The following is a 57,671-nucleotide window of genomic DNA, read 5'->3' on the forward strand; positions in this document are numbered from 1 at the left end:
CCGAACCCGCAAAAATGGTGGAGGGCTTTACGACCAAGCCGTATATCGCGCTCAACATGTTCTACAAGGAGCAGGGCTTTGCAATGAGCCTCGACGACCTTGTGTTCGTGCAGTCGTACTTCCGCAGTCTGCGGCGCGACCCGACGTATACCGAACTCAAAGTCATAGACACGTATTGGTCGGATCACTGTCGGCACACGACGTTCCTGACTGCGTTAAAAACAAAAATCAAATCGGACAACCCGCATATAGAAAAGGCTTACGCCGACTATACGGATATGTTCAATCTCATGTATAACGGCAGGGACGACAAGTATCCGTCGCTTATGGACGTTGCGACAATCGGCGCAAAGGTGTTGCGCAAAAACGGTTACGCGGCGGCGGTGGACATTTCGCCCGAAATCAACGCGTGCACGATCAAGCAGGACGTTGTAATGAAAGACGGGTCTGTCGAACCGTGGTACGTGCTGTTTAAAAACGAAACGCACAACCACCCGACTGAAATCGAGCCGTTCGGCGGCGCGGCGACGTGCTTGGGCGGCGCGATACGCGACCCGCTGTCGGGCAGGGCGTATGTGTATCAGGCAATGCGCATTACGGGCGCGGCGGACATCAACGCGCCGTTCGATAAAACGCTCGAAGGCAAACTGCCGCAACGCGTAATAAGCAAGCGCGCGGCAAAAGGCTATTCGTCTTACGGCAATCAGATAGGGCTTGCGACGGGCGAAGTGCGCGAATACTACCATGCGGGCTATGCGGCAAAGCGGCTGGAAACGGGCTTTGTAGTAGGCGCGACCCCCGCGCAAAACGTCGTGCGCGAAGTGCCGCAAGCGGGCGATATAGTCGTGCTTATCGGCGGGGAAACGGGCAGAGACGGTTGCGGCGGCGCAACGGGTTCGTCCAAACCCCACGACGCGCACTCCATAGAAACTTGCGGCGCGGAAGTACAAAAAGGCAATGCGCCGATAGAACGCAAACTGCAACGGCTCATGCGCAACGGCGAGTTTACTCGGCTTATAAAGCGTTGCAACGACTTCGGCGCGGGCGGCGTGGCTGTCGCCGTGGGCGAGCTTGCGGCGGGACTGGATATAGAGCTGGGCGCAGTGCCCAAAAAGTACGCGGGTCTGTCCGCGACCGAGCTTGCCATATCCGAAAGTCAAGAGCGCATGGCGGTGGTCATCAAAGCGGAGGACTTGGACAAGTTTACCGCGCTCTGTCACAAGGAAAACACGGACGCGACGGTTATCGCCAAAGTCACCGACACCGACAGAATGAGAATGTATCTCGACGGCAATCTTATCGTCGATCTCGAACGCAAATTTTTGGACAGCAATGGCGTGCGGCAGGAAGCCACCGCGCTTATAAAAGACCCCAAGGTCGGATATTTCGGATCGCTCAACGCCAAGCGCGCCGCGCTTTACAACAAGGGCGACTATACGTCGCTCATGTGCGACATACTGTCGGACTATAACGTGTGCTCGCAGAAAGGTTTGGGCGAAATGTTTGACTCGACTATCGGCGCGAACAGCGTGTTCATGCCGTTCGGCGGCAAGCGTCAGCTTACGCCCACCGAGATAATGGCGGCAAAATTGCCCGCGGACACCGATTTTTGCACGGTTTGCTCGCACGGGTTATCGGCGGTATTGCCCGAATCCCCGTTCGTAGGCGGTATGTACTCGGTAATCCTCGCGGTGGAAAAACTTGCCGCGGCGGGCGTGCGACCGGAAAACATTTACTTGACGATGCAGGAATTTTTTGCGCGGTGCACGGACTCCGAAAAATGGGGCGCGCCCATGTCCGCGCTGCTCGGCGCGTTGACGGCGCAAATAAAACTCAAACGCGCGGCGATAGGCGGCAAGGACTCCATGTCGGGCACGTTTGAAAAAATTTCCGTGCCGCCCACGCTCATAGCGTTCGGGTGCGGCGTTGCGGACAGCGCGGTCGTCGCGGACAATACGTTCAAAGCGGGCGGCGAGCGCGTGTACAGATACAAACTAAAACGCGACGAGTACGGCGTGCCGGACTTCGACAACCTCAACGACTTTTTGATGTTGCTCGCGGGCGAAATCGGCAGGCAAAACGTAACCGCTGCGGCGGTCGTGGAACGCGGCGGCGCGGCGGCGACTGTAATAAAATCGTGTTTCGGCAACGGCTTGGGCTTTGCGTTCGCGTCCGCGGACAGGGATCTGTTCGAGGAGAGCGAGGGCGATATAGTGTTCGCGGCGCGCACGGGCGACGACTTTTTCGGTTACGACCTCGCGTTCTTGGGCGTGACGACGGACGACGGAAAATTCCTGTTCGGCGCGAATATTACGCGCACGGCGGACGACAGCGACATAATTTTCGACGGCAAGGAAGCGGACGGCGCAAAGCTGTCGGCGAGCTTTACCGACGTGTTCGAGGGCGTGTATCCCACAACCGCGCCCGCAAGCGGCGAGGCGACCGACGTGTCGTATACGCAAGGCGTTAAACTTCCCGCCAAAAAACAGACGGGCAAGGGCAAGTGCGCCGCGGGCAAAAAAGCCAAAGTCAAAGTGTTTATTCCCGTGTTCCCGGGCACCAACTGCGAAATAGACACAGCGCGCAAGTTCGAGGCGGCGGGCGCGCAAGCGGAAATTTTTGTTGTGCGCAATCGCACTCCGCAGGACGTGGAAGAGTGCGTCAAAGCAATGGCAAAGTCGCTCGGCACGAGCAAAATTCTCGCGCTCCCCGGCGGATTCTCGGGCGGCGACGAGCCGGACGGAAGCGCGAAATTTATCGCCGCGTTCCTGTCCAATCCCGCGGTAGCCGAAGCGATAGAAAAAATGCTGTACGAGCGCGACGGACTGGCTATGGGCATTTGCAACGGGTTCCAAGCACTTGTCAAGCTCGGACTGTTGCCGAGCGGACATATCCACGCGCCGCGCAAGACCGACCCCGTACTCACGTTTAATAATATAGGCAGACACGTGTCCACGCTTGCGGATATTCGCGTGTGTTCAAATTTAAGCCCGTGGCTGTGCGGACTTAACGTCGGCGACGTGTATCAAGTTCCCGTGTCGCACGGCGAGGGCAAGTTCTTTGCGGATAGCACGGTAATCGACGAGTTGGTGCGCAACGGGCAAGTAGCGACGCAGTATTGCGACCCCGACGGGCATGCAACCATGATAAGCCCGTACAACCCCAACGGATCGGTGCTCGCCATCGAGGGCATAACAAGTCCCGACGGCAGGGTGTTCGGCAAAATGGGTCACAGCGAGCGTGTCGGCGAATTTGTGCTCAAAAACACCGCGGAATGTTACGCCAAAACGGATATGCGGCTGTTTGAATCGGGCGTCAAGTATTTCAAATAACGCGTAAAATACAATAGCGATAATCGACAGAAAAAGCGGCGAGCGGCATAAACAACCGACCGCCGCTTTTTCACCGCTTGACAATTCGGCGAATATGCTATATAATAATCGGCATGACGAGATATTTGGTCACGGTGATTGTCACCGCAATAATCGCGTGCGGCTGTTCGGCGGTGCTTATAGAAAAGTCCGTCAAGCTGATTATTCGCCAGATAAAGCTGTATCACTCGATTACGCTTGTCGAGCTTAAAACGCGCAAGATTTTCTATTGGGTGTTCGCGGTGATTATCGGTTTTCTCATATTCTACACCGTCATGCAAATGGCGGATCCCGCCGCGCCCAGCGTGACCGAGTTTAATAAAATTTTCGGCGTGGGTCGGTTGCACACGAATATCGCGCTCATGTTCGCGCTTATTGTATTGATAGCTTCGGAAGCGTTTATAATAACGCTCGGCGTCAGTAAAAATGCGGTAGTCGATAAGGGCGTGTATACCAACTTCGACATGCTCGACTGGCATCAGGTGCGCGACTATATAATAGACGAGGAGCAGGGCATTTTGGTGCTGTCGTCCGATAAGAACACGTTTTCCACGCTTCGGCGGCTCACGACGCCGTTTAAGGTCGCCAAGTCGGACGTGCAAAAACTAAAATTCATACTCAACAAAAACAAAAACAAGTTTTCGGACTTCGACGCGCCTATCGCGTCGGACTCCGCGCAACAACCGCTTTAACGGTTTTAATCTTTTTAGCTGTTGTAAAAGCCGTCGCCCTGTAACCGCTTTTGTCCGAGGAATAAATGGCAAAGACTATCGATCAGATTTTGGACGATTTGGTTGTGCCGGAAATGGAGTACGAACCCAAGTACGACGTAGGCAAAACAAAATCGAAAACGCAACAACGGGTAGCCGTCACAATCGACGAAATACCCGAGGTCGTGTTGCCCAAAACCAAAGCCGAAATGTACAGGGAAGCCAAGGGCAGACTGAAAGAAAAAACTTCCGCCGCGAGCAAGCGCGACGGCGCGCCGCGCCGCACAGCCAAGACATCGGCAAAGGTAAAAACCGTCGAGCTGGAAATCGCCGCGGTGTCCGAAACGGCGGAACGCGCCGAGAGCGAAAGCATAAAGCTGATGTTGGAGCAGTTAAAACGCCCGCTCGACGAGCCTATTTGGGTGGGCGGCGCGGAGGAGCTTGTGCCGTTTGCATGGCGCAACCCGCTTGTCGCCGACATCAAAAAGCCCAACAAGTACTATCGTCAAGCCGTGCGCGAAGCGCGATCCGCAATGTTGCCCGCGCTCCGCGATAAATAGAATAAACAGTTCGCAATTTGCGCCGCGCCCGTCGCGGCGTTTTATGTTGCGGAAAAAATCGTTGCACCGCAAAAATTGACTGATTTTGCGCCGACAAACTCAACCGCGTGCGCGTGTGCTACAATGCGTATATAAACGCAAAAAAGGTGAACGGGTATGCGGTTGAACAAGAGGCAGATTGCCGTAATAACTGTTTTAAACGTGGTAATAGCCGCGCTTGTCGCGGCGATATTTCTGTTGCCCGCGGTCGCGTCGGCTAACGGCGGAGGCGGCGGCAACGGCGGAAACACGGACGTAATAACTCCGCCGACCGACGAGCACGAAAAACTACGCGAGCCGACGGCGGGGCGCGTGCCGCAAATACAGCGCGAAACTCGACTGATGGGCACGGGCGACGAAACCGTCGAGGCGGTGCATTTCGTGGACGGAATAGCGTTTATCTTCGGCAACGCGACGGTGAGCGGACTGGACTTCGACAGCTACGGCGGCTTTTTGTGCATGGTCGGGTCGAAGGGCAATATTTTGGGCTTTACATACTTCGACGGTAGGCTTACCGCGGTCGGCGTTGCCGAGGGCGGGTTTGCCGCGGCGACGATTGTGCGCGGCGGCACGGACGAGGCGGTCGCTCGGCTGTACTCGGTCGATTACGACGGCAAGGCGGAGGAGGTCGCAACGCTCGACGGCGCGGCGTCCGACATCATTGCGATAGGCGGCACGCGCGTCGCCGTCGTCACAAAGCCCAACGTCAATTCGTTCAAGCTCACCGAATATGCGGTGACGGGCGACGGCTGGGCGGCGGAACACAACACCCGCATAACGAGCGGCTACACCCTCGATTATTTCGACTGTTACCGCTTGGGCGACGGGTATATACTCGCGGCGCGCGCGTACAGCCTGCCGCGATACGATTCGATAGTGTTTTACACATTCGAAGCGGGCGGCGACGCGACGGCGCACTTTTACGGCGGGAGCGGCGACAGCATTATGCAACCTTATGCGGTCATGCCGTACCCCGAAGGTTACGTCGCGCTGTGTCGGCGCAACGGCGTAGCGGCTATTGTTACCGTCGATTATACGTTTATGAGCTACCGCAGGGATTTGCTCGGCTTTGCGTTTGACGGCGCGCGCCTGTTGTATTGCAACGACCTGTATTACGCCTGTTTCGATAGCGCGGACGGATCGACCGTGTACGAGCTCGACGAAAAACTGAACCGCAGAACGTTGAGCGCGGCGGACGGCATGTCTCCGAGCTGCGCTATTAAGTCCGCGGGCGCGATAATAGTCGGCGCGACCGACGACGGCAAAGCGAAATTGACAGACGCGTCGGGCAGTCGCGCGCTGTCGCTCGATATTCAAAGCGGCGTATTCTACGGCGGGTATCGCACTACCGACGGAAACACCGTAATAGTTCTGTCCGCAACGGGCGGCGACGCATTGACCGCGCCGTCGGGCGGCAGGGACGTGTACGTCATTTGCGTAAAAATATAAGGTAATCGAGCAAACGGGATTTTATATAAAAACGAAAAAACAATCTATCATTTCGAGCGAAATTGCTTTACGCCTTTGCGGCGGTTCGCCTAGATCCCTCGACTGCGCTCGGGATGATGGGTGTATAAGCATTTCTTTTCTATATATTATACCGAAGCGACCGAGCCTTTTCACTCATCATTTCGACCGAAGCGAGGAACGAGCGAAGCGGAGAAATCAAGGCGTTAGCCGCACTTATCATAATACCGCCGCAATGATGTAAAGCTGTCATTAAATACTTACTTCAAAAACGCGAGTATCAAAAACTTGACTGCGTTGCGCTGTTCGGCGGTCAGCCGCTTTATCATCTTGGACAGAATAAGCGTTTCTTGCGCGTCGCCGCTCGCCGAGGCAGGGTAGTGATCTCTCCCGAAAAGTTCGTCGATACTCACGTCGAATATTTCCGCAAGCCGCAGTATCGTGTCGCAGTCGGGTTCGCTCGTTCCGTTTTCCCAGTTGCTCACGTTGCGCTGTACGTTGTCTATGCGTTGCGCAAGTTCCTTTTGCGTCATGCGACACTCCTCGCGCAACTCCTTTATTTTGAGTTTCATAATCGACCCCGTTATGTATATTTTTTACTACAATACCAAAAAAATTACTTAAAATGCTTGACAAAGTAAAAAATATGCTATATAATGTCGATAAATAGTAAATTATTTACTATTTATGGGAATTAACGCTATAAAATTTCTATAAGCGGCAATAATTCCCGAGTGAAACGGGGTACGCGCAAGAAATTGCGTTACCTATAAATTTTCCCCCATAATATGAGAGTGTCGTCCTTCGGGGCGGCACTCTCATTTTTAAGCGTTTTGGGTCGGCTGTTGCGCGATTGTTTCGCGTATGATTTTGCAAATGCGCGCCGTGCCGTCAACTGCTATGCCCGACATTGTCGAAACGTACTTGAACTTATTTTTGTACATGTCGCGCGCGGTTGCAACAAGGCTGTCCGCGGTCATGTCGGCTTCGCGCAGCAATTTTATCGCGCCCTTGTTTTTAAAGTGTTCGGCGTTTTGGAGTTGGTCGCCGCGCGACGCTTTTTCGAGCGGGATTGCGACGGTGGGTACTTTAAGCGCAATGCACTCGGCAAGCGCGTTTGCGCCCGCGCGGGTGATAATCACGTCGCAAGTCGCGTAAAGGTCTTTCATGTTGTTTTCAAACTCGACGGGGCAGTAGCCTGTCTGCTTGGGCGCGCCCGACTTATTTTTGCCCGTGACGTGAATAACGTCGAAAGTCTTTAACAGTTCGGGCAGGGCGGCGACGGTGCAGTCGTTTATAGCCGTCGCGCCCGACGAGCCGCCTATGACGGCGAGCACGGGCTTGTTGCCGTTAAGCCCGTAAGCGGCTTTTTTGCTCGCGCCGCGGTACAGTTCCTGATTAAGCGGGGTGCCGACGTACAGACCGTTTTTGAACTTTTGCGCGCAGTCCTCGAACGCGCAAAGCACGTATTTGCTTTTGCGCTTTGCGAGCTTTGTTGCAAGCCCCGCCGAAAAATCGCTTTCGTGGCTCAACACGGGTATGTTCTTTGCAGCGAGCACGGCGGGGAGCGCGGCGTAACCGCCCTTGCTGAAAATGAGTTGAGGGTTGATTTCCGCGAGCGCGGCTTTGGCGGACTTGACGCACGAAGTCAGTTTAAAGGGCACGGCTATGTTTTTAAACATGGCGTCGCGGCGGAACTTAACCGTTTTTATGGAGTAAAAGGGAATACCGCGTTCGCGGCAGATGTTTTTTTCCATGCCGTCGCCGCCGACGTACACGCAGTTGTATTCCGATTTAAGTTCGTTTATAAGCGCAATGTTGGGCATGACGTGTCCCGCCGTGCCGCCGCCTGCGAATACTATGGTTTGCATAACTACTCCTTTTTTTTCGCCGACCTAATAGCGCGGGCGGCGTTTGTTTGATATTCGTTTGTCGGTAGACGTTGCGCGCCGCCATGCGCGGTAAAAACCGCGCCGCAACGCTATTGACAAGTTCAATCTTTCATTGTATAATATATATCCGTAAGCATGCTTTTATGAGTGGAGGTATTATGACAACCGAGTATGTTACTATGCGCGACGGCAAGAACGTCGCGGTTACTTATTGGGATAACGTAAAGTCGCCGCGCGCGGCGGTGGTGATGGTGCACGGCATGTGCGAATATATTGCGCGGTATAACGATTTCTGCGAGTTTTTGGGTCAGAGCGGTTACAATGTTATCGGCATGGACAATCGCGGGTTCGGCGATACCGACGCGGACGCGCGCGGTAAAGGCTATGCGGGCATGTTCGAGGCGACGGTGGACGACATTGCGCGCGAGGTGGAAATTGCCAAGGCGCGCTGGAACGTCGAGCGCGTGTATGTGATTGGTCACAGCTACGGCAGTATTTTAACGCAGCGTTTTATAGAGCGGTATTATTCGGAAGTATCGGGCGCGATACTGTGCGGCACGACCATGCAAAGCGGCGTAATGCTGTCGCTCGGCAAGCGCATCGCCGCAAAAAAGGTCAAAAAGAACCCCGACGCCGATGGCAAGTTTTTTGCGAAAATGACGTTCGAGGCGTATGACAAAAAACTCAAAGACGGCGTCAACGGTTGGATCAACCGCGACAAAGCCGAGGTCGAAAAGTACAACGCCGACGAGAAATGCGCGGGCGTGGGTATTTGCTCTGTCATGTTCTATAAAGAAATGTTCGGCGGGCTGGACAGTATAAACAAGGAGCGCGGCAACACGCCCGGCGCGTTCCCTTTAATGATAGCTTCGGGCACGGACGACGGCGTGGGCGGGTACGGCAAGCTGATTAAAAAACTGGTAAAGGATTACCGCAAGCACGGGCTTTATCCCGTCGTCAAGATGTACGAGGGCGGGCGGCACGAGCTGTTGAACGAAATTAACAAGGGCGTTGTTTACGAGGATATTGTAGGCTTCCTCGACGACTGCGAACAGACGACGGAAAGAGATACGGCGCATGTTTAACATAGTTTTGGTAGAGCCCGAAATTCCGCAGAACACGGGCAATATTTCGCGCACCTGCGCTTGTACGGGCGCGGCTTTGCACATAGTAAAGCCCATGGGGTTCGAGATTACCGACGCAAAGCTCAAACGCGCGGGGCTCGATTATTGGGACAAGCTCGACTTGACCTATTACGAAAATATCGACGAATTTTTTGAAAAAACTCGCGGCGGGCGGTATTTCTATCTGTCCAAAAAGGCGAACAAGCGTTATTGCGACGTCAAGTTTGCCGACGGGGATTATTTGGTGTTCGGCAAGGAAACGAAAGGCTTGCCCGAACATATCGTGTTCGACAATCCCGAAACGGCGTTGCGCATACCCATGGCTAACGGCTTGCGGTCGCTCAATCTGTCCAACACCGTCGCGCTTGTTCTGTACGAGGCTTTGCGCCAAACGGGTTTCGACAATTTAGTTTAGATATAGTTAGTAAGTGCTGTTCTTCTTTGCGGCGGTTCGCCTTGATTCCTCGACAAGCTCGGAATGATGGGTAGCGGGCATTACACTCCTATCATTTGACAAAACACATAATAGCGTGTCAAGCCTTTTCTCCCATCATTTCGACCGAAGCGAGGAACGAGCGAAGCGGATAAATCAAGGCGTAGCCGCACTATGGAATAGTTGTGGGTGTCGGTTGTTGGTAATAGCCGCGCTACAATGCGGCGGTTCGCCTGGATTCCTCGGCTGCGCTCGGGATGATGGGGAGCGTGTAAGGGCTGTTACTCTTTGCGGCGGTTCGTCTTGATTCCTCGGCAAGCTCGGAATGACGGGTAGCGGGCATTACACTCCTATCATTTGACAAAACACATAATAGCGTGCCAAGCCTTTTCTCCCATCATTTAGACCGAAGCGAGGAACGAGCGAAGCGGAGAAATCAAGGCGTAGCCGCACTATGGAATAGTTGTGGGTGTCGGTTGTTGGTAATAGCCGCGCTACAATGCGGCGGTTCGCCTTGATCCCTCGACAAGCTCGGAATGATGGGGCGCGTGTAAGGGCTGTTACTCTTTGCGGCGGTTCGCCTAGATCCCTCGACTGCGCTCGGGATGATGGGGAGCGTGTAAGGGCTGTTACTCTCTGCGGCGGTTCGCCTTGATTCCTCGACTGCGCTCGGGATGATGGGGAGCGTGTAAGGTCGGTATTGCGTTATCATATATTGTTTATTCTTAATTTTGAATTGTTTTAATTTTCTTGCAAAAAAAATTCAATTATGTTACAATGAACTGTATGCACATTTCGGAGGACTGTTATGTCGGATTATAGTGCCGGTAATATTCGGGTATTGGAAGGTCTTGACGCGGTGCGGCTTCGCCCCGGTATGTATATCGGAACGACGGGCGTTAAGGGCTTGCATCATATATTGTGGGAAATAGTGGACAACTCTATCGACGAGGTGTCCAACGGCTTTGCGACGGGCGTAACCGTCACTATTCACGCGGACGGAAGCGCGTCGGTCGAGGACGACGGGCGCGGTATTCCCGTCGATATACATCCGAAACTGGGCGTTTCCGGCGTCGAGGTCGTTTTTACGCAACTGCACGCGGGCGGCAAGTTCGACAGCAGTAACTACGCGCACTCGGGCGGACTTCACGGCGTGGGCGCGTCCGTCACCAACGCTTTGTCCGAGTGGCTCAAAGTCGAAGTGTTTAAAAACGGCACGACTTATCGCATGGAGTTCGAGTCGCGCACGGTCAACGGCGAGGTCAAGGGCGGTCTGCCCAAGTACAGCCTTATCGACACGGGCGAAAAAACGGACAAGCACGGGTCATACGTGCGCTTTTTGCCCGACAAACGCATATTCGAAACGGTAATTTTTCAGTTTGAAACAATCGCGCGCAGGCTCAAAGAACTCGCGTTCCTCAACAAAGGTTTGCGCGTCAAACTCATTGACGAGCGCGTGCGCGTGGGCGAGGGGTATCGCTCGCTCGAATACTGCTACGACGGCGGTATCGTTGACTTTGTCAAGTACATCAACGAGGCGCGCAATACGCTGTACGACGAGCCTATTACGGTGAGCGGCGAGCGCGACGGCATTGCCATGGAAGTGGCGTTCCAGCACACCGACGCGTATACGGAGAACTTATTTTCATACGTCAACAATATTCCGACGACCGAGGGCGGCACGCACGAAACGGGCTTTAAGGCGGCGTACACCAAGGTAATGAACGACTTTGCGCGCAGGGTCGGCATGCTCAAAGAAAAGGACGCCAATCTTTTGGGCGACGATTACCGCGAGGGTTTGACTGCGGTGCTGTCGGTGCAAATGACCAACGTTCAGTTCGAGGGACAGACCAAAACCAAGCTCGGCAACCCTGCGGCGCGCATTGCGATCGAGGGGCTTACTTCTCAACTTTTGGGCGACTATTTCGCCGATCCGAAAAATGCCGCCGTCGGCGAAGCGATACTCAAAAAAGGCTTGCTCGCGGCAAAGGTGCGCGAGGCGGCGCGCAAGGAAAAGGAAATCACTCGCGCCAAAAACGCGATTGACAACTTTAATCTTGTCGGCAAACTCACGCCGTGCACGGGTAAAAAACCGGAGAATAACGAGTTGTTTATAGTCGAGGGCGACAGTGCGGGCGGCACGTGCAAACAGGCGCGCGCGCGGTCGTATCAGGCGATATTGCCGTTGCGCGGCAAACCGCTTAACGCCGAGAAAAAGCGTATAGACCAAGTTCTTGCCAACGAGGAAATCCGCACGCTTATTTCCGCACTGGGTTCGGGCATAGGCGAGGACTTTAACGTGGACAATCTAAATTACCACAAGGTCATTATTTTGTCCGACGCGGACGTTGACGGATATCATATCCGCGCGATACTTTTGACTTTCTTCTTCCGCTACATGAAGGACTTGATAAACGAGGGACATGTCTATATCGGACTGCCGCCGCTGTACAAGATAGAAAAGGGCAATCAGGTGGAATACGCTTACGACGACGACGCGCTCGCGGAGGCAAAGTCGCGGTTCGGCAAGGGCGCGCAGGTTCAACGATATAAGGGCTTGGGCGAAATGAACGCCGATCAGCTTTGGGAAACGACCATGGATCCCAAAAACCGCGCGCTTATGCAGGTGTCCATAGAGGACGCGGCGGAAGCGGAAAAATTGGTATCCGTGCTCATGGGCGATGCTGTCGAGCTTCGCCGCGAATACATTATCGAGCACGCGGACTTTAACAAAGTAGATTCTTTTAACCCCAACAAATAATTAGTCGGCGAACCGACGGCAAATCAAACTAATTCGAGGACTGTTATGGCGCAGGGAAACGAACAAGATAACAATCAGGCGGTAGGCAAGTTGATAGTGCAGACCATGGAGGACGTAATGCGCGACTCCATGATTCCTTATTCGGAATCGGTCATACTCGACAGAGCCTTGCCGCGCGTCGAGGACGGACTTAAACCCGTTCAGCGGCGCATACTGTACACAATGCATCAGCTCGGCATTACGCCCGATAAACCGTACCGCAAGAGCGCGCGTATCGTCGGCGACTGCTTGGGTAAACTCCACCCGCACGGCGACTCGTCCATTTATCAGGCAATGGTGCGCATGGCGCAACCGTTTAACATGGGCGCGCCGCTCGTTGACGGGCACGGCAACTTCGGGTCGGTGGACGGCGACGGCGCGGCGGCTATGCGTTATACCGAGGCGCGGCTCACTCCGCTCGCTTTGGAGCTGTTGCGCGACATCGACAAAAACACCGTTAAATGGTCGTGGAACTTCGACGATACTATCCTCGAACCGGACATACTCCCCGGGCGGTTTCCCAATCTTTTGGTGAACGGCGCGACGGGTATAGCCGTCGGGCTTGCAACCAATATCCCGCCGCACAACCTTATGGAGTCCATCGACGGCGTTATTGCGTATATCGACAATCCCAGAATTACGCTTAAAGAAATTATGAAGATTGTTAAGGGTCCCGACTTCCCGACGGGCGGCGTGATTATCCCGACGGAGCTTGCGCACGCTTACGAAACGGGCAAGGGCAAAGTCGCCATCCGCGCCAAACTCCATATCGAAAACGACAACGACAAAAAGATTATCGTTATAGACGAAATACCTTACGGCGTAAACAAATCGCAGCTTTTGGAAAGCATAATAAAAGTGCGCGAGGACAAGAAAGGCGTGCTGTCGGGCATTACCGACGTAGTGGACGAATCCGACCGCGTGGGCATGCGCGCCGTCATAAAAATCAAGCGCGACAGCGACCCCAAAGAGATTATCAACGCGCTGTTTAAGTATACCAACCTCGCCACAAACTTCTCGTTCAACATGGTCGCAATCGCCGACGGCAAACCCCAGCTCATGGGCTTGCTCGACATAATCGCGTACTATGTCAACTATCAACGCGAAGTCGTTCTGCGCCGAACGAAGTACGAACTGGACGCGGCAAGAAAGCGCGAGCATATTTTGGAAGGGCTTGTCATAGCCGTTCGCAATATAGACGAAGTTATAAAAATCATCAAGGCAAGCCCTAATACGACCGCCGCGAAAGAAGCGTTGCGCAAGCGGTTCGAGCTGTCGGAAGTACAGGCGCAAGCCGTTTTGGACATGCGCCTCGCGCGGCTTACGCACTTGGAAATATTTAAGCTCGAAAAGGAGCTTGCGGACGTCAGAAGCGAAATAGCGCGGCTTGAAGCGATTATCGCGTCCAAGAAACTGCAAATGGAGCTTGTAAAAACCGAGCTTTTGGGCATAAGAAAGCAGTACCGTGAAAACCGCAAATCGGCTATCGTTCAGTCCGTCGAACAGTACGTTATTCCGAGCGACGACGAAAAACCGACGTTCGAGTACGTCGTTGCCGCCAATGCGAATAAACAGCTCAAAAAGATGCTTGTCAAAAACTTTACAATGGCGACAAAGGACTTTACCGACACTTCCACGCTCAACGAAATTTGCAACTGTATTGTGCGCGCGAAGTCCACGGACAGGGTTTTCTGCTTTACCAACCTCGGCAACTGCTACAAGATAGACGTAGAGGCTATACCCGACGGCAAGTGGCGCGAAAAGGGCGCGGACCTCAAAAAGATTGTCGCGGACGCGGTGGACGGCGAATATCCCGTGTACATGCGCCTCGTCGAGGAAAAACTGCCCAAGGGCAATATCCTGTTCTATACCAAACTCGGCATGGTCAAAAAGTCGCCGTGGAGCGAATACGGCGTGGTCAAGTCGGCGTTTGCCGCGACCAAACTGCGCGACGGCGACTGCGTCATAGCCATGGAGGACGAGGCGGAAGGCGCGTCGCTTATGATAGTCACCAAGTACGGCATGTGTCTTAACGCCGATATGTCGGACGTGCCCGCGCAAAACCGTATCGCTACGGGCGTAAGGTGCATGTCGCTCGGCGAGGGCGACGAGTGCGTGCTCATTAAGCAGGTCAACGGCGACGGCGAAATCGCGCTGTGTACCGACCGCGGTTTTGCAAAACGCATACTCGTCAGTCAAATCGATGTAATGGGCAGATACCGCAAGGGCATTAAGATTATCGACTTTGCCAAGGGCAAGACCGATAACGGCAAGTGTATCGCCTATGCCGCGATAGTCACCGTTCCGTTCAAAGTCGTGCTCAACGTGGACGACGAATATCTGACCGCGTATTCGACCGAGAACTTTACGATAGAAAACCGCACGCACGGCGGCAAGCCGTTGCTTAAAGGCAGACACAGCGTCGCCGCGGGCTATGCTTATAACGATAAACTGATTAACGGATAAATAATAAACAAAAATAAAAAGATAATAGATAAGAGATAAAAATTGAGGAAGGCTTGCGCACAGCGCAAGCCTTGATTTTATTAGAAAAGGAATGCTTATACCCCCCATCATTCCGAGCCTGTCGAGGAATCAAGGCGAACCGCCGCAGAAAGAGTATGCAAAACTTAAACGTTTGACGGTGTTATTATAATTCCTAATTGAATTATATAATTCCCGTTCGGTACATAAACTATCGGTATGAAAGGTAAGGTTATGCGCGCAGTGACCGCGACGGCGGCGGTGCTGTCGGCAGGGATAGTCGTAGCTGCGGTTGCGCTGTGTATTGTTTTCCCTAATAAGTACGCGGACAAGCTGAACGCCGCGGCGGACGAATTCGGGCTGGACCGCGCGCTCGTTCGGTCGGTCGTGTGGGCTGAAAGCAAGTTCGACCCGTCCGCCAAATCGGACAAGGGCGCGTCCGGGCTTATGCAGTTGATGCCCGAAACGTTTGCGGCGTGCGCGACGGCGTTGAACATAGACGGCGCGGAGAATAAAATTTTCGACCCCGAAACGTCGCTGCGGTGCGGGTGCTATTATTTGTCGCTTATGCTCGATAAATTCGACGGCGACGTGAACGCCGCACTCATGGCGTACAATGCGGGCGAGCAGAATGCGCGCAAATTCCTCGCGGGCGAGGCGGTGTTTCCCGAAACGCGCAAGTATTTATCGGATATAAAACTGGCTAAACGCGTGTACGGGTTGTTTCGTTAGTCGCGGTTAATTGGTTAAACAGTTCGATTATTTCCGCTCTGAACTCGTGGGGCGGAACGTCGGACGGCACTATAAAATCGGATAGTGCGGCGCGTTCCGTGTCGGGGATTTGCGCGTCTATCATAGCTTGCGCGGCGGCTATCGTTATGCCGTCGCGTTGCGCTATGCGCTCGGCGCGTATGTTTCTCGGACAGTACACGCACACCGTTACGTCGCACAGCCGCGCGAGTGCGCTTTCAAACAACAGCGGCGCGGACAGCACGACGGGCGGCGTGCAAGCTGTTATTTGCGCGCGTATTTCCCGCGTTATCAGCGGGTGAGTGTATTCGTTAAGGCGCAGGCGTCGGCGCGCGTCTGCGGCAATTACGGCGCGTAACGCGGCGCGGTCGAGCGCTCCGTTGTTTTCGGCTTGCGGAAACATTTGTAAAATTGCGCGTTCGCCGTCGGTGCCGCGCGCGAACATTGCGCGCGAAATTTCGTCCGCGTCGATCACCGTAAAACCCGCCGCGCGCAGTGCGTCGGTGGCGACGGTCTTGCCGCTGCCTATGCCGCCCGTTATGCCTATAACGTTTATTTGCTTGCCGCGGATTTGTTTTAAATCGCGTTCGTTGCGTTTAAAGTTCATAGCGCGCTATTTGCACTCCATCCAATTTTTGCCGACCGCGACAACCACGTTGAGCGGCACGGACAGCGCAACTGCGCCTTCCATTTCCGATTTGAGTATGTCTATAACCTCGTCCACCTCGTCCGCCGCCGCGTCCACGATAAGCTCGTCGTGCACCTGTAATATCAGTTTGGACTTCATGTTTTTCAATCGGTTATCGACGCGCACCATGGCTATTTTTATTATGTCGGCGGCGGTACCCTGTAACGGCGTGTTCATGGCGACGCGCTCGCCGAACTTGCGCTCCGCGTACTTTGCGGAATTAAGTTCGGGGATTGTTCTGCGTCTGCCGTACAGTGTGACGGCGTAGCCGCGCGACTTGGCTTCCTCTACAAGCCCGTCGAGATAGTTCTTGACGTCGGGAAAACGCTCGAAATAGCGTTTGATATATTCGTCCGCTTTCTTTTGCGAAATGTTTATGTTGTGGCTCAATCCGAAGTTGCTTATTCCGTAAACGATGCCGAAGTTGACCGCTTTGGCTTCGCGCCGCATGACGTCCGTCACTTCGCTCTGCGGCACGTCAAAGACCTCCGCCGCCGTCGATACATGTATGTCCATGCCGTTCTTGAACGCGTCGGTCATTTTAGGGTCGCCCGAAAAATGCGCGACCAGCTTTAATTCTATTTGGCTGTAATCGGCGTCGACAAGCACGTTGCCTTTTTCGCGCGGGATAAACAGCGACCGCAACATGCGCCCTTCCTCGGCGCGCGTCGGGATATTTTGCAGGTTGGGATCGGTAGACGACAGCCGTCCCGTCGTCGTCGCCATTTGATTGAAGCTCGTGTGCACCGACCCGTCGCGCCGCGCGGCTTTTTTAAGTCCGTCGATAAACGACGATTTCAGTTTGGAATTAAATCTGTATTTGAGAATTTGATCGACTATTTCGTATTCGCCCGATAGTTTTTGCAAGACTTCGGCTTTGGTGGAGAACGACTTGGCGTGGCGTTCGGGATAGGGTATGCCCATTTCCTCGAACAGCAGGTGCGACAGTTGCTTGGGTGAGTTTAGGTTTATGTCCCTGCCGCAAAGCTCGCGTATGCGCTTTACGTTTTGTCGTTCCAGCTCGGAGAACTTTACGTCTATTTCGTCGAGCTTGTCGCGGTCGATTGCGAACCCGCGCCGCTCCATGCCGAACAGCACGTGCAACAGCGGCAATTCTATGTCGCGGTACAGCGCGGTCATGCCGCGGTCTTCGAGTTGTGCGACGCACTCGTCGCGCAATGCGAACAGCTCGGTTGCGGTCGTCGGCGACAGGCGGTATTCCAAAAGGTATGCCATGAGCGCGACGTCGTCGGCGTGTTCCGGTACGGCGGGCGCGGCGGCGTGCATGAGCGATTTGAGATCGAACGCTATCAGCTTGCGCGAGAAAACGGGCGCAATCGCCGTCGCACAGCCCTCGACGGAAAACGCGCTCAAAAGACTGTCCGTAATGGGTGCGAAGTAGTCGTCGTTCGGTCCGAACGCAAAGTGGAATCCGTCGCGCGCAAACAGCACTGCGACTTCGTCGTATTCGGCGGTCGCAACGAACGTTCGCAGTTCGTCGAGGTCGGAAAGCGTTATCGTGTTTGCGGGCTTGGCGACGACGGTCGGCGCGGAGTTCGTCTGCGCGTAAAGGTCGTCGCGTGCGAGCAGGGATTTAAATTCGAGGCGCGCAAAGACGTCGCGCAGCATGGCGGGAAAGGGGTAGACAAGTTTGCAGTCGTCGAGCGAAAATCTGTACAGCGGCACGTCGGTGTCGATTTTGGCGAGTTTGTACGACAAGTACGCGTTGTCCTTGTCCGCAACGAGCTTGTCGTGCCGACTGCCGGTAATTATGTCTATGTGCGAATAGATTTCGTCGAGCGAACCGTATGTGGAAATAAGCTCGACCGCGGTCTTGTCGCCTACGCCCGAAACCCCGGGGATATTGTCCGAGCTGTCGCCCGCAAGCGCTTTGAAATCGACGACGCGGTCGGCGGCGACCCCGAAAACATCGGATACCGTTTCGGGCGAAACGTCCAAAATTTCGGATATGCCTTTTTTGGTGAGCAGTGCGTGCGTGGACGAATTGACAAGCTGTAAGCTGTCGCGGTCGCCCGTCAGAATATACGTGAATACGCTCGATCGCCGCGCGAGCGTGCCTATTATGTCGTCCGCTTCGTAGCCTTCGAGTTCGTAAGTTTTGATGTGCATGGCGGCAAGCACTTTTTTGAGCGTGCCCATTTGCGCCGCAAGGTCGGTCGGCATGGGTTTTCGCGTCGCCTTGTAAAGCGGCGTCATTTTGTGCCGAAAAGTCGGCGCGTGCACGTCGAACGCCGCCGCGATGTATTTGGGTTTGTACTGATCGATTAGTTTGACTAACATGGTAGTAAAACCGTACACCGCGCCGATAGGCTCGCCGCGTGAGGTCGTCATGCCCGGCATGGCGTAAAACGCGCGGTTGACCAACGAATTGGCGTCTATAACTATAAAACTGTCTTTTTCCATAGGGATAGTATACTACAATCCCGCAAAAAGAGCAACACCGCGGCGTATAATTTTAAAAATATATGCGGGCAAACCCCGTTAAAACGGTTGACAATCCCGATAAATTTTGCTATTATTGATAACGGTTCCGCATGGGGATTTAGCTCAGTTGGTAGAGCATCTGCTTTGCAAGCAGAGGGTCAGCGGTTCGAGTCCGCTAATCTCCACCACAACTACCCAAACTCCGTGCGGTCGAAGTAGTTAAGCAACGCAAAGATAAGTGCCGACAGGAAAACACAACTAACAATTCAATAATAAAGGAATGTAGTTCAGCTGTCGAGCACCACCCTGATACGAAGCACGAGCGAAGCGAGTATAAGGTGGGGGTCGTGGTTCGACGCAGAGCGAAACGACGGTAAACAAACATCTTACAACAATTTAATAAGACATAAAGGAATGTAGCTCAGCAGGTTAGAGCACCACCCTGATAAGGTGGGGGTCGGTGGTTCGAGTCCACTCATTCCTACCAACGAAACGACCCAACGGGTCGTTTTTCGTTGGTAGGAATGAGTGCCTAAATGAAGAAAAGCGGCATGCTTGTTATTATCAGTTCGCCGTACAAATACATTGTAATTATTTATATTGACTTATGTAATAATTTCCGTTATAATAATTATATAAATTATTAAGGAGGTAAATTATATGTCTACATACACGTACTACCATTGCTATAAGTGCGGGTATCACGGTACGAATGCAAATGGGGGAAAATGCCCAAATTGCGGTAGCGAAGACTATCATGCAGATCAAGAACAGGAACAAGATTAAAATTCGTTTTAGATTGGATATGCTCTACCACGAAAAAGCCGCGTAAGCGGCTTTTTTCGTTCAAGTGGGTGGCATGACAGTGCGGCGCGGTAGGGGCGGCGAAGGGGCGCGATAATTTTGCGCGATTAAAATAGTTTTAATCGCTTGCGCGGCGGCGCGATACATGATACAATATTCGGGACTATATTTATTTTAAGGAGTTTGTTATGAATAAAATTTTGGTTGCTTATTTTTCGTGCGGCGGCGACACCGGCGCGGTTGCAAAACAACTCGCAAAGGCGGCGGGCGCGGACTTGTTCGCCATTAAGCCCGTCGTGCCGTACACCGAAGCCGACCTCGATTGGCACGATAAAAACAGCCGCACTTCCGTCGAAATGCGCACGCTCGCGCGTCCCGAAATTGCCGACCGCGTCGAGAATATGCAGGACTATAACGTCGTGTTTGTAGGCTTCCCGATTTGGTGGTACCTCGCGCCCACGATTATCAACGGTTTTCTTGCAAGCTATGATTTTTCGGGCAAGACCGTTATTCCGTTCGCAACGAGCGGCGGCAGTGATATGTACAAAGCCGAAGCGGTGTTAAAGCCGCTTTGCTCGCCGCAGACCAACTGGAAGGACGGCAAGCTGATTGACGGCAATGCCACCATAGACGATTTGCGCGATTGGGTTAAAGAACTCGATATTCTGTAATCGCATAATCTATTTATATGTTAGTATAACAAAAGCGGTTCGCACGGAACCGCTTTTGTTTTGTCGTTATTTTTTTACATGCCGATTTCTTTGATTGCGTGTTTGAGCGTGGCGGCGGAATCGATAAGCGCGTCGGCTTCCTCGGGCGAGAGGTGAATATCTATAATATCTTCCACGCCGTGCGCGCCTATAAGCGACGGAACGGAGATATACACGTCGTTAAGTCCGTAATGCCCGTTGACAAGAGTGCTTACGGGCATGATTGAGTGTTCGTCGCGCACTATGCTTTCGCAGATGCGGGTTGTGGCGGCGGCAATGCCGTAATATGTCGCGCCCTTGCGCGCGATAATTTCGTAAGCGGAATTTTTGACGTCGTCGGCGAGTTTTTTGCGGTTTTCGGCATGACTGACATAGCCGCAGTGCGCGCAGTATTTATCCAGTTCTATGCCGCTGACGTTTGCGCTCGACCACACGGCGAGTTCGCTGTCGCCGTGTTCGCCTATAACGAACGCGTGCACGCTTCGCGGATCGACATTGAGTCTGCGCCCGACCAAGAATTTGAGCCGTGCGGAGTCGAGCACCGTGCCGCTCCCGAACACCTTTTGCGCGGGCAGTCCCGAAAGTTTATACGTCACGTAGGACAGCACGTCCACGGGATTGCTGACGACGAGTATAAACGCGTCGGTGTTGTATTTGACTATTTGCGGCACTATCGACTTGAACACCTTGACGTTGTTGTGGATACAGTCCATGCGCGTTTCGCCCTGTTTTTGCCCAACGCCCGCGGTGATTATTATTATTCCGCAGTCGGAAATATCCTTGTAGTCGCCCGCGCGGATTTCGACGGGGCGGGTGAACGGCAGGCAGTGACTCAAATCCATTGCCTCGCCGACGGCGCGGTCGCGGTTGACGTCTATAAGCAACATGTCCGTAAACAGTCCGCTTTCCATTAGCGCGAACGCGGTCGTGCTTCCCACCATGCCGCAACCGATTACGGCGACTTTTCGTATATCCATAGTATTAACTCCCTGTGTAATGTCTGTCAATAGTATAAGGCATAGTGTAATGTCTGTCAATAGTATAAGGAATACGCAAAAAAAGTATACGTCATCTTTTAATCGCTTGCGTTTTTCGAGCGAAAAGAGTAATATACAGTTATGCGGAAAATTGCCGAATTCATAGTGAAAAGGCATTGGCTTTTCTTAATAATATTTGCGGCGGTGATTGTGTATTGCGTGTTCGGCATACCGAAAGTGAAAGTCGAATACGACATTTCCAACTACCTGCCGAGCGACACCGATACGGCGCAGGCGCTTAAAATAATGGACGCGGAGTTCGCCGAGTACGGCACGGCTACCGTTTTGGTAAAGAATATCGACCGCGACCGCGCGACAGCTATCGCCGCTCAAATACAAAACGTAAACGGCGTAATCAACTTTGCGTTCGACGCGAACAGCCCCGCAAATTACAAGGACGGCAACGCGCTGTTCGGCATGTACTTTTCGGGCGGGAGCGACGACGCGTCGTCCGTCGCGGCGTACAACGAAGTCGTGCGAATCTTAAACGACAGCGGTTGCGAATACGTCGTGCCTACGCCGCTCGTCAATAATTACGCGCAGACGCTTGCGAGCGAAATGATTGTTATAATAGCCATTGCCGCGGCGGTTATTCTGTGCGTACTGCTGTTCACGTCCAAGAGTTTTGCGGAGGTGTTGGCGTTTCCCGTGATATTCGTTGTCGCGGCAATACTCAACATGGGCACAAACTACTGGCTGGGAACGATTTCGTTTGTGTCCAACACTGTTTGTATTATCTTACAGCTCGCGCTGGCGATAGACTATGCGATTATACTTTGTCACAGGTTTACCGAGGAAAAGGACAGACTGCCCGACGACGCGCGTCGCGCCATGGCTAACGCCTTGACCAAAGCCATACCCGAAATATCGTCGAGTTCGCTGACCACGGTGTCGGGGCTGGTCGCGCTCATGTTTATGCAGTTGGGCTTGGGGTTCGACCTCGGCATGGTGCTTGCAAAAAGCATAATGTGCTCGCTGTTGACGGTGTTCCTGCTCATGCCGAGCATGCTGTTGCTGTTGTCCAAACCCATGGACAAAACTCGTCACCGCAATCTTGTGCCGCGCGTCGCTTTCCTCGGCGGCGGGGTAGTTAAAATACGTTACGCGCTTATCGCGGTTTTCTTTGCGCTGTTCGGCGTAGGCGCTTGGCTGTCGCAGACCGTTACGTACTGTTACAGTCAAAACTCCATAGACACGTCGCGCCCGACTTCGATAATGACGGCGCAGGCGGAAACCGAAAAACTGTTCGGCGCAAGCAATGCGTTTGTCGTGCTCGTGCCCAACACCACCGCCCCGAACGTTCAGCGCGAAATTATTGCCGCTGTGTCGGCGGAACGGCTTGTCACGTCGTCGCTCGGCTGGGCGGGCATAGCGTTGCCGTCGCGTGCGGAAGCGGGCAAGGCGTACTATCTGACCGACGAAATAAACTTTAAAGAGCTGGACGACGTTACGGGCATAGGCGAGGGCACGGCGGCGCTCGTATTCTCGCTGTACGCGTTCAGCCGCGGCGACAGCCCTGCCGATTTGACCGAATACAGAGTTGTCGCGTCGGATTTGTTCGATTACATATTCGGCAACGATTTTATAATGAACGCGGCGGGCGCGGAACTCGCACAGTACAAGCAAACGCTTGAATTCGGCAAAAGTCAACTGCGCGGCGCGCGGCACGACAGGCTTGTGTTTAATATAAATTCGCCTGTCGAGGGCGCGCAGACGTTCGAGCTTATAGAACGGCTTATTCCCGAAGTCAAACGCATTTGCCCGCAAGCGATTTTTGCGGGGGAGAGCATGAGCGCTTATGATCTTAACTCGTCGTTCTCTCACGATAATATTTTGATTTCGCTGTTGACCGTCGCGTTTATCTATCTTATACTCGCGTTTACGTTTAAGTCGTGGGGTATTCCGTTGGTGTTGGTGCTCGTTATTCAGGGCGCGATATTCATGAACTTTTCGTTGCCTGTGCTAATGGGCAACAACGTGTTCTTCTTTACCTATCTTATAGTAAGCGCGATACAGATGGGTGCGACGATTGATTACGCCATACTTTTGACAAACAGATACAGACAAGCCAAAGAGCGCATGCCGCGCGGCGAAGCTGTTAAGTACGCGATTTCCGCGGCGTTCCCGACGGTCATGACGTCGGGGTCGATTATGACCGTCGCGGCGTTCCTCGTCGGCTTCCTCACGTCCGACCCGCTTATTTCGTCCATGGGCATGACGCTTGCGACGGGCACGCTTATTTCCATAGTTTGCGTGCTTACGGCATTGCCCGCATTGCTGTACGCGCTCGATCCGCTACTCGAAAAAACGGTGTTAAAGCGCAAGCGTAAAGCCAAGGATATTGTCATGCCAAATCCGAGCTTGCCGCCGCAGGTTTAGATGCGGGCAGTGCGTGGATTATGTTAAATCCGGAACATTTACGGACGCGGTAAACTTTTGCCGCGTTTTTTTATGGCAGAAAATGCCGAACAATGTTCATGCTTGCGCTTTTTGGGGCATGTGTACATGAGTGTGTAAAAAAAAATTCATAAATTGTCGATAAATTTTTCAAATTGACTTGACAACAAGGGGGGGGGGGGGGTATAATGAAAGAGTAATGTTCATATCTTTGCATTGGGGTGATTGCCGACTTTGTTATACTTCGAGGGGTGCGACGGTATAGACAAACGTTTTTTGAGTGCATAATATGGAGGAAAATTATGGGACGGAAAATTCTGCTTGTACGCAAATTTACTTTGCTGTTTTTGTTATGCGCGCTTTTTGTCGTTGCGTTGTTGCCTATGGCGTTTTCGACGACTGCGCGCGCGGCGACAGAACACGGCGATTTTGACGTTAACCATTCAAACGCAATCGATCTAAACGCCGATGCGACTATTACCGAATTGACGGACGGAAAGTCGTATTATTTGAGCGCGGATCTTACGCGTGACTTGACGATTGCCGTCGGCGCGTCGGTTAAGCTGTGTTTGAACGGACACGTGTTAAGGGGCAGCGGCACTGCTGCCGTAATTGCGTTTGACGACAGTTGGGGTGCGGAGCTGTATCTTTACGACTGTCACCCGCAAACGGAAAACAACGTTACATATTCGGTAAACGGCGAAACAAAAACCGTGACGATTACGGGCGGCGCGATTATAGGCGGCTCTTATTCGTGGGGCGGCGGTATTCAGGTTGCCGGCAATACTCTGCATATGTACGGCGGAACGATTGCGGGAAATTCGGCTACGGGCGAGGGCGCAAACAGCTACGGCGGCGGAATAAATCTCGGCAACGGCTATATGTACATGTACGGCGGCGCGATTAAGGACAACTATTCCGCGGGATTCGGCGGCGGCGTGTCAGTCGGCGGCGGGGGCGGGTCGCGGTTTTATTTTTACGGCGGTACGATAGAGGGTAACTCCGCGGGCAGACAGGGCGGAGGTATCTACGTCGGCGATAACAGTTCCACGCTGGTAATAAGCGGCGCGGCGAATTCCGATGTTATTAAGGTTTCGGGGAATACCGTCGGCATTATTGCCAACAACGTTCAACAGAATCCGCAGGGCGCGATAAGCATAGGCGGAAAGATTGCTGATGGCAGTAATATAGGTATAACTCTCGATTCGAGCGTTACCGCGTTCGGCAACGGGTTCGCTACTCACAATGCAGGAGTAAATCCCAACGACATTTTCAGTCTTGACAACACCGTCGGGTATGTTTGCAAAGACAACGGCGCGGGCGGCTTGACGTTTGTCGTCGCGCCCGTCATCAATATTCCCGCCAAGCTGGAATGGCAGATTATTCAAGCGGGTAGCGGCGCGGCATATCTCGAAAGCGGTCCCGTTTACGAATACACCGCGGACGGTCAAGTCGAATATTCGACGACCCCGCAAGCGGGCGCGCGGGAGATATCGGCGCGAAATTCCGTGACTTATTACACGGGCGCGAATATAGAAATAGGTTTGGTTTTGTCCGACATTATTCCCAACGAATTTACCGCGTCGTATACCAAAGCGGGCGGCGGCGCGAGTAATGTTTATGCGTTTGCGGGCAAGCACGTTACTACTGTTACGCTTACGGCAAACGGCGAATATGAATTTACTTGCGGTTATGCTACTGATGCGGCGCGCGGCATTAAAGTTACCGTAGCCGCGGACAAAAAGTCGGTAGTAATCGAAAAGACGTGGTTTATTATAAGCAACAGGAGCGACGACACAAATGCGTTCCTTTCCGATCGTACAAGTCCTGCTTCGTCTTACGGCATTGTTCAGAGTTTTGCATTCGGCGTGGGCGAGTCGAGCTTTCCTATATTCGAGCCGCGACTGAAATACGGCGATGGGAGCGCGACGGTGCGGTATACCCTGTCGTCCGTAGATGAGAATAAAACGGAGATAGCGGGCGCGCTCAATTTTACAAACTCCGACTTCGATCAGTATATTAACAATTCCATGCCGGCGGGGATATACACGCTTGTTGTAAAGGTTGACGCTGTTACCGTGCCGGTAGGAACGAAACTTTGGTGGTCGTCGGACGACGTTGTTACGTCGGCGGAAATAGTAAGCCCCGAGTATCAGCGGACGTTTAGCTTTACCGTTACTCCCGCGAAAATAAATTTCGATCTTAAAAAGACGGATGAATTCGGCTATATACATTACGATTGGTGGTTGGCGGACGGCGCGGACAAAACGCAGATGTTTGCCGAGTTCGAGAAGTTGGTCGCAGATAATGCGCCGTCCTTCCTTACGGTCGAGCGCAAGGGACAATGGGCTAATTCCGTTTGGGATAAGTATTATTACAGCGACGAGCGCGACAATTACGAAATTTCGTACAACTTTGCGCGGCTGTACAACAACCGATACTATATGCCCGGTCAGCTCGTAAACAGCATAGGCGGCGGCACTAACGGAACTTATCGCGTGTATTTCCGAATTTCCGCGCCTGCGCATGCCGACTTCGGTACGGGCAACGACCGTTACGACTGTTATTTCACTGTTGACGTTTGGCAAAAGGTGGGCTTGCCGACCGATATTGTCAATCCTCAATTTACGGGAGGGCGGGTTACGCCCGTCGTGACGAGCGATACTCGGTACTCCGTCGAGTGGGACGCGGACGACGACTATATATCGGGCGGCGATCATTATTTTACGCTTAAACTGCTCGATTGCACGCACTATCGCTGGGCGGACGACGTCGTGACGAGCGGCGACAATGACGAGTGCGCGCGGGTTAAGTTTACAATCACCGCCGCTACCAACACGTGGTTGCGCACGCCTAATATTGTAGGCTGGGAATACGGGTTCTATTCCAACGAGCGCAATTATATCGTTGCGATTCCGACTCACGGCGGCGCGTGGAACGTTAAGCTGTCTATCGAAAAGGACGAGAACGGCGCGCGCACGCCCGTCGTCGGGCTGGAAAACTTTACCGTTGACCAAAACGGGTACGTGTCCGAGGAAATAGAAAAGATTATATCCAAGCTCGGCTACGGCACGTACTGGATTAACGCGGAAGTTGCCGGCACGTCCGACTATTCGGGGCTTGCCAAACAGAGCGCGTCGTTTACCGTTACGAAAACGGTCAACTACTGGACGAAGCCGCTGTCGATAGTCGCGTGGGCGGACGGCGAATATAATCCCAAGACCAACGTCATCAACGCCGAAGCGCACGTCGGCGAAACGCTTGTCGTCATTGTCGACGCAAAGACGGGCAAAGAGTATTACAACTCCGCTACGGGACTTAACAAACTTAAAGACGCGCCCGTAGGTTTGTATCGGTTGACCGCGACCGTCGAGGCGGGCGACAGCTATTCGGCTTTGAGCGATTCGGTGGAGTTTCGCGTTTTCGAGGCGGGCGGCATGGCGTGGTGGATAATTTTGCTCATCGTGCTGGGTGTGCTGTTGATTGTTTTTCTTGTGTTCTTTATACTGATTAAGAAGGGCGTGATCCAGTTGATGACCGAAAAGATGGTTGTCGCTATTCGCACCCGCGCGGACACCGACGCGACGATTGCGGCGGTACGTGCCGGCAAGGTTGCGGCGGAAGCCATGCGCGCGGCGGAGCTTGCCGCGGCGGCGTACACCGAGGAACCCGACCCCGCGTCCGACGAGGAGGAGGCTTTGCCCGAAGCGGACGACGAGCCGGAGGAGGAAAAGGTTTACGAGCCCGATGAGAACGACGTGGAAGTTCCGTCGTCGGGCGATTTCCAAAAGGTGTTCAGGGCGAACGCGACGGAACGTGTTTCTTACGGCAAGACCGTTTTGTCCAAACTGATAACCGCGCCCGACGTCGTCAAAAACAGATATTCGGAAATAAAGAACTATTTGTTGGCGTTCAAAAAGGCGCGCGCCAATATGAGCCGCGCCCGCGAGAGTTTTTATATAGGCAGGAAATGCTTTGCGCGTATAGCCATGCGCGGCAAAACTCTGTGTTTGTACTTGGCGCTCAACCCGACCGAGTATATAGAAAAATACAATGTCGAGGACGTTTTGTCCGTTAAGCTGTACGTCGATACGCCCTGCATGTTGCGTATACGCAGCGACAGAGCGGTGCGTCGAGCAAAGGCGCTTATCGACGAGCTGACCGCGAGCATTGGCGCGATTGCTATCGATCGCAAGCCCGAAAACTATGCGGAACTGTTTAAGAGTATAGAACAGCTCGAAAAGAAACGCTTGTTAAGCTATAACGGCAAAAAGCAAAAATCCACGTTTGATAATAGGAGAGGTGAATAGTATGTCGCTTAAAAGAGATTTGGCAAAAGAACTGCGCATGATAGAGGCGGAAATCCAAAGCCTCGAAATCAAGAGGTCGCGTTCGCAAGCCGCGCTTATTCAAGCGTTAGTCGATCATAAGGACCCCGATACAACCGACATAGGCTATTTCAGAACCTACACTGCGCAGATAGAAGTAAAGCGCGACAGGCTGAAAGAAGTCACGAAAAAACTCGAAGCGTTGGTGTAAAGCCGTACCCCTGCTATATCGGCTTTATCATCGGCCCGTGAAATCGGCGGAGCGTCGCATCGTTTCGCCGATTTTGCGTTAGTAAATAATATGTAAGGGCAGGTTGGAATCGGGATGCGGAGCGGCGTGCGGAAATATAGTATAGCGGCGGCGGGAAGATTATTCGATAAAGACGGGCGGGAGTAGCGCGTCCGTTTCGGCTTGATTTTTGCCTCGAAAAAAATTTTTAAAAATTTTTTAAAAAAGTTTTGAAAAACGCTTGACATATATATTTATGTGTGGTATTCTAACAAAGCTGTCGCGTGACGCTACAGCACACGGGTTTTCCAAGTATCGCATATACGCCATACCTCTGGACACAATGAGCAATAACGGTATCGGGGACAAGTTCCCAAAGTTGTTGTTTATCGTGTTTTTTTTGACCCTAACGGTCCCCGCGTCGCACATTGACAACTGCATATAACTTAAAGCGAGTATACAAATATCAAATAATATTGGTGATATGTATTACCAGTACGCAATTTGAAGTTTATATCTTGTAATTTCTTATTTTTAGGAATTGGACGATTAAGCTACCAAGAGCATACGATGGATGCCTAGGCATCAAGCGCCGATGAAGGTCGTGATAAGCTGCGATAAGCTGCGGTGAGTTGCAAATAAGCGTTGACCCGCAGATGACCGAATGGGGAAACCCGTCCATAGGAAACTATGGTCGTGCGTAAGTGAATTCATAGCTTGCGCAAGGGAACCCGGGGAACTGAAACATCTTAGTACCCGGAGGAAAAGAAAGTAAATTAACGATTACCTTAGTAGTGGCGAGCGAACGGGTAAGAGCCCAAACCGTATATAGCAATATGTGCGGGGTAGTGGACTTGTATATGGGCAAGTGGTATAAGTAGCCGAAGCTGTCAGGAAAGCAGCGCGAAACAATGTAATAGCCATGTAAGCGAAACCTATACCATAGCTCACAAGTATCCGGAGTACCACCGAACACGTGGAATTTGGTGGGAAGCAGGGAGGACCATCTCCCAAGGCTAAATACGACTTGATGACCGATAGAGATTAGTACCGTGAGGGAAAGGTGAAAAGCACCCCGGAAGGGGAGTGAAACAGAACCTGAAATCGTATGTTTACAAGCAGAGAACGCACTACGCACTCCGCAAGGGGTGAATGTGCTATCTCGTACTTTTTGTAGAACGGGCCGGCGAGTTACGATGCGTTGCGAGGTTAAGACATTAAGTGTCGGAGCCGCAGCGAAAGCGAGTCTGAATAGGGCGATTTTCAGTAGCGTGTCGTAGACCCGAAACCGAGTGACCTACCCATGAGCAGGTTGAAACAGGAGTAAAATCCTGCGGAGGACCGAACGCACCCCTGTTAAAATAGTGGGCGATGACTTGTGGTTAGCGGAGAAATTCTAAACGAACTCGGATATAGCTGGTTCTCCTCGAAATAGCTTTAGGGCTAGCCTCAGAATTTAGAGTATCGGGGGTAGAGCACTGAATGGGCTAGGGGCCTTCACGGGTTACCGAACCTTATCAAACTCCGAATACCGAATACTTTTATCTGGGAGTCAGACAGCGAGAGATAAGTTCCGTTGTCAAAAGGGAAAAAGCCCAGACCCACAGCTAAGGTCCCTAAATAACAGTTAAGTGGTAAAGGATGTGATGTTGCATAGACAACCAGGATGTTGGCTTAGAAGCAGCCACTCATTTAAAGAGTGCGTAATAGCTCACTGGTCGAGTGACGTTGCGCCGAAAACTATCGGGGCTAAAACTGTTTACCGAAGCTTGGGAATTAACGTTTGTTAATTGGTAGGGGAGCAATGTGTATGGGCTGAAGCAGTATCGTAAGAGACTGTGGACTTTACACAAGAGAGAATGCCGGCATGAGTAGCGAGAGAGGAGTGGGAATCTCCTCCGTCGAAAGCCTAAGGTTTCCTGGGGAAGGTTCGTCCTCCCAGGGTTAGTCGGGACCTAAGTCGAGGCCGAAAGGCGTAGATGATGGACAACAGGTTGATATTCCTGTACTGTCATACAGTTCGATGCAGGGACACGGAAGGATAGTCAGTCCGCGCGGATGGTAAAGCGCGGCCAAGCAGTTAGACGGGGTTGTAGTGAAGTACGCAATCCACATACGTTGAGCTGTGATGGGGAGGCAATTGAGTCGAAGTTGATGAATCCACGCCGGCGAGAAAAGCTGCTAAGGTTAGCTGTAAGGCACCCGTACCGCAAACCGACACAGGTAGGCGGCAAGAGAATTGCAAGACGAGCGGAATAATCATCGTTAAGGAACTCGGCAAAATGACCCCGTAACTTCGGAATAAGGGGAGCCTAGCAATAGGTCACAGAAAATAGTCCCAACCAACTGTTTATCTAAAACACAGGTCTCTGCAAAAGCGCAAGCTGATGTATAGGGGCTGACGCCTGCCCGGTGCCGGAAGGTCAAGGGGACGTGTTAGCGCAAGCGAAGCACTGAACTTAAGCCCCGGTGAACGGCGGCCGTAACTATAACGGTCCTAAGGTAGCGAAATTCCTTGTCAGGTAAGTTCTGACCCGCATGAATGGCGTAATGAGTTGGGAGCTGTCTCAACGATGAATCCGGCGAAATTGTAGTATATGTGAAGATGCATATTACCCGCGACTGGACGGAAAGACCCCGTAGAGCTTTACTGTAGCTTGGTATTGGGTCTCGGCAAAGGATGTACAGGATAGGTGGGAGACATTGAAGCAAGGGCGTTAGCCTTTGCGGAGTCAACCTTGGGATACCACCCTTTCTTTGCTGGGGTTCTAACGAAATGCGCTTATCGCGGTTTCGGACATTGCCAGGTGGGCAGTTTGACTGGGGCGGTCGCCTCCTAAAGAGTAACGGAGGCGTTCAAAGGTTCCTTCAGAATGGTTGGAAACCATTCGTAGAGTGCAAAGGCAGAAGGGAGCTTAACTGTGAGACTTACAAGTCAGGCAGATACGAAAGTAGGACTTAGTGACCAGGCGGTAGAGTATGGAATTGCCGTCGATTATCGGATAAAAGTTACCTCGGGGATAACAGGCTGATCTCCTCCAAGAGTTCACATCGACGAGGAGGTTTGGCACCTCGATGTCGGCTCGTCACATCCTGGGGCTGAAGAAGGTCCCAAGGGTTCGGCTGTTCGCCGATTAAAGTGGCACGCGAGCTGGGTTCAGAACGTCGTGAGACAGTTCGGTCCCTATCCTTCGCGGGCGTAGGATATTTGAGAGGATTTGCCCTTAGTACGAAAGGACCGGGGTGAACGCACCTATTGTGTACCTGTTGTCGCGCCAGCGGCATTGCAGGGTAGCGACGTGCGGAGCGGATAAACGCTGAAAGCATCTAAGCGTGAAACCCACCTCAAGATTAGATATCCCATCTACTTCGGTAGAGTAAGACTCCATGTAGACGACGTGGTTGATAGGTCGCAGCTGTAAGTGCAGCAATGTATTCAGGTGAGCGATACTAAATAAGTCGAGGGCTTGATCATAACCGATTGCCTAATCTAAATAGGCGATTACAAGATTAAACCCATTTGCAAAAAGTTAAAAGTTATGTGCAGTTGCCTTTGTTCGACGGGACGAAGGACGGAAAGAACATTCTATAACAGAATACAAATTCCGCAAGAACTTGTGCGTGGTTGCAACACAGCGAAGCACAGAACGCATAATCCTCGGTAGCTCAGTAGGTAGAGCGTTCGGCTGTTAACCGAATTGTCACAGGTTCGAGTCCTGTCCGGGGAGCCATTGCGGTGGTCATATCGTAGGGGTCACACCTGTTCACATTCCGAACACAGAAGTTAAGCCCTATGGAGCCGAGAGTACCTGTCTGGTGACGGACCGGGAGGGTAGGTAGCTGCCGCATTTCATTAAAAGACGTTTGAGTATATCAAGCGTCTTTTTTCTTTATAGGAACGATACGGCAATCTATAAGTCGGTGTCTACCGATGAATTTTAAAAATTCGTGCAAGTCGTTGGGTCAATGGCGACAGAGAGCCGAAATAGCCGATTGAGTTTTCGCACGATTAAATGCATGCGTAAAGTCATGGCGCGTCGGTCGAAATGATGGGGGAAGATTAAGTGAATAAATAAGAGATAAAAGATAATAGTTGCGGAAGTTTTGCGTAAAGCAAAACTTGATTTTAATATATAGAATAGAAATGGTTATATACTCATCATCCCGAGCAACGCCGAGGGATCCAGGCGAACCGCCGCAAAGAGGAAAAGCCGTTACGTTTATCACATTAACGCAACGCATTTATTCGGGAGCAAACACAATAAACGGTCAAAATCTACACACGACAGAAATCCAAGCTGTGCTTGGTGCGGCTGACGCCTTGATTTCTCCGCCAATCAAAGATTGGATTTTTTTCGTGTGTCTACTTTAATAGCCGATTGAGTTTTCGCCCGATTAAGTGCATGCGTAAAGTCATGGCGCGTCGGTCGAAATGATGGGAGGGGATTAAGATAATAAATAAGAGATAAAAGATAATAGTTGAAGAAGTTTTGCTCCGCGCAAAACTTGATTTTAATATATAGGAAAGAAATGCTTATACTCTCATCATCCCGAGCAACGCCGAGGGATCCAGGCGAACCGCTGCAAAGAGGCAAAGACGTTACGTATATCACATTAACACAACGCATTTATTCGGGTGCAAACACAATAAACGGTAAAAGTCCACACACGACAGAAATCCAAGCTGTGCTTGGTGCGGCTAACGCCTTGATTTCTCCGCCAATCACAGATTGGATTTATTTCGTGTGTTTACTTTAATAGCCGATTGAGTTTTCGCCCAATTAAGTGCATGCGTAAAGTCATGGCGTGTCGGTCGAAATGATGGGGGGGGGGATTAAGATAATAAATAATAGATAAAAGATAATAGTTGCGGAAGTTTTGCGTAAAGCAAAACTTGATTTTAATATATAGAATAGAAATGGTTATACACCTCATCATTCCGAGCTTGGCGTGTTGGTCGAAATGATAGGGGAAAAAACGGGGCGCATTTGTACGTCTTACCTTTTGATGAGAAAAACAGATGTGTGTGTAACGGTTGCAACAGCGGGGTTGCAAATCGCCGACGGTAAAATGGATTATGACCAAATTTTTAAATTGATATATGAAAGCGAAACAAATTTAAATTAGTTGTTTGTTTCGCTTTTTATGTGTTTTTAAATTGGGGGTTGTGGAAAAGGCGTTACCAGTCTTCTTTGATGTAGCGCGAGGGTTGTTTGACGTCGTCGTAGAAATCGTCGTAGAGTTCTTTCGGCGTTTTTTTGCGTTGCGGAAAATCGTCCTGCTCGAACGCGTCCTCGTCGGCGTTTTCGGCTATTCGCATCAATTCCAAATTTGTCATACCGCTATTCTATCACGTTTCCGTGCTGTTCGCAAGCGATTTCGTGCGTTGTCGTTATTTAAAACATATTCGCTTTATCCTTTGTTTTTGCGTTTTGTCGGCGTTTTTGTTAGTGTTTGTGCGGATTTTCTTATTTTTGCCGCTTTTAACGAAAAAAAATTTTCGATAAATTTTTCAAAACCTATTGACAGGGGGGGGGGGGTATGCTATAATTTAGTTAAACGTTTAAGTAGTCAGCCAAAAAAACTTTCGGCGGCATACATAGACTTAAACATTATATTTATACGGAGGTATAATGATGAAAAAAGTGCAAAAAGCTCTTGTGGCGGCATTGTGTTTGGCTATTGGTACATGCGCGTTGACGGCATGCGGAGGTGACGATAAACCCGCAGGCGGAGGAAACGACGGGAAAATAACCGTTACTTTTTACGACGCGACTGGCACTAACAAGCCTTCGGAGATGACCGTTCTTAAAACCGAGAAGATAGACAAAGGTGGTACGGTTTCGAGCTACACGCCCACAAAAGGTGACGGCTATGAGTTTGTCAACTGGTTTGCAACGCCGAGCAAAAGTCACAAATTCGACTTTTCGGAAGAAATCAACGAGAATATCAGCATTTACGGCGGGTTTAGCAAATATGTTGCGGACACGCGCGACTTTTACGTACTCGGCGCGGGCACGAGCAACGTTCTTATCGACGGCTGGGAGTTTGTTAAGAACGACGAGCTTTGGGAAGCGAAGAAAGACAATCACAAATTTACCAAGACCGCGGGCGACAAAAACGAATATACTATGACTTTGGATTTGCGCGAAAACGATCAGTTTGTTATTGCGGCGACAAAAGAATATCACTTTAAACATGGCGCGGGATATTTGACGGGACACACGCTTGAAAACGGAACGGAAGTTTTTGCGGGGCAAGGCAGCGTTTACGACGACACTGCGTGGGGCGCGAACATTTTGGTTAAGTATTCCGGCAACTACACGATTAAGTTGACGACACATCCAAACGAGGATTGGTTTGATGAGAACGGCAACAATTATACCGAAGAAACCAAGGAGGTTTACGCGCGCAATCCTTACGATACTATCGAGTGGGTACGCAACGGCGATTGCCAGCATGAGCTCGACGTAGTTACCGACTTCTATATCAAAGGCAACAAGATAACCGACTGGAAAGACATGTATAATAACAACACCAAGATGACTAATAACGACGGTGTTTACACTTTGTCCGTATATCTCCAAAAAGACGACGAGTTTATGTTCTCCTCTACCAACACGGTGGGCGAGACTGTGGGTGCGGGTTCGGAATATCTCCGTTCCACCAACCTCGACGAGGCGAGTAAAGCATATCTCGGCGAAACCGCAGGCAAAAACATGACTGCCAAAGAGAGCGGTAAATACACATTTACATATACTGCGAAAACCGGCGTGTTGAGCGTTACGTTCGACCCGACGGCGACCGAACCTGCCGCAGACTACTATATTGACGGCACGTTTGCCGAAGGCGTTGAGGATTGGAACGGCTACTGCTTTAACGCACAATTCAAACTTACGGAAACGGAAGCCGATTCGGGCGTTTACGAATTGAAGAACGTGACGATGAAAGCCGACTCGCAGTTTATAATTCAAGCGTTTAAAGAAGGTTCTACCGAACGCGGCGAGTGGGGTACGGAAGGCTACAACGGGCTCGGAAGCTACAATTACACGTACATGTACGATCCCGATAAAGTATTCCAAGCGGTAGGCGGCGGCAATAACAATGTCAAAGTCAAGACTGCGGGCACGTATGACATTACGTTTGACAGCTACTCCAAGATGATCACCGTTACGGCGAGCAAGCAGGCGTAATTATAAAAATCAAGGGAGCGCGATTAAGTTCGCTGAAATATACGCGGCGCGCTTGACGCGTGCCGCGTATACCCTTTATTTAATATTTATTCGTACATTAAACTTTAATATCGTGTTCTTCTGCTGTTGCTTGTACGCGGTTTATCGCCTTTAAAACGGCGTCGGTCGCGGCGGAGGCTTTGAGCGCAAACGATGCGTTTTCGAGTTTTACGGAGTTTTGCGTTACTGCGCTGTCGTATATGAGTTTGGAAACCGTGATATAATTTTTGTCGCGGGGAATACCGCTTATATCGGTAAAGTCTCGTATCTGCACGACGCTGTCGAAATACTTTTCGGCTTCGGCAACGCACTCGTCGGGCAAGCGGAATGTGAGTAAACTCACGTTGTCCGCGCCGAATTCGCGCTTGGCGGTTTGGCAAAGCGACTTATAATTGTCGTTAATGCGGAAGAACAGAAAATCGTCGAACACGCAATCGACGGCGAGGACGGGCACGTATTTTGTATCGGCAAACTCTTTGAACTCGCGTTCTGTCAACGCGATTGCGATATACGCGTCGCACACGGCGTTACCGCGGCACGCGTCGGCATAGTCGATTATAGACAGGCTTATGTTTTGTCTGTTTAGCAGACGCGACAGCTCTGTCAACAGTTGCATATAGTACGGCGCGGCAATCGGCGAAACGTTATTGACGACGGCGGCAACGGTGTTGCTTTTACCTGTTGCGAGATACTTCGCCATGACGTTGCATTCGTAGCCCAAGAGGTTGGCGAACTGCAAAACTTTTTTGCGCGTGTCGTCGCTTATGGACTGACCCTGCGTATTGTTTAATACGTAAGACACCGTTGCGATAGACACATCCGCGGCTTTGGCTACATCCTTTATCGTCACCCTGCGATTGCGTTTGCTTTTGTTTTCCATGATATTATATTATCAAATAAAAATATCTTTGTCAAGGCAAGAATATGAATAAACACGCTTTATATCACAAATCGGACTCGCTGTTCAGCTTTGCGCTCGACGGGGAAACTGTGGAACTTCGGTTGCGCGCGGCGCGCGGCGAGGTGGCAAAAGTCGATCTTATTTACGGACAAAAGCATGCGTTTTGTCAAATGCGCAACACGCTCGCAATGTCGCTTTCGGCGTCCGACGGGCTGTTCGATTATTTTACGATTCGCTTTAAGCCGGAGGATAAACGCCTTGCTTACGTGTTTTTTATAACCGACATGCAGGGCAAAACGTACTATTATTCGGAGGACGGCGCGACCGAGAAATACGATTTTTCGACGGCGTTCTATAACTTTTTTCAGCTCGCTTACGTCAACCGCAACGACGTTATGCCCAAGTGCGATTGGTTGAGCGGCGCGGTCGTTTATCAGATTTTCGTAGACCGTTTTCGGCGCGCACAGCCGCCCTGCGGCGGGCAAACCGCAGAGGTCGATAAATCTTACATCAACCTCGATTGGGGCGGCAAACCCACGCCAAAGAGCTTTGCGGGCGGGAATATTTGGGGCGTTGTCGAAAAGCTCGATTATCTGTGCGATTTGGGCGTTAATACGCTGTACCTTACGCCGATATTTTCGTCGCGTTCCAACCACAAATACGACATCAGCGATTATTACAATGTTGACGCGCAGTTCGGCGGGAACGAGGCGTTTCGCGCGCTCACGGACGAGTGCAAGCGCAGGGGCGTGCGTGTCGTGCTGGACGCGGTGTTCAACCATTGCGGCGAGGAGTTAAAAGAGTTCCGCGACGTTGTGGAAAAAGGGCGCGCGTCCAAGTATCACGATTGGTTTATCATAAGCGGCGACAAGCCGACAAAGCGTCCGCTCAATTACGAGGTTTTTGCGTCGTGCGACTATATGCCCAAGTGGAACACAGCCAATCCCGAAGTGCAAGAGTATCTGTGCAAGATAGGCGAATACTGGATTAAGAATTACGGCATTGACGGTTGGCGGCTGGACGTGTCCGACGAGGTCAGTCACGAGTTTTGGCGCAAGTTTCGCTCGCGCATTAAGGCGTTGGGCAACGATAAGGTTTTGATAGGCGAAAACTGGCACGACAGCCGCAGTTATCTGCGCGGCGATCAGTTCGATTCTATCATGAACTACGCGTTCACCAAAGCCATGCTCGATTATTTTGCTTACGGCGCGCTCTCGACGCAAGAGCTTTGCGACAAGCTCAACGAGCTTATGATGCGCAACATGACGCAGGTCAATTTTATGATGTTGAACCTGATCGACAGTCACGACACGCACAGGTTTTACACCATGTGCGGCAAGGACGAAAACAAACTGCTTAACGCGCTTGCCGCAGAGTTGTTTATGCCGGGGGCTACAATGGTGTATTACGGCACCGAAATCCCGCTCGAAGGCGGATATGACCCCGACTGTCGCAGGTGTTTCGATTGGAGCGAACACGCGTTTACCGACAAGGTAAAAGAGCTGCTTAAATACAAAAAGTTGCGCGCGCTTCACGAAGGCGACGTTAAGTTTACTTGCGAAAACGGATTGCTTGTTATAGAGCGCAAGACGAGCGGGCAGACCGCCGTGCTTTTGGTGAACAACACGGACAAAGCGTTGTCGGCGCGAGGTATAAACGTCGCCGCCAACGGTTACAAAATTACGGTTGAATAATTTATCAACGGAAAGGAGCGTTATGAACAAACTTAAAAAGACATTAAGCGTAGCGCTGTGCGGCGTGCTGGGCGTATCGCTCGCGGCATGCAACGGCGGCAGTCGGCGCGAAAAGTACGCCGAACAGTCGCTTGCGGCGTTGTACGAAAAGTTCGAGGGCGATTTGGAGCGCGGCACGCCGTCGCGTCCGATAACCTTGCATGTGCTCGAAAACGACACGGCGAAGCAGTCGGGCTATCTCAAACTTCTGCTCGACGGCTTTAACGAGAAGTACAAGGAATACAATATCGTCGCGGTTGACGCCAATCAGGATCAGTATTCCGACCTTGCCGAGAACGGTCCTTACGGTTACGGTCCCGACGTGCTGTATCAAGCTAACGACGTTCTTATGAAATACTGCAACGGCAAACACATAACGCCGTTGCCGATAGATAAGCTCGACGCGTATAACGAGCTTCCAGAACTTGCGAAAAAGACATACACCTATAATTATAAAGGTACCGATTATTTTATGGGTGTGGGCGTCAATATTCAAGCGCCTATGATGTACTACCGCAAGGACTTGTTGCCGGATAACTGGGAGGACGAGTGGGACGAAAACAAAAACGGCATACCCGACATGCAAGAGGATATGCGCGCAATGTGGCGATTCGGCAAGGCGCGCAACGCCGCGAACAAGGACAAATACGGGTTTATGCAATCGCTATTCGATCCTTATTTTTCCTGCGGGTATTTGTTTACTTACGGCGCGTATGTATTTGGCAACGACAACACCGACACCAAGGATATAGGCTTCGATAACAAAGATTCCAGGCTGGGCGCGGGCGTGATTTTACAGCTTGCCGAAAGCATGAACATGGGCTGTATCGACGACAGTATTACGGTCGCGCGCGAGAGCGAGTTTGCCGCAGGCAATTATTTTGCCGTAAACAACACGCAGGACATGTACGGCACAATGGTTGACAATCTTGCCGCGGCGTATCGCAAACAGGGCATGACCGCTACGGCGGCGCAGGAGGCGGCAAAGGAGAACATAGTGTCCGCGTCGTTGCCCGCATTGCCTGCGTCGGGCGACCTGTCGGAGCGCGAGGGCGAACTTTTGGATTCCATTGTTATGGGCGGTATTAACGGTTATGCGATAAGTTCGTATACCAAGTATCCGCGGGCGAGCCTTGCGTTTTTGAATTATGCGACGGGATTTGAGATGACCGTCAAGCGCAACGAATATTTGGGCATTGCGCCCGCGCGCGAGGACTGCAACAAGGTGGTTACCGTTCAGGCGGATGTGGCGCATAGCCTGTTTGAAATGTCCGAACAAGGGCGCATTTCCATTATGCCTACGGTTAGCGGCGCGGACAGAATTTGGACGCCGTTGCAAACTTCTTTTACGGATATTGCAACCGATCCGTACCGCACGGACGATAAAAAATACTACACGTCCGACGGACGAATCAATCATAACGCGCTCGACGCTTTGTTGAAAAATACCAACTCCAACATTTATAAATCAATTCACACTTTTAACGGTTAGAATAAGGAGGTAAAAATGGCAGAAAGCGGAATTTATCACGGCAAGCCGCCGCTCGGCACGCGGCTGGGGCAGTGGTTTAAAAACGTGCCCGTGCGGTTTAAAAACTTTTTTGCCGCGATAGGGCGGAAGTTTAAGCGTATTCCCGCGCGCATAGCCGATCGCGCGCATTATATCAAGACCGCGCCGCGATCCGTAAAGGCGTCCATGTGCCTTATGGGCGTGGGGCAAATCATGCAAAAGCAAATCGTCAAGGGCATACTGTTCCTGTTGATGTTTGCCGGTTACATAGTGTATATGGCGCTCGCGGGCGGAACGGCTATGTACGACTTCTTTTCGCTCGGCGTTGTGCCGCCCAACCCGTGGGTGGGCATAGAGGGCGACAACTCCGTCGTAATGATGTTGCTCGGCACGCTCGCGTTTATTATCACCGGATTTTTTATCTCGGTGCATTTGGCGAACATACGCGACGCGCAGCGCACTCACGACTTTGTTGCGCGCGGCAATCCCACGCCCAAGTTTAGGCAGTCGCTCGCGAGCATGTTCGACAAATACTTTTATGTTACGGCGCTCGTTTTGCCCGTTGTCGGCGTGTTCGTGTTTAATATCCTGCCGATAATATTCATGATATTCTTGGCGTTTACCGATTACAGCGGGCAGATTGTTTTGTCGGGTTCGCTTGTAAGCTGGATAGGGTTCGCCAACTTTTCGCAGTTGTTCTCGACGGGGCTTATAGGCTCGACGTTTATAAAGATTTTGGGCTGGAACTTGTTGTGGGCGGTTATGTCCACTTTCCTCAACTACTTCGGCGGGCTTGCCATTGCGCTGTTGCTTAATAAAAAGATAGTCAAGGGCAAGCGGATATGGCGCGCGTTCCCTATACTCGCGTTTGCCGTTCCCGGGTTTATAACGCTGTTGGCGTTTAAGTTCATGTTTTCCAACCTCGGACCGATTAACTACTATATCGAAAATACTTTCGGCGGCACGGGACAGATGTTTTTCGGCATCGATTCCAAGTGGAGCGCGCGCACGATAGGGTGGTTGGTCAACGCGTGGCTGTCTATCCCGTCGAGCATGCTCCTTGCGACGGGCATACTCGCCAACCTCAATCCCGACCTTTACGAAGCGGCGAGGATTGACGGCGCAAGCCCGTGGAAGCAGTTTATTAAAATAACCCTGCCGTTTGTTATCTTTGCGACTACGCCCGTGCTTATCGGTCAGTTTATGGGCAACTTCAATAACTTCGGCGTGTTCTACTTCCTGCGCGGCGGAATAATCTGCGACGGTTACTTCCTCGCAAGCGATACCGACCTGCTGATTAACTGGTTGTACAGCCTGTCTATCGACAATAAGTATTACTCGCTCGGCGCGGCGATAAGTATTATCATATTCGTAATTGCCGCAGTGATTTCCTTGATAGTGTATGTCAAATCCCCGTCGTATGCAAAGGAGGATATGTACAGATGAGTTCAATTAGTAAAGCCGATAAGCTGATTAACAAGCAAATAAGAAAGTCGCGCACGGGCAGACGTTTTACCGTCAAAAAGTTTTGCGAATACTTTTTTACGTATTTGGCATTGCTTGTAATCGCGTTTATATTCGCGTTTCCCGTCATTTGGCTTATACTCGCGTCGTTTTCCGAAAGCGGATCGATGTACACTTTTAAAGGATTTTTTCCCAGTTCGTACAGTATAGAAACGTTTAAAAAGCTATTCACGGATACGAACATGTACGACTATCCGCAGTGGTTTTTGAACACGCTCATTATTGCGGTGTCCTCCGCGGTGCTCGGCGGACTGCTCGTAATCCTTACCGCTTACGTCATGTCGCGGTTCAGATTCCCCGCGCGCAAGGGAATTATGAAGTTGACCATGGTGCTCGGCATGTTCCCTTCGTTTATGGCAATGACCGCCGTGTACCTGCTAATGACGCAGTTCGACATGATAAACAAGTTGTGGGGGTTGGTGCTCATTTACTCGGCCGGCGCGCCCATGGGCTACCTCACGCAAAAAGGATTCTTCGACACGATACCCAACTCCATGTACGAAGCGGCGAGGATTGACGGCGCGAGTAATCTTAAAGTGTTTGTCAAGATAACATTGCCAATCGCTATGCCTATGATAGTTTACACCCTGATAACGTCGTTTACATGGCCGTGGTCGGACTTTATACTGCCCAAGCTCCTGCTTAAAGACAAGGATATGTACACCGTGGCGGTTGGTCTTATGAGCCTCGGCGATACGGAATTCGCGCGGTTCGCCGCAGGGTCCGTGTTTATCGCGGTGCCGATTATAGTCCTGTATTTCTGCCTTGTCAAATACATGGTAAACGGACTTACGGCGGGCGCGGTCAAAGAGTAAGCGCGTCATAAATTCCTCTATATAACAGACAAACGGGCGAGAGCGATTTCGCCCGTTTGTCGTTTTTGGGGAATTTATGTGAGCCGAATTTGTTTTTTTGTGCGACGTAATTTTATAAAACTGCCTCTGCGCTATTGACATGCGCGCGCATAAAGTGTATAATATTTGCAATGTCTGATACGGTGGAACAAAAAGACTCAAACGTAACGGAGCCAATAAAAAAGAAGAGCAAGGCGGGAAAGGTGTTCAAAATCGGCGGGGTGTCGATCCTGCTTGTCATTTTTGCCGTGCTTGTTATCAATTCCTTGCTTGTGATGTTTAACGACGATTATTATACGACGTTCGGCAATTACAGGCTGTTTGCCATTGTGTCCGATTCTATGGAACCGACTATCCCCACGGGCAGTATGATTGTTGACAGCAAGCCCGAAAATCCCGCGGACATCAAAAAGGGCACTGTTATTACTTTTAAATACAACAACGGATCGGAAACGGTGCTTATCACGCACCGCGTCGTCGCGCTCGAAACCAAAGACGGCGTAACGCGCTACATAACAAAGGGCGACAACGCCAAAGCCAACGACGCGTTCCGTCCCGCATTTTCGGACGTGGTCGGCATTTATACGGGCAAGAAGTGCGGATTTTTCGGATCTCTGTTCGGGTTTTTCCAATCGCCGTTGGGCGTGAGCGTGCTCATTTTCGGCATGTTTATAATAGCCGTCGCGTGGGTGGTTATTTGGTACGTCAACGTTGCGGAGAGCAGGCGAAAACTTAAAGTCGCCGCGCTCAAAAAGAGCGCGCAAGCTCTGTCCAACGTAAATTTGCGTTACGACAATATCAACGAAATTACCGCGGTCATGGACGTTTTGGGCATGATTACGGACGAACCGCAGACCAAAGCCGAGAGCAAAACGGTGGCGGAACGACTGCGCGCGTTTATCAAAGCGGAAAATATCGAACTGCCGCAAACGCCCGAAACCGCGGCTGTTCTTGACACTTTGCCCGCGCCCGACACGCCGAGCGCGCTTGCCGCGGCGCTTGCCGCGGGCGCGACGTTGCGCCAAGCCGAGGACGGACAGACGCTTGTGCTTACTACCATTTCGGGCGACAAGAATATCTTGCTCACGCCCGTGCAGACTTCGGACGGAATAATACTGTGTCAGCAGGGCGTGCGCATGCGCAGCGACCTCGCGCCCAACATAGAGGACGTGGGAATAACGAGCATGCCCGCTTCGCCCGAATTCTTTGAGGGATTGCCGCTCGAAAAGAGCGTCGAATACCCCGAGCTTCCGCAGCCGAAACGCGTGCTCGGACCCGAATTCCTGTTGCACGGCGGCGCACAAGCCCCGATCGACGCGCCGCAACTGGACAAAGCGTATTCGTCGCCGCTCATTGTGGGCGGTGCTACCGTGGCGGAAATCGCCGCGCCGCGCGACGCGGAGCAGCCCTTGCTCGAAAGCCGCGAGGCGCAAACCGCACAGCAAGCTCGGCGCGAGTACATACCGACGGAAGCGGACGAACGCCGCGCGAAAGAGAGTTCGCGGCAGGCGTATGCGCAGTACCGCGAGGCGTCCTCGTTGCTCGAACTGCGTCAAGCGGAGCAGTTAAGCTCGTTGCTTAACGAAGCCGCGCCGCTTACTTACGACGAACAGTTGAAAGTTGCGGAGTACAAAGCCGCGCACAAAAAGCCCAAAAAGCCCCAAAAGCCGCAGACTGCCGAGCAAAAGGCGGCGGCGAAAGAGGCGGCGGAACGCAGACGCGTGGCGCAGGAAGCGTTCTTAAACGCGCTGTCGGCGGAGGACAGAGAGCTGTACGAAACCGAGCAAAAACTCGCAAAATCGCGATCGGCGGCTATTCGCAGGTTAAAGCGCATTGCCGCGGACAGGAAACTTTTGGACAAACTCGATTGATTTATTATTTTAACATTTAACCCGCTTTGCAAATTCTTGCGTAAGCGGGTTTTGTTTTGCGTTTTTTTGCGGGAATTTTTATGCGGGGGTATGTTGTATTATTTTTTGCGGATCGTGTTGTGCGAGAACTGCGGCGCGATTGACGAACGTCCCATAACGCAAGCATCGGCGGAGGTCAGCGGCTTCTATATTATGGGTCAGTTCTCCGGTTGGGAAATTTACCCGTCCAACAAGATGACCGAAACAAGCGTCTACGGCGTGTATACCGCGACTTTGGACAGCGTTATAACCACGGACGATATTATCGGCGAAGTCGGCGCGGTCAAAGCGGGCATGTTTAAGATTGTCTACATACCGACGAGCGGCGCGTTTACTTAATACGGCGCGTCCGGCGGCAAAGTCGTTGTAAACGGCAGCGGCGACAGCAACATGGCTATAACTTCGTCAACATTCTACTTTGACGCGTTTAACAGCGCGCACGGCTCTGCCGAGGCAAAGGCATATCCCGTCGGATCCGACCTCGACAAGATATATCGCGTAGTTTACAACAATACCGGCAACAACCTTACCAATCTGCGTATTCACTATTGGGATAGCGACAAGACGTGGGGCGGCGGCACTCAAACCGCAAATGCCGTCGGGGTCGGTTTTTGTTGCGCGGTTTTGCGGTTTACGTGCGGGGAATTTGAGCGGCTTTGCTCGCGATAAAATGTCAAGAAAAAGTCAATTATGTAATTTTTGCGCCAAAGTTATTGACATGACCGTTAATTATTGATATACTTATTACACTCTGTTATTATAAATAGGGGAAATGTTTTTAACAATGGAGCGAATTTTACGGATTAAATCCTACATAATAGCGACGTTGGCTTGCGCGATATTTTTGATTATCGCGGCGGTTTCCGTTTCTATTGCGCAATGGATAAGTTCGCCCGCCGTGACAAAAGCCGAAACCTCCGCAAAAGTAGGGTTGTTTTACGTGAGCGCGACCGACGGGCAAACGGTGCGTTCCGTGTCGGGCGCGTGCAACGCGGAAAATTCGTACACGTACAGAAATTATGTCTGTGTTTTCAGAGCGACCGAAAACATCGATTATACGTATATCAATTTTGAAATCGAGCCGAAAGACGGAACGGGCGACGTGGACGTTACGGCGTTTTCCGTTACCCGCGCGCAGGCGGACAAAAGCGGTATGCCCATAGGCGAATCGACGGCTATGGAAGTGTTTAACGCGCCGACAAGGCTGTCCGATTTTTCCGCAGATAATTTTATATCCGCGCCGTATGTCAAACTGCAATTCGAACCGAACGAGGGGCAGTATTTTGCGCTCGACATTACTATTACGACGAGCGGCGACGCGGAGTTTTTGTTTACCGCGACGGCGGCGGACAACGACCTCCACGAATGGCGCGTGCCCGACGAGTACTTCCTCGGTTACGACATGTGGAAAATGAACGCCACGTCCAAGATGACGGGGACTGCGACCGCAAACGGAACGACGACGGACGAGAACGGCATTGTTCGCGATATTTTGGACGCGGATTTTCAGATAAAAGTCGCGATAAAAGCGGATACGGTCATAAAAATGATTAGGTCGGACGGCGACACGGGCGCAAATATAGCCGTTTATTTCCGTCCCAAGCACGACAGCGCGTCGCTTATTTCCGATTGCGCCGAGGTCATGCCCGCGGGCGAAGTTAAAATTAACAAGTCGGGCTTGTTCATAATCAGATATTACGGCAAAGCGGAATACTTTATGACGCACGCGAATGGTTCCGTCGAGTACAAAATAGAAAAAATCGAAGTAACGCTTGTTCGGGAGATAACCGAAACGCTCACCGAAACAGACGAGGCGGGCAGTTACATAGTGGGCATATTTACCGACAACAAGACCGTTAAAGAGTTTGCCCTGCGCGACGACTACGAATATATCGAGGGATTTAAGGAGTACGATTGGTCGCATTGCGCCGACGTGCGCAAGGGCGACAGGTTCCGCGTTGTCACTATCGACGCGGACGGCAACAGGACGGAAACGCAACAAGCCGAAATATCGGTTACGTCGCGCGGCGAAAAGAAAATGTTGTTCGACGAATACGAAAATAAAGCATACGGCGCCGACGGCGTGTATAGGTTTATAGTAAACCCCAACGGCATTGCACCGACGGGCATGACCATAGGTTACAGACGTGTTATAACAAATCTGACCACGAACTCCGCGCCCGCTCCGTCCGACGCGCTTGCGACGGAGGACGCGGCGGTCATGGGCTATCAGTTTGAAACGGGCGCGCTCAAACCCGTGCCCGACAGCGCGGGGCGGTACTATGCCGATATTCCGTATAACGAGGTTTTGGCAGGGAAAACGTCCAACCTCGGCGTGAGGATTACGGGCGGCGTTGCCGGCGATATTGTGTCCGTCACCGTTCACGGCACGGGCGCGAACAGCTATAATATAAACAAATATACGGGCGCGTTCGATAGCTTTGCGGGCGGGTATTCTTACGAAATAACGGCTTCGGAAGTGCCGCAAGCTACGGACGGCACGCTTACGAGCGCGGACTGCGTCAACTGGACGGGTACGGTGTCGCAGGGCAGGACGGGCGAGGGCGTTCCGTTTGCGCTCGAAAACGGCGGCTATGTCATACTCGACGCGAACGGCGGAAAAATATCCGACCTGTCGCGCGACGACACGAGCGAAAATCGCCCTTACGTAGCGGCGGTAAAGAAAACGGAGTTCGGGTCGCGGCGGTTCGTCGTGTATATAAACGGAAATGCCAAAGCGTTGAAGAACGACGACGAGATTCCTCGCGTTACCAAAATCAATCATATTCCTTATGCGTTTTCTACGGTGAACAGCGTAAAGGCGTTGGGTACATACTTTATAGGCGCGGGCGCAGACGCTATAAATATTGCGTTCCTGTCGCAAGACGTAGGATACGAAATTATTAACGGCGACGTTTGGCAAGACGGATATTCCGAGGGATATTTTGCGGTCGGACAGTTTTCGCGGTGGAAAGTCTATGACGAGTACAGACTGTCGCGCGGTGCGGACAGCGCCGTAAACTGGGCGTTTGAACACGATAAGGTAATTACGAGCGCGGACGTGCAAGAAAACCCCGACATCACCACGGCAGACAAATACAAAATCGTGTTTGTCAAGAATAAAAACGGCAAGGTTTCGTTTACATGGTACGGCAAGACCGCAAGCGGCGATTTTTCGTCGGCGTTGTCGGCTGACAATATTACTGCCGACGACACCGTTTTGCCGTTCGACGCAAAAGCAGTGTGGGGCGCGGAGGTTACGCCCGCCGCGGGCGAGTGTTATGCCGTCGGGTCTTTTTCGGACTGGAAAATTTACGATTACTTTAAAATGTCGTCAAGGGGTGTGTTTGAAATAACCGATTTCCACATACAGAGCGGGGATTCTTACAAGGTTGTTTACGATACAATTTACCGCGGGTTGACGCGCGGCGAAGGCGACGACGGCAACTTGACGGCGACTTCGAGTTCGGTATGTTTTGACGTTTATAAAATGTTTGCCGATAACAAATCTACTTGGCACGATTTGGACGCGGAATATTTTGCGCCGCTGTCCGACGATGTTGTGCGCGTTACGTTGTTTACCGCAAAAACAGACGTTAAAATTTGGATTTGGCACATAGTTGACGACGATAAGAATATAAACTATACGCCCGAGGGTTGGGAGTACAGACCGAGCATGACAAAAGCAGGGAGCCTTAACGTTTGGTATTTCGATATTGTCAAACGCGCGAATTTCCCCTCCGTTTCGGCTATGCTGTTTACGTACTCGGGCGGGCAAACGGGCGACAGGCTTGTATCCGTCGATTGGGGCGGATATGTGAGCTTTAATTTATAGCCGTCGCAATCACCCGTGCGCGAAAATATTAAAGTCGAGCATGTCATTACATAGGTTTTCAGTCCGCCTGCGGCAGGGCGCGGGAAGATCGAAAATATAAACAAAAATCTTTTAATAGGAGAACAAAACATGAAAAAGAAAGTAAAATCGCTCATCATCGCGGCTTCGGTCGCGGCAATCGCGGGTATCGGCGCGGTATCGTTCGCGGCGTGGAACACCTCTACTAATGACACGGCTAACAGCAGCAATGTTGGTACGGGTTCGGTCACTGTATCTGCGGGCTTTATTTCCGCGGACGGCAACGCCGTAAGCATGGCTTTGGCAGACACTAACAAATCAAAACTCATGCCTTACGATCAGCCGGGCGCGCTCGCATCCGATCAAACAACGTCGCTTGTTTTCAACATTCCCGATTTTCAGGTAAAGAAAGACGTGGCTTATAAATTTACGCTCTCTACTACCGATTTTTCTGGCATAGAATTTAAGTATCAAATCGGCGCGGCTGCGGCGACTGTTCCGACGGATGAAACGGGATATAACGCTGCGGCTTGGATTGCTATCGGCACTGCTACCAACAACTTCGATGCCGCAACCGCCGATAAGGTTATAACAGGTCAAAAACTTACGATAATCATGAATTCCAGCAATTTTGCGGATATGGGCAAGACGGGCACATTTACCCTTACTTTTGACGAAGTGACGGCGTAATCTTTATAACCTTTAACAATGTTTGATTGCGCCGCATGGCGTAACCCGAAGAAAACACATGCGCTTATGCCCTGCGCGCAATAACGATCAACCCCGACAGCACATGCCGTCGGGGTTGATTTTTTATATTCGATTGAAAAGGCGGGAAAAAGCGCGCGTGTAACGGTTATACACATTACTCTTGATTATTTTCGGCGTATGTGGTAAAATACACAGGATCGGACAAAAATCGGCACGGCGCGCCGCGTTTGTTCGGCAAGGACTGTCAATGTTCAGAAAACTGTTGAAATTGCTATCGCAAAAAGCGGCGTTTACCGTTTTTTCGTTCCTGTTGCAAGTCACGCTTATTGTCGTCGGCGTTATTTTTGCGGCGGCGTATTTTTGGTGGATTTGGCTTGTTTTGGAGTTTATCAGTTTTCTTATTTGCATGTACATCGTGTCGCGCGACATGAACTCCGGCTACAAGCTGTCGTGGTGCGTGCTTATTCTGCTTGCGCCCGCGTTCGGCGGGCTTGTGTATCTGTTTATAGGCAGACAGCACACGCAACGGCACGTGCGCAAGCGGTTGAAGCGCGCCGCCGACGTTTCGCAGGTTTTGTTAAACATGACCAACGCGCAACTTTTGTCCGACCGCGCGTCGCTCAATCCTACGGGTTCGACTTGCGCCGATCTTGTGCTCAACGCGGGGTCTTATCCCGTGTACGGCGGAACTTCCACTAAATATTATTCGCTCGGCGACGAGTTTTTTCCCGATTTGATACGCGATATAAAAGCCGCAAAGAACTTTGTTTTTATGGAGTATTTTATTTACGAGCGCGGCGAGGTTTGGGACGAAATAGAAGCCGCGCTGATAGAGCGCGCCGCGGCGGGCGTGGACGTTAAGCTCATTTACGACGACGTCGGCAGTATGTTTACTCTGCCCAAAAAGGGAATTAAGCGATTGCGCGCGGGCGGGGTGCAGGTCAAGCCGTTTAATAAGATAACGCTGTCGTTCGATATTCGGCTTAACAACCGTTCGCACCGCAAAATTACCGTTATCGACGGCGAAATTGCGTACACGGGCGGCAACAATATTGCCGACGAGTACGCCAACAAGGTTGTGCGATTCGGGCATTGGAAGGACACGCACATGCGCTTTACGGGCGGCGCGGTGTGGAGTTTTTCGGTAATGTTTCTTTCGTTTTGGAGCATACTCGCCGTAGAACGCCCCGACTATTACAAGTATCTTTCCGCGCAGTCCGATCCTAATGCGATAGGGTACGTTCAGCCGCTGTCGTCGGGTCCGGGGCGCGACGACCACTTGATAGAGAGCGCGTTTATCAATCTTATATCCACAGCCAAGCGGTACGTGTATATAACCACGCCGTATCTGATTTTGGACAACGAAATACAGACCGCGCTTATCAACGCCGCGCTCGCGGGCGTGGACGTTCGGATAATTATTCCGCGCGTGCCCGATAAAAAGATGGTGTACTTTACAACCAAATCGTTCGTGCCGATACTGATTAAAGCGGGCGTGAAAGTCTATACGTATTCCCCGGGGTTTATCCACGCCAAAATGATGATAGTGGACGACGAACGTGCGTTTATAGGCACTTGCAATATGGATTACCGTTCGTTCTACCTGCATTACGAGGACGGCGCGCTGTTGTACAACGTTGACAGCATTGCCGATATGAAAGCGGATTTTATAGCCACGCAGGGCGTAAGCAAGCAAATGACGCACGAGGAAGTCAACGACGTTACGCTCGCCACGCGCTTTATGCGTAGCGTGTTGCGACTGATCGCGCCCATGATGTAGAGGGGGGGGTAGATAAAAAATAAGAGATAAAAGATAATAGTTGAGGAAGTTTTGCTTTGCGCAAAACTTGATTTAATATTTGAAAAAGATAAGTCTATACCCACATCATTTCGACCATAGCGAGCACGCCCGTTACTCTCATCATTTCGACCGTAGCGAGGAACGAGCGGAGCGGAGAAATCAAGGCGACAGCCGCATGATTTTTGGTTATGCCGTACAATTCTGCGGCGGTTCGCCTAGATTCCTCGGCAAGCTCGGAATGATGGGGATAGATTAAGATAAAAAATAAGAGATAAAAGATAATAGTTGAGGAAGTTTTGCTCTGCGCAAAACTTGATTGAATATTTGAAAAGGATAAGTCTATACTCCCATCATTTCGACCGAAGCGAGGAACGAGCGGAGCGGAGAAATCAAGGCGTTAGCCGCATGATTTTTGGTTATGCCGTACAATTCTGCGGCGGTTCGCCTAGATTCCTCGGCAAGCTCGGAATGATGGGGAGCGGGTAAGGACTGTTACTCTTTGCGGCGGTTCGCCCGGATTCCTCGGCAAGCTCGGAATGATGGGGAGCGGGTAAGGACTGTTACTCTTTGCGGCGGTTCGCCTAGATTCCTCGGCAAGCTCGGAATGATGGGGATAGATTAAGATAAAAAATAAGAGATAAAAGAAAATAGTTGAGGAAGTTTTGCTCTGCACAAAACTTGATTGAAAATTTGAAAAGGATAAGTCTATACTCCCATCATTTCGACCGAAGCGAGGAACGAGCGGAGCGGAGAAATCAAGGCGTTAGCCGCATAATCGCGTGTTTTTCAATCTTAATTCTGCCTTGTTTATTCGCTTGCCTTTTTTGCGCTAATGTAGTATAATTACGGTATATGAAGATTGGTATTTCCACATCTACATTTTTCAATACCGTCGCGGCGGAAAACATGTTCGACCTTATGCGAAAGATGCGCATAGACACGACGGAGTTTTGTTTGAACACGTTTTCCGACTACGAAAAAGATTACGTGGATAAACTGGCGGCGTTGCGCGGGGGCGTGGGCGTTGCGGCTGTATCGCCGCTCGCAACGCAGTTCGAGCCGCAGTTGTTTTCGCCCAACGTGCGCGTGCGCGCCGATGCGGAACTTATTTTCCGTAAGGTTTGCTATGCGTGCTTTGCGTTCGGCGCAAAGTTTTACACGTTCCGCGGTCCTATCAATCTAAACGACGTAAAGGAATTCGATTACGGCAAGCTCGCGCAACGGTTTGCGCAACTTGCGGATATTGCCGCGACTTACGGCGTTAATTTGTCGCTTAAAAACATGCGATGGTCTTACGCGTCAACGCCCGAGTTTTTTAAAAAACTGTTTGACAAATGTCCGCGGATTTTCGCGACGTTCGGAGTGTTTCACGCCGAAAAAGCGGGGTACGATATTCGCGAGTTTTTGGACGTTTGCCCGCCCGAAAGAATAAGCCTTATAGAAGTGCAGGATTTTGTCAAGAACGAGTGGTGTTTGCCGGGCAAAGGCAAATACAGGTTTGACAGGCTGTTTTCCGACCTCGACCGCAGACAAATTACCGCGCCCGTGCTGTTCGCCGCGCAGAGCGACAGCTACACCGATTTTGTACAGGTGCGCGACGCGTTCGAGTTTTTGGTCGGCGAGTACAAAAGCGTCAAGCAGTAGTCGCGCGGTGTTCCGCGCGTTTAGCTTTAACGGTTATTACGCAATATAATCCAAAAGGAGTTTACTATAATGAACAAAAAGACAGTTCGTGACGTTGACGTAAAAGGCAAGCGCGTGCTTGTCCGTTGCGATTTCAACGTGCCTATGAAAGACGGAGTTATCACCGACGAAAACAGAATTCTCGGCGCGCTCCCCACTATCGAATATTTGCTCGATGCGGGCGCAAAAGTTACGCTTTGCTCGCACATGGGCAAGCCGCACTCCATTTTGTCGGCGGAAGTCAAGCTCAACAAAAAGGACAAAAAGAAGGTCGAGGCGGGCGAAACCACTGCCGAGGCTATTATCGAAAAAGCCAAAAAGGACGAGCCCAAAAAGCTCACGCTCGCGCCCGTCGCCAAACGCCTTAACGAGCTTTTGGGCGGCAAGGTGACTTTTGCTACCGACGTTATCGGCAAGGACGCCAACGCCAAGCGTTCCGCGCTCAAAGAGGGCGAGGCTGTGTTGCTCGAAAACCTGCGCTTCCACTGGGAAGAAGAAGGCAAGGACGAGAGTTTTTGCAAGGCGCTCGCTTACGACGCGGAAGTTTACGTCAACGACGCGTTCGGCACGGCGCACCGCTCGCACGCGTCCACCGCGGCGATCGTCGAGTACGGCATTATTAAAACCGCAGTGTGCGGATTCCTTATCGAAAAAGAACTGTCTGTCATGGGCGCGACTATCGAAAACCCGCCCCGTCCGTTTGTCGCCATACTCGGCGGCGCGAAGGTTGCGGACAAACTCAACGTTATTTCCAATCTGCTCGAAAAATGCGACACGCTTATTATCGGCGGCGGCATGGCGTACACATTCCTCAAAGCCAAGGGCTACGAAGTGGGCACGTCGCTCCTCGACGAGGAAAAAATCGGCTACTGCAAGGACATGATCGACAAAGCGGCAAAGATGGGCAAGGAACTTGTTTTGCCTATCGATACCGTTACCACATCGCATTTCCCCGAGCCTATCGACGCGGCTATCGATGTTAAGACTGTTCCGTCCGACCAAATCCCCGCCGACAGGATGGGTATGGATATAGGCGAGAACACGCGCAAACTTTACGCCGAAAAGGTCGCGGGCGCAAAAGCTGTTGTTTGGAACGGACCTATGGGCGTGTTCGAGAACCCCACGCTCGCCAAAGGCACGATTGCGGTCGCACAGGCGCTTGCCGACGTTTACGGCAAATGCACGACCATTATCGGCGGCGGCGACAGCGCGGCGGCGGTCAAACAGCTCGGTTTTGCCGACAAGATGTCGCACATCAGCACGGGCGGCGGCGCGTCGCTCGAATACCTCGAGGGCAAAGTCCTGCCCGGTATAGCTTGCCTCAACGATAAATAAGTCAACGGCGCATACAACTTAACGGTTATTTACAACCGATTAAATCACAACATAAAGCGGCGGTCGCGGTGAACGCGATCGCCGTTTGGGTTAGGGCTTATGAAAGATAAACAGGCGCGCGCACTCGCAATAGTCGCGCTCGTATTTATGGGTATATTTGTCGTCGCGCTTATCGTGACGCTTGTCGATCACACGTTGCTTAACGGCGCAATCGGTTATGTCGCGCTGTGTTCGGGCGTGTTTGCGATTATGATTTTTATCGCGCTCAAAGCCGACGGCAGGGGCTATTCCGTCACCAAAATGAACAACGAGATAGAAATGCAAAAGATAGAAAAAGCGCTTGCGGAACAGGCGGAGCGCGAAAAAGCGGAACAAGCCGAACAAAACGAACAAGACGATAAAGCGGAGGACGAACCGTCCGAAAACTCGACCGTAACAGAACAAGCCGAAGGCTCGGGCGAGGGCGCAACGGACGAGAGCGCGGAACAGGCGCATAGCGAAAACGCATGATCTAAAACAGAAAATAAGACAAAACGCCGCAAGGACGGGCGCGTCAATCGCGTTGCTTGTCTTTGCGGTTTTTTATTGCCGTCGATAACGAGAGCGCGACCGAAACGGCGGCGAGCGCGGCGCACGCGCATGCGCAAGCGAACGTTATTACAGAGTACCCGTTTAGCACGGATACCGCGAACATGGACGCGGAAAGTATGGCGTAGCGGATAATTTTGTCCTTGCCGAACGCGCCGTACAGCGCGGCGCGGCGGGATTTGCGTTTTTGCTCGTACTGTTTTTTGGGCAGGGCGTTAAGCGATGCGAAAAGTTTATACACGTCGTCGCCGTATACGGTTTTTACCGTTATTCCGTCCACGTCCACGGTGGACAGCGGCGGGGCTTTGCTCAAAATTACTATTTTGCTTGCGCCGTAGTGTTTGGCTTTGGCTATAAATCGCGCCGCGTTTTTTTTGTCGGGCGGCGTGCCGAAACAGCAGAACGCCGCCGTGCCGTTTAGGTACACGCCCTTGCCGCGGATCTTTGCGGCGGGGTTTTTGGCTTTAAGTCCCGCGTGCAGGAGTTTGGCGGGCGCGCCGTCGTCCGCGAACAGAAAATCGAAAAACATGCCGTCGGCGGCGGCGGACAGGCGCAGGGCTTGTTCCTTTTTTTTGCCGAAAAGTTTTAGCAGTAGGCACGCGCATGCGGTTATCGCGGCGGCGCAAAATACGGCGAGTTGAAGCGTCGTGTAGTAGCGCATTACGGCGACTGCGGCAAAGAATATCAGGCACGCGCCGACGGTGCCGTCTATAAATTTGGCAAACTTGCTTTTCACGCTTGAAATTATCGTCCGTATGTGTTAATATTATACAGACAGGATGGTTTTTTGCTCGTGGAAAAACAAACGAAAATTTTGCAACCGACTGCGGAAAATATCGAGTTGTGCGCGCGAGCGCTTCGGGCGGGCGAGCTTGTGGCGTTCCCGACCGAAACGGTGTACGCGCTGGGCGCGGCGGCTACCGACGATCGCGCAGTCGAAAAGGTGTTCGAGGTGAAGGGCAGGTCGCGCGACAAGGCGCTTATCGTCGCGGTGTCCGACAAGTCGCGCGTCGGCGACGTGGTCAAGCGTATCCCGCAAAAAGCGCGCATGCTTATGGACAGGTTTATGCCCGGGGCGTTGACCTTGGTCATGGACAAGGCGGACTGTATTCCGAGCGTTACGACGGCGGGCGGCAGTTCCGTCGCCGTGCGCATACCCGACAACCCCGTTGCGCTCAAACTGATTGAGCTTGCGGGCTGTCCCGTCGTCGTGCCGAGCGCAAACACGTCGGACAAGGCAAGCCCCACGCTTGCGAGCCATGTTTTGGACGACCTCGGCGGGCGTATTCAATACGTGCTGGACGGCGGTGCGTCCGAAATAGGTATCGAGTCCACGGTGATTGACATGCGCGTCGATCCGCCCGTTGTTTTGCGCGAGGGCGGGGTTACCGTCGCGCAGATAGAAAGCGTTATCGGCGGCGTAGCGTTCAAGCGCGAGCCGTCTAAATTGAGCGGCGGCTACACGCCCAACGCCGAGGTTCTTTTCGCGGCGTACTTCGACGGCATGGCGCAAAGCATTATTTCGCGTTACGACGAGCTGACGCGGCGCGGCGCGCAGGTCGTGATTTTCTGCCTTGACGGCAATCGCGAACTTTACGGGTCGCGCAACGCATACGCGCTCGGCAAGGATTACAAGGCGTATGCGCACAATCTTTTTGCGGCGTTGCGTCGAGCGGACGCGGACTTGTACGAAACGGTCATCGCCGAAGGCGTGAACCCCGAGGGCATAGGCGAATCGCTTATCGCGCGGCTCATCAAGTTGAGCGGCGGCATGATTATTTGAGGAGGGCGGAAGATGTCTGACAAATCGGATAAAAGCAAAATCAAGCTGAACGTTATTTTCGTGTGCACGGGCAACACGTGCCGATCGCCCATGGCGGAGTTTTTGTTTAAGGATTATCTGCGCGACAAAAAGCGTATCGGGGATTTTAATGTATCGAGTGCGGGGCTGGAAGCGGGCAAAGGCGACGTCATGACGCGGCAGGCGGACGAGGCGCTTACTGCGCTCGGCATTAAGCACAACGCCGACCGCAAGGCGCGAATATTCACCGTGCAAATGTCGCTCGACGGCGATTTGATAATCGGCATGACCGACGAGCACGCGGCGCGCACGGGCAGCGACAACGCCGTTTCGTTTGTCGAGCTTACGGGCAGACCGGTTGCCGACCCGTTCGGCATGAGCGTAAACGCATACTTGCTGTGCGCCGAACAGATACGTTCCGCGTTCGACAAAATACTCGAAATTGCGGACGGACTGCTCGAAAATAAGCGCGCAACGGCGGGCTGACGGCGGCGGATTTGCGCGCGCGGCTCTATGTGCCTAAAAAAATTTAAGGGCAAATGCGTGACAAATAAGGCAAATTATGATATACTATATCCGAATATACAATCGAGGCGGCTTATGATATACATTGCATGCGACCACGGCGGCGTGGATCTTAAAAACGCGATAACGAATAAACTTCGTGCGGACGGGGTCGAATATACCGACCTCGGCACTGACGGTTGCGCGTCTGTCGATTATCCCGATTACGGGTTTGCGGTTGCTCGGCGCGTGGCTAAAGAGGACGGCTCGCGCGGCATAGTAATTTGCAAGACGGGCGTCGGCATGAGCATTTGCGCCAACAAGGTCAAGGGCGTTAGGTGCGGGCTGTGCTTTAATGCGGACATGGGCAGACTGTGCCGCGAGCATAACAACGCCAACGTACTCGCGCTCGGCGCAGCCAACACCGACGTGCAAACGGCGTTGGATATTGTGAGCGCGTTTTTAACAACGGAGTTCGCGGGCGGACGGCACGCGGAACGCGTAGGCAAGATAGCCGCTTACGAGGTTGAAAATGGCTAAAAAGATCGAACCCGTAATGTACGGCGATCGCGACAGTCTGGACGAGAATTTGCAGAGCGTGCTCGCGGAAGTCAAGTCGGCGGAGGAAGAGGCAAAGCGCATTATTGCGCAGGCGGAAGCGTCGGTCAAGGCTATTCAGCTTGATGCGGCTAACCGCGAACGCGACATGAAAGAACGCAGTAAAACCGTTACTGCGCAGGCGCACGACGAGGCGATTGCCGCGGCGGCGGCTCGCGCGCAGGCGGAACGCGAAAAGCGCGTGCGCGCCGCGGAAGAACAGGGCGAACGGCTGATAGCCGAAAAGCAAAAAGCCGTAGCCGCGCGCACGGCGGAACTTTACGCCGCGCTCGGAGGAAAAAAATAAAATGGCGATCGCCAGAATGTCGCACCTCCGACTTGTCGGACTTCGGCGCGACCAAAATAAAATATTGGACAGCCTTACGTCCAAAGGGATATTTGAGGCGCGCGCGACGGACTGTGTACAAGTTACGTCGCCGTCGTCGGGCGAGTCCGGGCTGTACAGGGAACTTAAATTAAAACAGGGGAAATTGGCGTTCGCGCTCGACTTTTTGAAAGCGCGGCACGCGGAAGCGGCGGCGCGGCTAAAAGACAATGCGCGCGAAGTAAAGCGCGGCGGAACTCCGCTCGATTTTACTTTGTCGGACGTCAAATATTCGGGCGGGCGCATGCTCATTACGCGCGCCGATTTTTCGGACGCCGCCGCGCGCGAGTACGAACTTATGCATGTGTGCGAGGAGCTTGAACGCATTTCGTTCGACATAGCCGATTGCAAGACGCGCGCTTCCGCCATAAAGAGTTCTACCGCGGCATACGCGCCGTTTGCGGTCGTGCCGCTCAAACTATCGGAGTTTAAACGCGTCGGCGATATTGTTTTGTCCGTTTATCACAACCGCGCCGCGACG

General features: G+C 52.0%; 41 protein-coding genes, 3 tRNA genes and 2 rRNA genes (2 of these 46 running past the window's edge). 37 read left to right on the plus strand and 9 right to left on the minus strand.

Features of this window, described 5'->3' with window-relative positions:
* The 4 genes from NFR57_RS02410 to NFR57_RS02425 form a co-directional block, all read left to right on the plus strand.
* A protein-coding gene (locus tag NFR57_RS02410; RefSeq protein WP_251182240.1) for a phosphoribosylformylglycinamidine synthase crosses the window boundary here: on the plus strand, positions 1-3,332 show its 3' portion. Its footprint begins 454 nt before the window's first position; the window shows 3,332 of its 3,786 coding nt (coding positions 455-3,786); the start codon falls outside the window, past its left edge; its stop codon occupies positions 3,330-3,332.
* A 113-nt stretch (positions 3,333-3,445) separates the two neighbouring features.
* Entirely contained in the window at positions 3,446-4,063 is a 618-nt protein-coding gene (locus NFR57_RS02415; protein WP_251182241.1) for a DUF5673 domain-containing protein, read from the plus strand.
* Positions 4,064-4,128: 65 nt separating this feature from the next.
* Positions 4,129-4,641, plus strand: a complete 513-nt coding sequence (locus tag NFR57_RS02420) for a hypothetical protein (RefSeq protein ID WP_251182242.1) — start codon at positions 4,129-4,131, stop codon at positions 4,639-4,641.
* Between the two features lie 156 nt (positions 4,642-4,797).
* The gene (locus tag NFR57_RS02425; protein WP_251182243.1) at positions 4,798-6,129 is read left to right on the plus strand and encodes a hypothetical protein; all 1,332 of its coding nucleotides are present in this window, start codon (positions 4,798-4,800) and stop codon (positions 6,127-6,129) included.
* A 278-nt stretch (positions 6,130-6,407) separates the two neighbouring features.
* Here the strand turns inward: NFR57_RS02425 and NFR57_RS02430 are convergent, their stop codons facing one another.
* Both NFR57_RS02430 and NFR57_RS02435 read right to left on the minus strand, forming a co-directional pair.
* Positions 6,408-6,719, minus strand: coding sequence for a helix-turn-helix transcriptional regulator (locus tag NFR57_RS02430; RefSeq protein ID WP_251182244.1), 312 nt, complete (start codon positions 6,717-6,719; stop codon positions 6,408-6,410).
* A 252-nt stretch (positions 6,720-6,971) separates the two neighbouring features.
* Positions 6,972-8,018 (minus strand): UDP-N-acetylglucosamine--N-acetylmuramyl-(pentapeptide) pyrophosphoryl-undecaprenol N-acetylglucosamine transferase, encoded by a 1,047-nt coding sequence (locus NFR57_RS02435; RefSeq protein WP_251182245.1) that lies wholly within the window; start codon positions 8,016-8,018, stop codon positions 6,972-6,974.
* A gap of 179 nt (positions 8,019-8,197) precedes the next feature.
* Here NFR57_RS02435 and NFR57_RS02440 point away from each other — a divergent pair, with 179 nt between their 5' ends.
* The 5 genes from NFR57_RS02440 (at position 8,198) to NFR57_RS02460 (ending at position 15,612) form a co-directional block, all read left to right on the plus strand.
* A complete protein-coding gene (locus NFR57_RS02440) occupies positions 8,198-9,124 on the plus strand; it encodes an alpha/beta fold hydrolase (protein WP_251182246.1) in 927 nt (308 codons plus the stop codon).
* Positions 9,117-9,578 carry a tRNA (uridine(34)/cytosine(34)/5-carboxymethylaminomethyluridine(34)-2'-O)-methyltransferase TrmL gene (gene trmL / locus NFR57_RS02445; protein ID WP_251182247.1) on the plus strand — a complete coding sequence of 154 codons (462 nt, stop codon included), beginning with the start codon at positions 9,117-9,119 and terminating at the stop codon, positions 9,576-9,578. The genes NFR57_RS02440 and trmL overlap by 8 nt, the downstream gene beginning before the upstream one ends.
* A gap of 826 nt (positions 9,579-10,404) precedes the next feature.
* Positions 10,405-12,357 carry a DNA gyrase/topoisomerase IV subunit B gene (locus NFR57_RS02450; RefSeq protein WP_251182248.1) on the plus strand — a complete coding sequence of 651 codons (1,953 nt, stop codon included), beginning with the start codon at positions 10,405-10,407 and terminating at the stop codon, positions 12,355-12,357.
* A gap of 45 nt (positions 12,358-12,402) precedes the next feature.
* The gene (locus NFR57_RS02455) at positions 12,403-14,862 is read left to right on the plus strand and encodes a DNA gyrase/topoisomerase IV subunit A (protein ID WP_251182249.1); all 2,460 of its coding nucleotides are present in this window, start codon (positions 12,403-12,405) and stop codon (positions 14,860-14,862) included.
* A gap of 237 nt (positions 14,863-15,099) precedes the next feature.
* Positions 15,100-15,612, plus strand: coding sequence for a lytic transglycosylase domain-containing protein (locus NFR57_RS02460; protein ID WP_251182250.1), 513 nt, complete (start codon positions 15,100-15,102; stop codon positions 15,610-15,612).
* Here the strand turns inward: NFR57_RS02460 and coaE are convergent.
* Positions 15,584-16,237, minus strand: coding sequence for a dephospho-CoA kinase (gene coaE, locus NFR57_RS02465; protein WP_251182251.1), 654 nt, complete (start codon positions 16,235-16,237; stop codon positions 15,584-15,586). The genes NFR57_RS02460 and coaE overlap by 29 nt on opposite strands.
* A gap of 6 nt (positions 16,238-16,243) precedes the next feature.
* Positions 16,244-18,742, minus strand: coding sequence for a DNA polymerase I (locus tag NFR57_RS02470; protein WP_251182252.1), 2,499 nt, complete (start codon positions 18,740-18,742; stop codon positions 16,244-16,246).
* Positions 18,743-18,875: 133 nt separating this feature from the next.
* Between NFR57_RS02470 and NFR57_RS02475 the strand changes: the two genes are divergently transcribed.
* From NFR57_RS02475 to NFR57_RS02485, 3 genes are all read left to right on the plus strand, one after another.
* Positions 18,876-18,951: transfer RNA gene (locus tag NFR57_RS02475), tRNA-Ala, on the plus strand.
* A gap of 222 nt (positions 18,952-19,173) precedes the next feature.
* Positions 19,174-19,250 (plus strand) — tRNA-Ile (locus tag NFR57_RS02480).
* Positions 19,251-19,755: 505 nt separating this feature from the next.
* On the plus strand, positions 19,756-20,238 hold the full coding sequence (locus tag NFR57_RS02485) for a flavodoxin (protein ID WP_251182253.1): 483 nt from the start codon (positions 19,756-19,758) through the stop codon (positions 20,236-20,238).
* A gap of 74 nt (positions 20,239-20,312) precedes the next feature.
* Here the strand turns inward: NFR57_RS02485 and NFR57_RS02490 are convergent, their stop codons facing one another.
* Positions 20,313-21,254 carry an L-lactate dehydrogenase gene (locus NFR57_RS02490; protein WP_251182254.1) on the minus strand — a complete coding sequence of 314 codons (942 nt, stop codon included), beginning with the start codon at positions 21,252-21,254 and terminating at the stop codon, positions 20,313-20,315.
* A 210-nt stretch (positions 21,255-21,464) separates the two neighbouring features.
* On the opposite strand from NFR57_RS02490, the gene NFR57_RS02495 reads away from it, so the two are divergent.
* The 6 genes from NFR57_RS02495 (at position 21,465) to rrf (ending at position 32,117) form a co-directional block, all read left to right on the plus strand.
* Entirely contained in the window at positions 21,465-23,693 is a 2,229-nt protein-coding gene (locus NFR57_RS02495; protein ID WP_251182255.1) for an efflux RND transporter permease subunit, read from the plus strand.
* Between the two features lie 320 nt (positions 23,694-24,013).
* Positions 24,014-28,021 carry a hypothetical protein gene (locus NFR57_RS02500; protein ID WP_251182256.1) on the plus strand — a complete coding sequence of 1,336 codons (4,008 nt, stop codon included), beginning with the start codon at positions 24,014-24,016 and terminating at the stop codon, positions 28,019-28,021.
* Position 28,022: 1 nt separating this feature from the next.
* Complete coding sequence (locus tag NFR57_RS02505; RefSeq protein WP_251182257.1) at positions 28,023-28,250, plus strand: hypothetical protein; 228 nt, start codon at positions 28,023-28,025, stop codon at positions 28,248-28,250.
* A gap of 565 nt (positions 28,251-28,815) precedes the next feature.
* A 23S ribosomal RNA gene (locus NFR57_RS02510) occupies positions 28,816-31,743 on the plus strand.
* A gap of 180 nt (positions 31,744-31,923) precedes the next feature.
* A tRNA-Asn gene (locus NFR57_RS02515) sits at positions 31,924-31,999 on the plus strand.
* A 1-nt stretch (position 32,000) separates the two neighbouring features.
* Positions 32,001-32,117: ribosomal RNA gene (gene rrf, locus NFR57_RS02520) — 5S ribosomal RNA — on the plus strand.
* 1,330 nt (positions 32,118-33,447) lie between these two features.
* On the opposite strand, the gene NFR57_RS02525 is transcribed toward rrf, so the two are convergent.
* Positions 33,448-33,606: a hypothetical protein gene (locus NFR57_RS02525; protein WP_251182258.1), complete on the minus strand. Its 159-nt coding sequence runs from the start codon at positions 33,604-33,606 to the stop codon at positions 33,448-33,450.
* Between the two features lie 295 nt (positions 33,607-33,901).
* Between NFR57_RS02525 and NFR57_RS02530 the strand changes: the two genes are divergently transcribed.
* Positions 33,902-35,461 carry a SusF/SusE family outer membrane protein gene (locus NFR57_RS02530; protein WP_251182259.1) on the plus strand — a complete coding sequence of 520 codons (1,560 nt, stop codon included), beginning with the start codon at positions 33,902-33,904 and terminating at the stop codon, positions 35,459-35,461.
* 97 nt (positions 35,462-35,558) lie between these two features.
* On the opposite strand, the gene NFR57_RS02535 is transcribed toward NFR57_RS02530, so the two are convergent.
* A complete protein-coding gene (locus NFR57_RS02535; protein ID WP_251182260.1) occupies positions 35,559-36,380 on the minus strand; it encodes a LacI family DNA-binding transcriptional regulator in 822 nt (273 codons plus the stop codon).
* A 44-nt stretch (positions 36,381-36,424) separates the two neighbouring features.
* Here NFR57_RS02535 and NFR57_RS02540 point away from each other — a divergent pair, with 44 nt between their 5' ends.
* The 10 genes from NFR57_RS02540 to cls all read left to right on the plus strand — a co-directional run bounded on the left by NFR57_RS02540 (position 36,425) and on the right by cls (position 50,276).
* Positions 36,425-38,095 carry a glycoside hydrolase family 13 protein gene (locus NFR57_RS02540; protein ID WP_251182261.1) on the plus strand — a complete coding sequence of 557 codons (1,671 nt, stop codon included), beginning with the start codon at positions 36,425-36,427 and terminating at the stop codon, positions 38,093-38,095.
* 22 nt (positions 38,096-38,117) lie between these two features.
* Positions 38,118-39,626, plus strand: a complete 1,509-nt coding sequence (locus tag NFR57_RS02545) for a sugar ABC transporter substrate-binding protein (RefSeq protein WP_251182262.1) — start codon at positions 38,118-38,120, stop codon at positions 39,624-39,626.
* 15 nt (positions 39,627-39,641) lie between these two features.
* Entirely contained in the window at positions 39,642-41,090 is a 1,449-nt protein-coding gene (locus tag NFR57_RS02550) for a carbohydrate ABC transporter permease (protein WP_251182263.1), read from the plus strand.
* Between the two features lie 260 nt (positions 41,091-41,350).
* The gene (locus NFR57_RS02555) at positions 41,351-41,983 is read left to right on the plus strand and encodes a sugar ABC transporter permease (protein ID WP_420840767.1); all 633 of its coding nucleotides are present in this window, start codon (positions 41,351-41,353) and stop codon (positions 41,981-41,983) included.
* A 170-nt stretch (positions 41,984-42,153) separates the two neighbouring features.
* On the plus strand, positions 42,154-43,893 hold the full coding sequence (locus NFR57_RS02560; protein ID WP_251182265.1) for a signal peptidase I: 1,740 nt from the start codon (positions 42,154-42,156) through the stop codon (positions 43,891-43,893).
* A 90-nt stretch (positions 43,894-43,983) separates the two neighbouring features.
* The gene (locus NFR57_RS02565; protein WP_251182266.1) at positions 43,984-44,271 is read left to right on the plus strand and encodes a hypothetical protein; all 288 of its coding nucleotides are present in this window, start codon (positions 43,984-43,986) and stop codon (positions 44,269-44,271) included.
* A 51-nt stretch (positions 44,272-44,322) separates the two neighbouring features.
* Complete coding sequence (locus NFR57_RS02570; protein ID WP_251182267.1) at positions 44,323-44,601, plus strand: hypothetical protein; 279 nt, start codon at positions 44,323-44,325, stop codon at positions 44,599-44,601.
* A gap of 115 nt (positions 44,602-44,716) precedes the next feature.
* A complete protein-coding gene (locus NFR57_RS02575; protein ID WP_251182268.1) occupies positions 44,717-47,767 on the plus strand; it encodes a hypothetical protein in 3,051 nt (1,016 codons plus the stop codon).
* A gap of 129 nt (positions 47,768-47,896) precedes the next feature.
* A complete protein-coding gene (locus NFR57_RS02580) occupies positions 47,897-48,475 on the plus strand; it encodes a hypothetical protein (protein WP_251182269.1) in 579 nt (192 codons plus the stop codon).
* 268 nt (positions 48,476-48,743) lie between these two features.
* A complete protein-coding gene (gene cls / locus NFR57_RS02585; RefSeq protein WP_251182270.1) occupies positions 48,744-50,276 on the plus strand; it encodes a cardiolipin synthase in 1,533 nt (510 codons plus the stop codon).
* Positions 50,277-50,370: 94 nt separating this feature from the next.
* Here the strand turns inward: cls and NFR57_RS08700 are convergent, their stop codons facing one another.
* Entirely contained in the window at positions 50,371-50,496 is a 126-nt protein-coding gene (locus NFR57_RS08700) for a hypothetical protein (RefSeq protein ID WP_275557167.1), read from the minus strand.
* A gap of 653 nt (positions 50,497-51,149) precedes the next feature.
* Between NFR57_RS08700 and NFR57_RS02590 the strand changes: the two genes are divergently transcribed.
* From NFR57_RS02590 to NFR57_RS02600, 3 genes are all read left to right on the plus strand, one after another.
* Complete coding sequence (locus NFR57_RS02590; protein ID WP_251182271.1) at positions 51,150-51,941, plus strand: sugar phosphate isomerase/epimerase family protein; 792 nt, start codon at positions 51,150-51,152, stop codon at positions 51,939-51,941.
* 66 nt (positions 51,942-52,007) lie between these two features.
* Positions 52,008-53,315 carry a phosphoglycerate kinase gene (locus NFR57_RS02595; protein WP_420840768.1) on the plus strand — a complete coding sequence of 436 codons (1,308 nt, stop codon included), beginning with the start codon at positions 52,008-52,010 and terminating at the stop codon, positions 53,313-53,315.
* Between the two features lie 99 nt (positions 53,316-53,414).
* A complete protein-coding gene (locus NFR57_RS02600) occupies positions 53,415-53,825 on the plus strand; it encodes a hypothetical protein (RefSeq protein ID WP_251182273.1) in 411 nt (136 codons plus the stop codon).
* 43 nt (positions 53,826-53,868) lie between these two features.
* On the opposite strand, the gene NFR57_RS02605 is transcribed toward NFR57_RS02600, so the two are convergent.
* Complete coding sequence (locus NFR57_RS02605; RefSeq protein WP_251182274.1) at positions 53,869-54,639, minus strand: hypothetical protein; 771 nt, start codon at positions 54,637-54,639, stop codon at positions 53,869-53,871.
* Positions 54,640-54,696: 57 nt separating this feature from the next.
* Between NFR57_RS02605 and NFR57_RS02610 the strand changes: the two genes are divergently transcribed.
* The 5 genes from NFR57_RS02610 to NFR57_RS02630 all read left to right on the plus strand — a co-directional run.
* On the plus strand, positions 54,697-55,686 hold the full coding sequence (locus NFR57_RS02610) for an L-threonylcarbamoyladenylate synthase (RefSeq protein ID WP_251182275.1): 990 nt from the start codon (positions 54,697-54,699) through the stop codon (positions 55,684-55,686).
* Positions 55,687-55,698: 12 nt separating this feature from the next.
* Entirely contained in the window at positions 55,699-56,190 is a 492-nt protein-coding gene (locus NFR57_RS02615) for an arsenate reductase/protein-tyrosine-phosphatase family protein (RefSeq protein ID WP_275557168.1), read from the plus strand.
* A gap of 114 nt (positions 56,191-56,304) precedes the next feature.
* Positions 56,305-56,748: a ribose 5-phosphate isomerase B gene (rpiB, locus tag NFR57_RS02620; protein WP_251182276.1), complete on the plus strand. Its 444-nt coding sequence runs from the start codon at positions 56,305-56,307 to the stop codon at positions 56,746-56,748.
* Positions 56,741-57,112 (plus strand): hypothetical protein, encoded by a 372-nt coding sequence (locus NFR57_RS02625; protein ID WP_251182277.1) that lies wholly within the window; start codon positions 56,741-56,743, stop codon positions 57,110-57,112. The genes rpiB and NFR57_RS02625 overlap by 8 nt, the downstream gene beginning before the upstream one ends.
* A 1-nt stretch (position 57,113) precedes the next feature.
* Positions 57,114-57,671, plus strand: the 5' portion of a protein-coding gene (locus NFR57_RS02630; RefSeq protein ID WP_251182278.1) for a V-type ATP synthase subunit I. Its footprint extends 1,446 nt past the window's final position; 558 of the gene's 2,004 nt are visible here — the first part of the coding sequence; its start codon is at positions 57,114-57,116; its stop codon lies beyond the right edge, outside the window.

The organism is Anaerocaecibacter muris (assembly GCF_943192945.1).
Classification (GTDB): domain Bacteria; phylum Bacillota; class Clostridia; order Christensenellales; family Pumilibacteraceae; genus Anaerocaecibacter; species Anaerocaecibacter muris.

Bases quoted from the DNA above. Each gene is read 5' to 3' on its own strand.
- NFR57_RS02415 (WP_251182241.1), top strand. From the start codon at position 3,446: ATGACGAGATATTTGGTCACGGTGATTGTCACCGCAATAATCGCGTGC.
- NFR57_RS02420 (WP_251182242.1), top strand. From the start codon at position 4,129: ATGGCAAAGACTATCGATCAGATTTTGGACGATTTGGTTGTGCCGGAA.
- NFR57_RS02425 (WP_251182243.1), top strand. From the start codon at position 4,798: ATGCGGTTGAACAAGAGGCAGATTGCCGTAATAACTGTTTTAAACGTG.
- NFR57_RS02430 (WP_251182244.1), bottom strand. From the start codon at position 6,719: ATGAAACTCAAAATAAAGGAGTTGCGCGAGGAGTGTCGCATGACGCAA.
- NFR57_RS02435 (WP_251182245.1), bottom strand. From the start codon at position 8,018: ATGCAAACCATAGTATTCGCAGGCGGCGGCACGGCGGGACACGTCATG.
- NFR57_RS02440 (WP_251182246.1), top strand. From the start codon at position 8,198: ATGACAACCGAGTATGTTACTATGCGCGACGGCAAGAACGTCGCGGTT.
- trmL (WP_251182247.1), top strand. From the start codon at position 9,117: ATGTTTAACATAGTTTTGGTAGAGCCCGAAATTCCGCAGAACACGGGC.
- NFR57_RS02450 (WP_251182248.1), top strand. From the start codon at position 10,405: ATGTCGGATTATAGTGCCGGTAATATTCGGGTATTGGAAGGTCTTGAC.
- NFR57_RS02455 (WP_251182249.1), top strand. From the start codon at position 12,403: ATGGCGCAGGGAAACGAACAAGATAACAATCAGGCGGTAGGCAAGTTG.
- NFR57_RS02460 (WP_251182250.1), top strand. From the start codon at position 15,100: ATGAAAGGTAAGGTTATGCGCGCAGTGACCGCGACGGCGGCGGTGCTG.
- coaE (WP_251182251.1), bottom strand. From the start codon at position 16,237: ATGAACTTTAAACGCAACGAACGCGATTTAAAACAAATCCGCGGCAAG.
- NFR57_RS02470 (WP_251182252.1), bottom strand. From the start codon at position 18,742: ATGGAAAAAGACAGTTTTATAGTTATAGACGCCAATTCGTTGGTCAAC.
- NFR57_RS02485 (WP_251182253.1), top strand. From the start codon at position 19,756: ATGAATAAAATTTTGGTTGCTTATTTTTCGTGCGGCGGCGACACCGGC.
- NFR57_RS02490 (WP_251182254.1), bottom strand. From the start codon at position 21,254: ATGGATATACGAAAAGTCGCCGTAATCGGTTGCGGCATGGTGGGAAGC.
- NFR57_RS02500 (WP_251182256.1), top strand. From the start codon at position 24,014: ATGGGACGGAAAATTCTGCTTGTACGCAAATTTACTTTGCTGTTTTTG.
- NFR57_RS02505 (WP_251182257.1), top strand. From the start codon at position 28,023: ATGTCGCTTAAAAGAGATTTGGCAAAAGAACTGCGCATGATAGAGGCG.
- NFR57_RS02525 (WP_251182258.1), bottom strand. From the start codon at position 33,606: ATGACAAATTTGGAATTGATGCGAATAGCCGAAAACGCCGACGAGGAC.
- NFR57_RS02530 (WP_251182259.1), top strand. From the start codon at position 33,902: ATGATGAAAAAAGTGCAAAAAGCTCTTGTGGCGGCATTGTGTTTGGCT.
- NFR57_RS02535 (WP_251182260.1), bottom strand. From the start codon at position 36,380: ATGGAAAACAAAAGCAAACGCAATCGCAGGGTGACGATAAAGGATGTA.
- NFR57_RS02540 (WP_251182261.1), top strand. From the start codon at position 36,425: ATGAATAAACACGCTTTATATCACAAATCGGACTCGCTGTTCAGCTTT.
- NFR57_RS02545 (WP_251182262.1), top strand. From the start codon at position 38,118: ATGAACAAACTTAAAAAGACATTAAGCGTAGCGCTGTGCGGCGTGCTG.
- NFR57_RS02550 (WP_251182263.1), top strand. From the start codon at position 39,642: ATGGCAGAAAGCGGAATTTATCACGGCAAGCCGCCGCTCGGCACGCGG.
- NFR57_RS02555 (WP_420840767.1), top strand. From the start codon at position 41,351: ATGTACGACTATCCGCAGTGGTTTTTGAACACGCTCATTATTGCGGTG.
- NFR57_RS02560 (WP_251182265.1), top strand. From the start codon at position 42,154: ATGTCTGATACGGTGGAACAAAAAGACTCAAACGTAACGGAGCCAATA.
- NFR57_RS02565 (WP_251182266.1), top strand. From the start codon at position 43,984: ATGTTGTATTATTTTTTGCGGATCGTGTTGTGCGAGAACTGCGGCGCG.
- NFR57_RS02570 (WP_251182267.1), top strand. From the start codon at position 44,323: ATGGCTATAACTTCGTCAACATTCTACTTTGACGCGTTTAACAGCGCG.
- NFR57_RS02575 (WP_251182268.1), top strand. From the start codon at position 44,717: ATGGAGCGAATTTTACGGATTAAATCCTACATAATAGCGACGTTGGCT.
- NFR57_RS02580 (WP_251182269.1), top strand. From the start codon at position 47,897: ATGAAAAAGAAAGTAAAATCGCTCATCATCGCGGCTTCGGTCGCGGCA.
- cls (WP_251182270.1), top strand. From the start codon at position 48,744: ATGTTCAGAAAACTGTTGAAATTGCTATCGCAAAAAGCGGCGTTTACC.
- NFR57_RS02590 (WP_251182271.1), top strand. From the start codon at position 51,150: ATGAAGATTGGTATTTCCACATCTACATTTTTCAATACCGTCGCGGCG.
- NFR57_RS02600 (WP_251182273.1), top strand. From the start codon at position 53,415: ATGAAAGATAAACAGGCGCGCGCACTCGCAATAGTCGCGCTCGTATTT.
- NFR57_RS02615 (WP_275557168.1), top strand. From the start codon at position 55,699: ATGTCTGACAAATCGGATAAAAGCAAAATCAAGCTGAACGTTATTTTC.
- rpiB (WP_251182276.1), top strand. From the start codon at position 56,305: ATGATATACATTGCATGCGACCACGGCGGCGTGGATCTTAAAAACGCG.
- NFR57_RS02625 (WP_251182277.1), top strand. From the start codon at position 56,741: ATGGCTAAAAAGATCGAACCCGTAATGTACGGCGATCGCGACAGTCTG.